At 66.1% G+C, this 57,544-nt stretch carries 47 protein-coding genes, 1 tRNA gene and 5 pseudogenes (2 of these 53 cut by a window edge); 35 read left to right on the top strand and 18 right to left on the bottom strand.

Features of this window, described 5'->3' with window-relative positions; genetic code table 11:
* Window positions 1-302: the end of a hypothetical protein gene (locus HNR13_RS20825; protein WP_179608831.1), read on the top strand. The gene continues 730 nt to the left of window position 1, outside the view; only the last 302 of its 1,032 coding nucleotides appear in the window; its start codon lies off the left edge, out of view; the stop codon is at window positions 300-302.
* Window positions 303-306: 4 nt separating this feature from the next.
* Here HNR13_RS20825 and HNR13_RS20820 read toward each other — a convergent pair whose 3' ends face one another.
* Complete coding sequence (locus tag HNR13_RS20820) at window positions 307-738, bottom strand: VOC family protein (RefSeq protein ID WP_179608830.1); 432 nt, start codon at window positions 736-738, stop codon at window positions 307-309.
* A 181-nt stretch (window positions 739-919) separates the two neighbouring features.
* Here HNR13_RS20820 and HNR13_RS20815 point away from each other — a divergent pair, with 181 nt between their 5' ends.
* From HNR13_RS20815 to HNR13_RS20790, 6 genes are all read left to right on the top strand, one after another.
* Window positions 920-1,777 (top strand): alpha/beta hydrolase, encoded by an 858-nt coding sequence (locus tag HNR13_RS20815; RefSeq protein WP_179608828.1) that lies wholly within the window; start codon window positions 920-922, stop codon window positions 1,775-1,777.
* Between the two features lie 193 nt (window positions 1,778-1,970).
* Window positions 1,971-3,584 (top strand): MFS transporter, encoded by a 1,614-nt coding sequence (locus HNR13_RS20810; protein WP_179608827.1) that lies wholly within the window; start codon window positions 1,971-1,973, stop codon window positions 3,582-3,584.
* A gap of 161 nt (window positions 3,585-3,745) precedes the next feature.
* Window positions 3,746-5,332 carry a Re/Si-specific NAD(P)(+) transhydrogenase subunit alpha gene (locus HNR13_RS20805; protein ID WP_179608825.1) on the top strand — a complete coding sequence of 529 codons (1,587 nt, stop codon included), beginning with the start codon at window positions 3,746-3,748 and terminating at the stop codon, window positions 5,330-5,332.
* 50 nt (window positions 5,333-5,382) lie between these two features.
* Window positions 5,383-6,708: a Re/Si-specific NAD(P)(+) transhydrogenase subunit beta gene (gene pntB / locus HNR13_RS20800; RefSeq protein ID WP_246313263.1), complete on the top strand. Its 1,326-nt coding sequence runs from the start codon at window positions 5,383-5,385 to the stop codon at window positions 6,706-6,708.
* A complete protein-coding gene (locus tag HNR13_RS20795) occupies window positions 6,709-7,209 on the top strand; it encodes a hypothetical protein (protein ID WP_179608823.1) in 501 nt (166 codons plus the stop codon).
* A gap of 70 nt (window positions 7,210-7,279) precedes the next feature.
* Window positions 7,280-7,370, top strand: a tRNA-Ser gene (locus HNR13_RS20790).
* Between the two features lie 46 nt (window positions 7,371-7,416).
* Here the strand turns inward: HNR13_RS20790 and HNR13_RS20785 are convergent.
* The 3 genes and pseudogenes from HNR13_RS20785 to HNR13_RS22140 form a co-directional block, all read right to left on the bottom strand.
* Entirely contained in the window at window positions 7,417-8,025 is a 609-nt protein-coding gene (locus tag HNR13_RS20785) for a tyrosine-type recombinase/integrase (RefSeq protein ID WP_179608822.1), read from the bottom strand.
* Window positions 8,026-8,130: 105 nt separating this feature from the next.
* A pseudogene (locus HNR13_RS22145) lies at window positions 8,131-8,541 on the bottom strand (site-specific integrase); the annotation flags it as partial.
* Complete coding sequence (locus HNR13_RS22140) at window positions 8,541-8,768, bottom strand: helix-turn-helix transcriptional regulator (protein WP_374222272.1); 228 nt, start codon at window positions 8,766-8,768, stop codon at window positions 8,541-8,543. The gene HNR13_RS22140 and the pseudogene HNR13_RS22145, both read right to left, overlap by 1 nt.
* 619 nt (window positions 8,769-9,387) lie before the next feature.
* Here HNR13_RS22140 and HNR13_RS20780 point away from each other — a divergent pair.
* Both HNR13_RS20780 and HNR13_RS20775 read left to right on the top strand, forming a co-directional pair.
* Window positions 9,388-10,167, top strand: coding sequence for a helix-turn-helix domain-containing protein (locus HNR13_RS20780; protein ID WP_179608820.1), 780 nt, complete (start codon window positions 9,388-9,390; stop codon window positions 10,165-10,167).
* A gap of 4 nt (window positions 10,168-10,171) precedes the next feature.
* The gene (locus HNR13_RS20775; protein ID WP_179608819.1) at window positions 10,172-10,642 is read left to right on the top strand and encodes an NUDIX hydrolase; all 471 of its coding nucleotides are present in this window, start codon (window positions 10,172-10,174) and stop codon (window positions 10,640-10,642) included.
* Here HNR13_RS20775 and HNR13_RS20770 read toward each other — a convergent pair.
* The 3 genes from HNR13_RS20770 to istA all read right to left on the bottom strand — a co-directional run bounded on the left by HNR13_RS20770 (window position 10,630) and on the right by istA (window position 13,940).
* The gene (locus tag HNR13_RS20770; protein ID WP_179608817.1) at window positions 10,630-11,205 is read right to left on the bottom strand and encodes an HD domain-containing protein; all 576 of its coding nucleotides are present in this window, start codon (window positions 11,203-11,205) and stop codon (window positions 10,630-10,632) included. The two genes, HNR13_RS20775 and HNR13_RS20770, sit on opposite strands and share 13 nt — an antisense overlap.
* A 423-nt stretch (window positions 11,206-11,628) precedes the next feature.
* The gene (locus HNR13_RS20765) at window positions 11,629-12,378 is read right to left on the bottom strand and encodes an ATP-binding protein (protein WP_179606606.1); all 750 of its coding nucleotides are present in this window, start codon (window positions 12,376-12,378) and stop codon (window positions 11,629-11,631) included.
* A complete protein-coding gene (gene istA, locus HNR13_RS20760; RefSeq protein WP_179606604.1) occupies window positions 12,375-13,940 on the bottom strand; it encodes an IS21 family transposase in 1,566 nt (521 codons plus the stop codon). Before istA ends, HNR13_RS20765 begins: the two co-directional genes overlap by 4 nt.
* Before the next feature lie 557 nt (window positions 13,941-14,497).
* On the opposite strand from istA, the gene HNR13_RS20755 reads away from it, so the two are divergent.
* The 3 genes and pseudogenes from HNR13_RS20755 to HNR13_RS20745 all read left to right on the top strand — a co-directional run bounded on the left by HNR13_RS20755 (window position 14,498) and on the right by HNR13_RS20745 (window position 17,991).
* Window positions 14,498-15,648, top strand: a protein-coding gene (locus HNR13_RS20755) for an IS3 family transposase (protein ID WP_179603909.1) whose coding sequence is annotated in 2 segments (ribosomal slippage) — window positions 14,498-14,768 and window positions 14,768-15,648 — 1,152 coding nt in all. Because the reading frame shifts where the segments join, the coding sequence is not laid out codon by codon here.
* An 18-nt stretch (window positions 15,649-15,666) separates the two neighbouring features.
* A pseudogene (locus HNR13_RS20750) lies at window positions 15,667-16,515 on the top strand (IS3 family transposase); the annotation flags it as partial.
* Between the two features lie 384 nt (window positions 16,516-16,899).
* A complete protein-coding gene (locus HNR13_RS20745; RefSeq protein WP_179608815.1) occupies window positions 16,900-17,991 on the top strand; it encodes a hypothetical protein in 1,092 nt (363 codons plus the stop codon).
* Window positions 17,992-18,274: 283 nt separating this feature from the next.
* On the opposite strand, the pseudogene HNR13_RS20740 reads toward HNR13_RS20745, so the two are convergent.
* The 3 genes and pseudogenes from HNR13_RS20740 to HNR13_RS20730 all read right to left on the bottom strand — a co-directional run.
* Window positions 18,275-18,601, bottom strand: a pseudogene (locus HNR13_RS20740) (integrase core domain-containing protein); the annotation flags it as partial.
* Between the two features lie 7 nt (window positions 18,602-18,608).
* Complete coding sequence (locus HNR13_RS20735; protein WP_382314098.1) at window positions 18,609-19,958, bottom strand: IS30 family transposase; 1,350 nt, start codon at window positions 19,956-19,958, stop codon at window positions 18,609-18,611.
* Window positions 19,936-20,739 carry an IS3 family transposase gene (locus HNR13_RS20730; protein WP_179609739.1) on the bottom strand — a complete coding sequence of 268 codons (804 nt, stop codon included), beginning with the start codon at window positions 20,737-20,739 and terminating at the stop codon, window positions 19,936-19,938. The genes HNR13_RS20735 and HNR13_RS20730 overlap by 23 nt, the downstream gene beginning before the upstream one ends.
* Window positions 20,740-21,523: 784 nt before the next feature.
* Here HNR13_RS20730 and HNR13_RS20725 point away from each other — a divergent pair.
* The 13 genes and pseudogenes from HNR13_RS20725 to HNR13_RS20665 form a co-directional block, all read left to right on the top strand.
* The gene (locus HNR13_RS20725; RefSeq protein WP_179608812.1) at window positions 21,524-21,721 is read left to right on the top strand and encodes an Hsp20/alpha crystallin family protein; all 198 of its coding nucleotides are present in this window, start codon (window positions 21,524-21,526) and stop codon (window positions 21,719-21,721) included.
* A gap of 35 nt (window positions 21,722-21,756) precedes the next feature.
* Window positions 21,757-23,622 (top strand): molecular chaperone DnaK, encoded by a 1,866-nt coding sequence (dnaK, locus tag HNR13_RS20720; protein ID WP_179608810.1) that lies wholly within the window; start codon window positions 21,757-21,759, stop codon window positions 23,620-23,622.
* 18 nt (window positions 23,623-23,640) lie between these two features.
* A complete protein-coding gene (locus HNR13_RS20715) occupies window positions 23,641-24,180 on the top strand; it encodes a nucleotide exchange factor GrpE (RefSeq protein WP_179608809.1) in 540 nt (179 codons plus the stop codon).
* 3 nt (window positions 24,181-24,183) lie between these two features.
* Complete coding sequence (locus tag HNR13_RS20710) at window positions 24,184-25,071, top strand: DnaJ C-terminal domain-containing protein (RefSeq protein WP_179608807.1); 888 nt, start codon at window positions 24,184-24,186, stop codon at window positions 25,069-25,071.
* A complete protein-coding gene (locus HNR13_RS20705; protein WP_179608805.1) occupies window positions 25,068-25,379 on the top strand; it encodes a chaperone modulator CbpM in 312 nt (103 codons plus the stop codon). The genes HNR13_RS20710 and HNR13_RS20705 overlap by 4 nt, the downstream gene beginning before the upstream one ends.
* On the top strand, window positions 25,370-27,997 hold the full coding sequence (gene clpB / locus HNR13_RS20700) for an ATP-dependent chaperone ClpB (protein WP_179608804.1): 2,628 nt from the start codon (window positions 25,370-25,372) through the stop codon (window positions 27,995-27,997). Before HNR13_RS20705 ends, clpB begins: the two co-directional genes overlap by 10 nt.
* Window positions 27,994-28,446, top strand: a complete 453-nt coding sequence (trxA, locus tag HNR13_RS20695) for a thioredoxin (protein ID WP_179608802.1) — start codon at window positions 27,994-27,996, stop codon at window positions 28,444-28,446. The genes clpB and trxA overlap by 4 nt, the downstream gene beginning before the upstream one ends.
* Window positions 28,443-28,703, top strand: coding sequence for a UBP-type zinc finger domain-containing protein (locus tag HNR13_RS22115; RefSeq protein WP_175985811.1), 261 nt, complete (start codon window positions 28,443-28,445; stop codon window positions 28,701-28,703). The genes trxA and HNR13_RS22115 overlap by 4 nt, the downstream gene beginning before the upstream one ends.
* Entirely contained in the window at window positions 28,700-30,412 is a 1,713-nt protein-coding gene (locus HNR13_RS20685; RefSeq protein ID WP_179608801.1) for an FAD-dependent oxidoreductase, read from the top strand. Before HNR13_RS22115 ends, HNR13_RS20685 begins: the two co-directional genes overlap by 4 nt.
* The gene (locus HNR13_RS20680; protein ID WP_218881283.1) at window positions 30,409-31,488 is read left to right on the top strand and encodes an alpha/beta fold hydrolase; all 1,080 of its coding nucleotides are present in this window, start codon (window positions 30,409-30,411) and stop codon (window positions 31,486-31,488) included. The genes HNR13_RS20685 and HNR13_RS20680 overlap by 4 nt, the downstream gene beginning before the upstream one ends.
* Window positions 31,454-31,903 (top strand): Hsp20/alpha crystallin family protein, encoded by a 450-nt coding sequence (locus HNR13_RS20675; protein ID WP_179608799.1) that lies wholly within the window; start codon window positions 31,454-31,456, stop codon window positions 31,901-31,903. Before HNR13_RS20680 ends, HNR13_RS20675 begins: the two co-directional genes overlap by 35 nt.
* A 228-nt stretch (window positions 31,904-32,131) precedes the next feature.
* Window positions 32,132-32,659 (top strand): YflT domain-containing protein, encoded by a 528-nt coding sequence (locus tag HNR13_RS20670; RefSeq protein ID WP_179608798.1) that lies wholly within the window; start codon window positions 32,132-32,134, stop codon window positions 32,657-32,659.
* A 452-nt stretch (window positions 32,660-33,111) separates the two neighbouring features.
* Window positions 33,112-33,349: pseudogene (locus HNR13_RS20665) on the top strand (transposase); the annotation flags it as partial.
* A gap of 35 nt (window positions 33,350-33,384) precedes the next feature.
* Here HNR13_RS20665 and HNR13_RS20660 read toward each other — a convergent pair.
* Window positions 33,385-34,431 (bottom strand): IS110 family RNA-guided transposase, encoded by a 1,047-nt coding sequence (locus HNR13_RS20660; RefSeq protein ID WP_179608796.1) that lies wholly within the window; start codon window positions 34,429-34,431, stop codon window positions 33,385-33,387.
* 471 nt (window positions 34,432-34,902) lie between these two features.
* Between HNR13_RS20660 and HNR13_RS20655 the strand changes: the two are divergent.
* Window positions 34,903-35,243: pseudogene (locus HNR13_RS20655) on the top strand (transposase); the annotation flags it as partial.
* A gap of 85 nt (window positions 35,244-35,328) precedes the next feature.
* Window positions 35,329-36,479 (top strand): IS3 family transposase gene (locus tag HNR13_RS20650; RefSeq protein WP_179608795.1). Its coding sequence is split into 2 segments (ribosomal slippage): window positions 35,329-35,599 and window positions 35,599-36,479, totalling 1,152 coding nucleotides; the frame shifts between segments, so codons are not numbered across the junction.
* A 105-nt stretch (window positions 36,480-36,584) separates the two neighbouring features.
* Here HNR13_RS20650 and HNR13_RS20645 read toward each other — a convergent pair.
* The 3 genes from HNR13_RS20645 to HNR13_RS22110 form a co-directional block, all read right to left on the bottom strand.
* Window positions 36,585-37,226, bottom strand: a complete 642-nt coding sequence (locus tag HNR13_RS20645) for a hypothetical protein (protein ID WP_179608793.1) — start codon at window positions 37,224-37,226, stop codon at window positions 36,585-36,587.
* A complete protein-coding gene (locus tag HNR13_RS20640; protein WP_179608792.1) occupies window positions 37,223-40,159 on the bottom strand; it encodes a NucA/NucB deoxyribonuclease domain-containing protein in 2,937 nt (978 codons plus the stop codon). The genes HNR13_RS20645 and HNR13_RS20640 overlap by 4 nt, the downstream gene beginning before the upstream one ends.
* A gap of 242 nt (window positions 40,160-40,401) precedes the next feature.
* The gene (locus tag HNR13_RS22110; protein ID WP_208041631.1) at window positions 40,402-40,848 is read right to left on the bottom strand and encodes a toll/interleukin-1 receptor domain-containing protein; all 447 of its coding nucleotides are present in this window, start codon (window positions 40,846-40,848) and stop codon (window positions 40,402-40,404) included.
* A gap of 741 nt (window positions 40,849-41,589) precedes the next feature.
* Here HNR13_RS22110 and HNR13_RS20630 point away from each other — a divergent pair.
* Window positions 41,590-41,913: a hypothetical protein gene (locus HNR13_RS20630; RefSeq protein WP_179608789.1), complete on the top strand. Its 324-nt coding sequence runs from the start codon at window positions 41,590-41,592 to the stop codon at window positions 41,911-41,913.
* 16 nt (window positions 41,914-41,929) lie between these two features.
* On the opposite strand, the gene HNR13_RS20625 is transcribed toward HNR13_RS20630, so the two are convergent.
* Window positions 41,930-44,611, bottom strand: coding sequence for an AAA family ATPase (locus HNR13_RS20625; RefSeq protein ID WP_307794792.1), 2,682 nt, complete (start codon window positions 44,609-44,611; stop codon window positions 41,930-41,932).
* A 339-nt stretch (window positions 44,612-44,950) separates the two neighbouring features.
* Between HNR13_RS20625 and HNR13_RS20620 the strand changes: the two genes are divergently transcribed.
* Both HNR13_RS20620 and HNR13_RS20615 read left to right on the top strand, forming a co-directional pair.
* Window positions 44,951-45,610 (top strand): glycoside hydrolase family protein, encoded by a 660-nt coding sequence (locus HNR13_RS20620; protein WP_179608787.1) that lies wholly within the window; start codon window positions 44,951-44,953, stop codon window positions 45,608-45,610.
* A 107-nt stretch (window positions 45,611-45,717) separates the two neighbouring features.
* Window positions 45,718-45,942, top strand: coding sequence for a hypothetical protein (locus HNR13_RS20615; RefSeq protein ID WP_179603901.1), 225 nt, complete (start codon window positions 45,718-45,720; stop codon window positions 45,940-45,942).
* Between the two features lie 37 nt (window positions 45,943-45,979).
* Here HNR13_RS20615 and HNR13_RS20610 read toward each other — a convergent pair whose 3' ends face one another.
* Together HNR13_RS20610 and HNR13_RS20605 are read right to left on the bottom strand one after the other, a co-directional pair.
* Window positions 45,980-46,117: a hypothetical protein gene (locus HNR13_RS20610; protein WP_179608786.1), complete on the bottom strand. Its 138-nt coding sequence runs from the start codon at window positions 46,115-46,117 to the stop codon at window positions 45,980-45,982.
* 178 nt (window positions 46,118-46,295) lie between these two features.
* Window positions 46,296-49,079 (bottom strand): glycoside hydrolase family 15 protein, encoded by a 2,784-nt coding sequence (locus HNR13_RS20605; protein ID WP_179608784.1) that lies wholly within the window; start codon window positions 49,077-49,079, stop codon window positions 46,296-46,298.
* Window positions 49,080-49,301: 222 nt separating this feature from the next.
* Between HNR13_RS20605 and HNR13_RS20600 the strand changes: the two genes are divergently transcribed.
* Window positions 49,302-51,911 carry a glycoside hydrolase family 66 protein gene (locus HNR13_RS20600; RefSeq protein ID WP_208041632.1) on the top strand — a complete coding sequence of 870 codons (2,610 nt, stop codon included), beginning with the start codon at window positions 49,302-49,304 and terminating at the stop codon, window positions 51,909-51,911.
* Window positions 51,912-52,028: 117 nt separating this feature from the next.
* Here the strand turns inward: HNR13_RS20600 and HNR13_RS20595 are convergent, their stop codons facing one another.
* Entirely contained in the window at window positions 52,029-52,961 is a 933-nt protein-coding gene (locus tag HNR13_RS20595) for an ROK family protein (RefSeq protein WP_343063645.1), read from the bottom strand.
* 414 nt (window positions 52,962-53,375) lie between these two features.
* Between HNR13_RS20595 and HNR13_RS20590 the strand changes: the two genes are divergently transcribed.
* The 4 genes in view from HNR13_RS20590 to HNR13_RS20575 are tightly spaced (at most 4 nt apart) and all read left to right on the top strand, a layout consistent with a single transcriptional unit that may run on beyond the window.
* Window positions 53,376-54,665, top strand: coding sequence for an extracellular solute-binding protein (locus tag HNR13_RS20590; RefSeq protein WP_179608779.1), 1,290 nt, complete (start codon window positions 53,376-53,378; stop codon window positions 54,663-54,665).
* Window positions 54,666-54,669: 4 nt separating this feature from the next.
* A complete protein-coding gene (locus HNR13_RS20585; protein WP_307794793.1) occupies window positions 54,670-55,692 on the top strand; it encodes a carbohydrate ABC transporter permease in 1,023 nt (340 codons plus the stop codon).
* Entirely contained in the window at window positions 55,689-56,579 is an 891-nt protein-coding gene (locus tag HNR13_RS20580; protein WP_179608778.1) for a carbohydrate ABC transporter permease, read from the top strand. Before HNR13_RS20585 ends, HNR13_RS20580 begins: the two co-directional genes overlap by 4 nt.
* On the top strand, window positions 56,576-57,544 hold the 5' portion of the coding sequence (locus HNR13_RS20575; protein WP_208041633.1) for a glycoside hydrolase family 66 protein. 651 nt of this gene lie beyond the right edge of the window; the window shows 969 of its 1,620 coding nt (coding positions 1-969); the start codon lies at window positions 56,576-56,578; its stop codon lies off the right edge, out of view. The genes HNR13_RS20580 and HNR13_RS20575 overlap by 4 nt, the downstream gene beginning before the upstream one ends.

Below are 57,544 nucleotides of genomic sequence, written 5' to 3'. Positions count from 1 at the left end.
TCGCCGGCGTCAGGATGCGGCGCCTGCAGCACACCTCGGCGCTCCACGCCGGGCTGCGGAAGGGTGACCTCCTGGCGCTCGGTCTGCTCGAGGCAGGAGGCTGGGCGGCGGCGGCGGGAGTGATCGGGGTCGGAGCCGCTGCGGTGGGCGCCTCGATGGTCGAGCGCGGGGATCAGTTCGCGGTCTTCGCGTCGCTCGTGGGCATCCCCTTGGCGGGCGTGGCCGGGGCTCTGATCGGGACGGCCGTCGCGGCGGCGGCGATGAGCGAGAAGCACCTCTTCCGCTACTTCAAGGACCGTTGACCGCTCACTGCAGGCAGAACTCGTTCCCTTCCGGGTCGCGCATCATGATCGCGAACTCCGGATACGGCCCCCACGACCCGTCGAGGACCTTCTCCACCGTCGCGCCCAGCCCGACGAGGCGGTCGCGCTCGGCCTCGACCTCCTCGCGGGTCGCGTGCCGGCCGGACGCCGGCGTGATGTCGATGTGCATCCGGTTGCGGTGCTTCTTCTCGTGCCGGTAGCGGGTGAAGTAGAAGCGCTGGTGCGCCGGGTCCTCGTCCCACGCCACCGCGCGGGCGGCGAGGTCGTCGTCGGTCAGCCCGGCGGCGCGGAGCTCGGCCTCCTCCTCCGGGGTCAGCCACTCCGGCTCGGGGTAGCCCATGACGGCGGCCCAGAACCGGGCGAGGGCGGCGGGGTCGTCGGCGTGGAAGGTGACGTTCGCGATCCGTGCGGTCATCCTCCGGAGTGTAACGGCCCACCGGCGCGGGGGGACAGCGGGGTCCACCCTAGACAGGACGGGATGGCTCCCTCTAGACAGAGCGGGTGCCGGTGCGCACCGAGCCGACGACGGAGCAGGGCAGCCCCACCTTGCCTGCCGACGAGGCGGCCACCGCGGTCGCCCGAGAGAGAGGACGCCCATGACCGACATCACCGACGCCGAACAGGCGGAGATCGACCGCGCGACGGCGAGCGGCCGCCCCGTCGTGGTGTTCGTCCACGGCCTCTGGCTGCTCTCCAGCAGCTGGGACCCGTGGCGCGAGCTGTTCGAGGCGAACGGCTACGCCACCATCGCCCCCGGCTGGCCGGACGACCCGCCCGGCGTCGAAGAGGCGCGCGAGCACCCGGAGGTGTTCGCGAAGAAGATGGTGCAGCAGGTCACCGACCACTACCTGGCGGCGATGTCGGAGCTCCCCGCGAAGCCCGCGGTGATCGGGCATTCGTTCGGCGGGCTGATCGCCCAGAAGATCGCTGGCGAAGGGGCCGCCGCCGTCACCGTGGCCATCGACAACGCGCCGTTCCGCGGGGTGCTCCCGCTTCCCGCCTCGTCGATTAAGTCGGCGTTCCCCGTCCTCGGCAACCCCGCGAACCGCGGCAAGGCCGTCGCACTCACCTTCGACCAGTTCACGTACGGGTGGGCCAACAACCTGGACGAGGACGAAGCGCGGACGCTCTACGAGACCTACCACGTGCCCGCCGCGGGCGCTCCGCTCTTCCAGGCGGTCGTGGCCAACGTCAATCCGTTCGCGAGCAACGAGATCACCGCGGACACCAGAAACCCGGACCGCGGGCCGCTGCTCATCGTCGCCGGCGCGGAGGACAACACGGTGCCGCTCGCCATCACCCGGGCGACCTTCCATCAGCAGGAGAAGAACCCGGGCGTCACCGAGATCGTCGAGGTCGAGGGCCGCGGCCACTCGTTGACCATCGACCACGGCTGGCGCGACGTGGCCCAGCCGGCGCTCGACTTCGTCCGGCGCTTCCTGCCCGCCGGTTGAACCCGCAGAGCCGCAGAGCAGTCGATCACGCTCGTGTAGGACGACACCCTCAAGATCTATCCCGGGCCGCCGCACGGCATCTACGGTTCATATCAGGAGGAGCTCGACAGGGACATCCTGGCGTTCATCGCCTGAACGCGAGCGGGTCGCCCGGCCGGTCCTCCATCCACGTCGTCGCTTGGAGGACCCGGCCATGACCTCGGCACTCGCCCCGCTCGGGGTCCGCGTCTTCCGGCTGCTGTGGATCGCGGGCCTGGTCAGCAACATCGGCAGCTGGATGCAGACCGTCGGCGCCCAGTGGCTGCTGGTGGAGCACGGTAGCCCCGCGTCGGTGGTCGCGCTCGTGCAGACGGCCGCCGCGGCGCCCGTCCTGCTGCTCGCGCTGCCGGCGGGCGTGCTGGGGGAGTTCTTCAACCGGCGCACCCTGCTGATCGTCGTGCAGGCGGCGCAGTTCGTGATCGTGCTCGGACTCGCCGCCCTGACCTGGGCCGGCGCGACGACCCCCGCGGTGCTGCTCGCGCTGACCTTCCTGCTCGGAGCGTGCTCCGCCGTCCAGCTGCCCGCCTACCAGGCGGTGGTGCCGGAGGTCGTGCCGTCGCCGATGATCGCGGACGCGGCTGTGCTGTCCTCCGTCGGCGTGAACGTCGCCCGCGCGATCGGCCCGGCCCTCGCCGGTCTCGTCGTGGCGCAGCTCGGCGTGACCGCCGTCTTCCTCGCGAACGCGCTGTCGTTCCTGGTCTTCCTGGTGGCCCTGATCGCCTGGCGCGGCTACGCGCCGAAGCGCGGCAGGCCGGAGCGGTTCCTCGACGCCACCCGCGCGGGCCTGCGCTACGTGCGCAACGCGCGCGCGATCAGGGGGCTGTACCTGCGGCTGGCGCTGTTCCTGCTCCCGGCGAACGGCCTGTGGGCACTGCTTCCGGTTTTCGCGAGCTCCGGGCTGCACCTGGATGCGGGAGGGTACGGGCTGCTGCTCGCGGCGCTCGGCGTCGGCTCGATCGCCGGAGCCTTCCTGCTCCCGCCGCTGCGGGCGCGCTTCAGCACCGGGACGGTCGTGGCCGCGTCGTCTGCGCTGTTCGGGGTGTGCTCGCTCGCGCTCGCGCTGCTCTCGGCGCTCTGGCTGGTGCTCCTGGTGCTCGTCCTCGCGGGCTTCGCCTGGATCGGCGTGATCGCCACGATCAACGGCACGGTCCAGTCGTTCCTCCCGGTCTGGGTGCGCACCCGCGGCCTCTCGATCTACCAGCTCGTCCTCTTCGGCTCGACCGCGGTCGGCGCCGCCGCCACCGGCGCGCTCGCGGTCTGGGCCGGGGTGGTGCCCGTGCTGCTCGGCTGCGGCGTGCTGCTCGTCGTGCTCGGGATCGTCGGCGCGCTCCGGCCGGCGATCGACACCCGCGACAAGGGGAGGGCGATCGTCACGATGCCCCTGACCGACGTCCCGCTGGTGCAGGGCGAGAGCCCGGACGACACCGCAGACGACACCGCGGACCGGCCGGTGCTCGTCCTGATCCGCTACGCGGTCCCGCCCGAGCGCCGGCCGGAGTTCGAGTCGCGGATGCGCTTCGTCGGGCGGTCCCGCCGCCGCACCGGCGCGCGCGACTGGCGGCTCTACGCCGACCGCGAGGATCCGGCCGTCCTGGTCGAGGCGTTCCAGGTGGGGTCGTGGAGCGAGCACCTGAGCCAGCACGAGGAGCGGATGACCGAGTACGACCGCGAGCTGTTGGACGGCGCCCGCGCCCTCGCCGACGGCGAGCCGGAGGTCGAGCACCTGCTGGAGGCCGAGACCACGCGTCGGTTGCGGACGGAAGGCTGAGCGGACGGCGGCGACGGCGCGCGCCCGACGCGGCCCGGCAGGAGGACGCGTCCGCCCGCTGTCCCGATGGCCTCGGAGGGAGATCGAGCGCGCGTCGGGTCCGCAACCCCTTCCCGGGCGACCGGCCTGCTAGTGTCCACTCAAAAGCCGAGGGAGGCCAGGTGTCGGTAGTCGGCATCGTCGCTGAACAGCCGGGCGAGGCCCGTGTCGCGTCCAGCCCGAATTCCGTGAAGAAGCTCGTCTCCCTGGGCTACGACGTCCGGGTGGAGTCCGGGGCGGGCGAGCGGGCCGCGTTCACGGACGAGGCGTTCGCAGCGGCGGGAGCGACCATCGCCTCCCGCGCCGACGCGTGGGCCGCCGACATCGTGCTCAAGGTCGCGCCGCCGACCGAGGACGAGATCGCGCTCCTCGCCGACGGCGCCACCCTCATCGCGACCCTCAGCCCGGGACTGCGGCCGGACCTGCTCGCGGCGCTGTCGCAGCGCGGCATCACCGCGCTCGCGCTGGACGCCGTCCCGCGCATCTCCCGCGCGCAGTCGATGGACGTGCTCAGCTCGATGGCCAACATCTCCGGCTACCGCGCCGTGGTGGAGGCCGCCCACGAGTTCGGCCGCTTCTTCACCGGCCAGGTCACCGCGGCGGGCAAGGTCCCGCCCGCGAAGGTGCTCGTCGCGGGCGCGGGCGTCGCCGGCCTCGCCGCGATCGGAGCGGCGTCGAGCGTGGGGGCGATCGTCCGCGCCACCGATCCGCGGCCGGAGGTCGCCGACCAGGTGCGGTCGATCGGCGGCGAGTACCTCGCCGTGGAGGTCGCGGGCGACGACCGGATGCAGTCCGCCGACGGCTACGCGAAGGCGACCAGCGAGGCGTACGACCGGAGGGCCGCCGAGATCTACTCGGAGCAGGCGCGCGACGTCGATATCGTCATCACCACCGCGCTCATCCCCGGCCGCCCGGCGCCGAAGCTCCTCACCGAGGCGGACGTCGCGAGCATGCGCCCCGGATCGGTCATCGTCGACATGGCCGCCGCCCAGGGCGGCAACGTCGCCGGGTCGGTCGCGGGGGAGCGGGTGGTGACGCCCGGCGGGGTGATCATCCTCGGCTACACCGACCTCCCGTCCCGGCTGCCCACCCAGGCCTCGCAGCTCTACGGCAACAACCTCGTGAGCCTCCTCACCCTGCTCACGCCCGGCAAGGACGGCAAGCTCGTCCTCGACTTCGACGACGTCGTGCAGCGCTCGGTGACCGTCGTGCGCGACGGCGAGACGACCTGGCCGCCGCCGCCCGTGCAGGTCTCGGCGGCGCCGCCGGCCGCCGCGGCTACGCCCATCGCCGCTCCCGCGCCGAAGGAGCCGTGGCTCACCCCCGCGCGGAAGGCCGTGCTGACCGCCGTCGGACTCGCCATCCTGTTCGCGCTGACCGCGCTCGCCCCGGCCCCGCTGCCGCAGCACTTCACGGTCCTGGTGCTCGCGACCGTCATCGGCTTCTACGTGATCGGCAACGTCCACCACGCCCTGCACACGCCGCTGATGAGCGTCACCAACGCCATCTCCGGCATCATCGTCGTCGGCGCGATCGTGCAGCTGACCTCGCACGACGCGACCGTGCAGGCGCTCGCCGCGATCGCGGTGCTGGTCGCCTCCATCAACGTTTTCGGCGGGTTCGCGGTGACGCGGCGGATGCTCGCGATGTTCACGCGCAGCGACGGGCCGGCCCGCGGCGGATCCGGGCGGAACGGGGCCGGACGGTGAGCGTCGCGATCGCGGACGCCGCCTATCTCGTCGCGGCCGTCCTCTTCATCATGAGCCTCGCCGGCCTGTCCCGGCACGAGACCGCCCGCGGCGGCGTCGTCTACGGCATGGTCGGGATGGGGATCGCGCTCGCCGCGACCATCGGCTTCCTGCTGCTGCCGACGTCCTCGATCATCCTGCTGATCGTCGCGATGACCGTCGGCGCCGCCATCGGACTGTGGCGGGCGAGGGTCGTGCAGATGACCGGGATGCCGCAGCTCATCGCCCTGCTGCACAGCTTCGTCGGCCTCGCCGCCGTGCTCGTCGGCTGGACCGGACACCTGTCGCATCCCGACGAGCCGGGCGCCCTCGGCGGCGTCCACAGCGCCGAGGTCGTGATCGGCATCTTCATCGGAGCCGTGACCTTCACCGGCTCGATCGTCGCCTACCTGAAGCTCTCCGCCCGGATCTCATCCCGCCCGCTCGTGCTCCCCGGCAAGAACGCCCTCAACATCGGCGCCCTCGTCGTGTTCGTGGCGCTGACCGTCTGGTACGTGATCACTCCCGAACTGTGGCTGCTGGCGGTCGTCACCCTGATCGCCCTCGCCCTCGGCGTCCACCTCGTCGCGTCGATCGGCGGCGGCGACATGCCGGTGGTGGTCTCCATGCTGAACAGCTACTCCGGCTGGGCTGCGGCGGCCTCCGGCTTCCTCCTCGACAACGACCTGCTGATCGTGACCGGAGCCCTTGTGGGTTCCTCCGGCGCCTACCTGTCCTACATCATGTGCAAGGCGATGAACCGTTCGTTCATCTCGGTGATCGCCGGTGGTTTCGGCATCGAGGCGCCGGCCGCGGCCGGAGCGGAGGAGCAGGGCGAGTACCAGGAGGTCACCGCCGAGCAGACGGCGGAAATGCTGCAGAACGCGACCTCCGTGGTCATCACGCCCGGTTACGGGATGGCCGTCGCCCAGGCCCAGTACCCGGTCGCCGAGCTCGTCCAGAAGCTCCGCGACCGCGGGGTCGACGTCCGGTTCGGCATCCACCCGGTCGCCGGCAGGCTCCCCGGCCACATGAACGTCCTGCTCGCGGAGGCGCGCGTCCCGTACGACATCGTCCTGGAGATGGACGAGATCAACGACGAGCTCTCCGACACGGACGTGGTGCTCGTCATCGGCGCAAACGACACCGTGAACCCGGCCGCCGCCGAGGACCCCGGCAGCCCCATCGCAGGCATGCCGGTGCTGCGGGTCTGGGAGGCGCGCCAGGTCATCGTGTTCAAGCGCTCGATGGCCGCGGGCTACGCCGGCGTGCCGAACCCGTTGTTCTATCGGGAGAACGCGCGGATGCTGTTCGGGGACGCACGCAAAGCCGTCGATGAGATCGTGGGGTACTTCTGAATGGTGGACCGTCGACCGCTGGCCCCCGGAACGCCCGTCTCCACCCCGTGGATCTGGATTGTGGTGCTACTACCGCTGCTCGGGCTGCTGCAGACGCTCCCGGTCGGCCCGGACCAGTTCGACATCGTGGACATCAGCGGCTCGCCGCTCCCGGCCCTGCAGAGCGCGGCCGCGGCCGTCGCCCCGGCGCTCCTTCTCTCCGCGGGCGTCGGCCTGGCGGTGTTCGGCCTCGGCGTGCTCTTCTCCTGGCTGGACCAGCGCGCACTCGCGCGCCGCGGAGCCGACCGGCCGTTCCACTGGGCGTGGTCCTTTCTCGCCCTCCCGGTCTATTCGATCGGCCGCTCGGTCATCGTCCGCCGCATCGCGGGAGGCCGCGGAACCGCGCCGATCTGGGCGACGATCGCCGTCACGCTGCTCGTGGCCGCGGCGACGGTCGCGACGCTGATCCCGATCCTGACGCTGGTCGCTGCGATCCTCGGCGACCGAGGCCCCGGCGCCTGAGAGCCCGGTGTCCGGCCCCGCCCGGAACGTCCGTTATGATGGCAGTCGTGCGTCCGCCCGCGGACGCTCAGGAGACGTCGCATAGTCAGGCCTAGTGCACCACCCTGCTAAGGTGGAGTGCCCTTTACAGGGCACCGTGGGTTCAAATCCCACCGTCTCCGCAACAAAAGTGCTGATGAGCGGCAGTTTCTAAGGCTTTGTAGCGCACTAGTCGAGGCCTTTCAAACTTTCAGGAACCGTGCCCCAGGACAGCGCTGGGACAGCAGGTGTGTCCAGAAGGGCGAGGGCTGCCCGGTTGGCATCAATGCCGAGGACATGAGCGTAGGTGGACAGCAGCACTGTCGGGTTCTTATGCCCTGACCACTCGGCGGCAGTCTTGACGTCTACGCCGCGAAGCAGCCAATACGAAATTGCGAAGTGCCGTAGCGCGTGGATCGTGAGCCCGCGGCACGTTGTCTCATTCCACTGCACCTGACGGCGGAACAAGTTTCCTCTCAACTGCTTCCCCGTTTTCGAACGAAACAGGTGTGCTTCGGGGGGAACGCCTTCAACTCGAGGGGCCACGATCTCCAAGGCCCGCGGACGCAGGGGAATCGTTCGGGACCGTACCTCGCCGGAGTTGCTCTTCAGCGTCTTTTCGGCGTAGCCATCTGATTGTGCGCGCCATACATGCAACGCCGGCATCGGAATCTGCGCCACGTCTTCAACGCGTAACGCCCTCAGTTCTGACCACCGCAGGCCGCTGAGCCCGAGAAACTCAGTAACCTCGGCCATCGCAGGGTTAACTACCCGCTGCGCCTCGATGGTTCTGGACATCTCTTCGGGCGTCCATGTATCCGCTTTGGGTCGCGAAGGGAGGCCGACAACCACAGGCATGCGAGCACCCCGGACGGGGTTTGCTGGTGCGAAGTGTTCTGAGACGGCGTACTCGAATAGAGCGGAGAGGGTGACTCTCATCCGAGTAACGGTCGAACGCGCGAATCCGTCGGCCAGCAGACCTGCTAGCAGGTCGTGTACGTCGGATGCGGTGATCGTGGATACCGGTCGACGCAGCCACGTCGAAGGCACGTGGCGAAGGTTGTCCGAGTCGGTACGCCACGTGTGCGGAGAAACGCGCGTCTGCCGAGCGTTGAGAAACCGAGTTATCAGCCCGGCGACAGGCAGCAGTGACAAGGAAGGGGAGGGAATCCCTCCCAGCGAGAGAACGCGGTACTGTTCCTTCTCCCAGGCTTGGGCGTCCGCCTTTCGCTCGAAAGATCGAGTTCCCACCACTACGTGGTCCAGAAAGACGCGCACGCGATATTTGCCTGAAGGGCGCTTATCGATCGCCATCACGGCATCACCACATGGGAACCCGTCAGCTCCTCGACGTCAGCTAGGCGGTACCGACGTATCCGTGGCGTGAGGTTCACCGGGCTCAGCGGACAAGTTCCTTGATCGACCAGGCGCGCGAGCGTGGTCCGGTCAATTCGGAGTATCGCTGCCGTCTCTGCTTCTGTCAGAAGTAATGGCGCAACGGTATTTGCGTTGCCCCGAACCGGACCTCTTCCTTTGTTCATGTCCCCTCCATCTGCTCCTACTTTGACCTGTGCGCTCACGTCGTTGGCGACCTGTCACTGAACGTGACTCGAGTCCTGGAGCTCCGGGGTTGCCATCGCTTCCAACTCGCAACACGCGGCCTCCAGGCACAGTGCGATCTGTTGCGCTTGCTCTGCGGCCCTTCGCACCAGGGCGGCAACGAGTCGTTCGCGAACGGATATGGGGGAGGTCTCGTCTTCACCGAGCGATCGCTCGAATCCTCTCGCCAATCGGCTCAGCACCTCACCGAAGTTGTAGCCGCCGGCAGCCTCGAGATTCGTAAGGATGTCGCATAGCTCGTGTCCCGGGATAGGCCTCCCGGTAACTGTCACACTCAAGTGATGCATCCCGTCGAACAGCTCGATGCCGATCTCTCTCGTGCTGCGCATCATCACTCCCGGTTACCGGAGCTGAACGCGGGGAATTGCGCTTGGTGGATGCTGCTCAGACGCATGTCTTAATTCCTCTGTCTCGTTGCAGGTGACAGCGCCGGTCGGCGGGCACAACAATGAGTGCACACGGCCGAATCTGACAGTGGAAGGCCAGACGAGTGTCAGAATGTGTCAGAGGTTGCAGGCAAGATCTGGTTTGGGGAGCCTCATGACCGTGATTCAAAGAGCGGCTGGCGTCGGAACTGGACGCCTCTTGGCCGAGCAGATGGATAAGCAGCGGATAAGCATCCGCGATCTCGCTTCTCGCGCGGGATGCGACGAGCGCACCGTTCAACGCGCGATCAGGGGCGAGACCACGCCCAAGACTCGGATTGCCGAAGAGATGGCAGCGGCCCTTGGCGTCACGGCTGAGGATCTATGGCCGCGTTTCGGCATTCGACACGCCATTCACGACGCGACCATCGAAGTCCGATTGTTCCCGTCGCGGGCCCATGTCCCAATCGATCTGTGGCGCGAGATGTTCGAGGCTGCCACCGAGCGCATCGACATCTGCGTCTACGGCGGCACCTTCCTTTGGGACGCGCTTCACGGGTTCACCCGCATCATCAAAGACGCGGCCGCGCGCGGCACAAAGATTCGTTTTGCAGTAGGCGCACCGGATTCAGAGGGTGTCCTGCGGCGCGGTGCGGAGGAGAGGATCGGCGACGCACTTGCTGCGCGTTGCAGAATGACCCTTGTCCACCTTGAGCCGCTGGGTAGCGTCGAAGGCGTTGAAATTCGCACGCATGGCACGCCGCTCTACACCTCGATGTTCTTCATCGACGACATGCTCTACGCCAACCACCACATCTTCGGCTCCCCAGCCGGAGAGAACCCCGTGATCGAGCTACCCAGAGAAGCTGAGCCCGAACTGTGGGACACCTACGCAGTCGCGTTCGACGCCGTATGGAGCAGCGCAAGACTGGCCGAGTTCCCAATCGAAAGCTGAGGCAGTGGCGCGAATCGACTACTACAACGACCCTGAGGCGCCGAAGGCGAACAGCGTCGTCCCATCAACCACGGCAGTCGTACTTGACGACCGAGGACGCATTGCCCTCGTGCATCGAAAAGACAACGGGCTCTGGGCATTGCCCGGCGGCGGCATGGAACTCGGCGAAAGCATCGAGGACTGCGCTGTGCGCGAAGTCAAGGAAGAGACTGGCCTCGACGTGGAACTCACCGGCCTCGTCGGTATCTACACAAACCCCCATCACGTCATGAAATACGACGACGGAGAAGTCCGGCAGCAATTCTCGATCTGCTACACGACAAAGCTGATCGGTGGCGAGCTTGCCTTCGATTCCGAGTCGACGGAAATCTCGTGGGTCGAACCCCTGGAGATCGCCGGTCTGCCGATGCACCCTTCGATGAGGCTACGGATCAACCACTACCTCGAACGACGTGATGCGCCCTACCTCGGCTGAGCAGCCCGAGCGGGCGCCAATCTAAGCTGCTCCTCGATTCGAGCAACCGTGGCGAGCAGCTCGTCAGACGATCGCGAGACCGCTGAATGCACCGGATCATCGCGCGAATAGCGAGAAAGGATTTCCGATACGCGCCTCTCGGCGTCGATTGGTGCCCCATCGGGCGCCGTGGTCATGTCCGCGTATGTCACCACGTCAAGGACGACACTGGGTGGACGATCGAACTCCGCCAGCTCGTCGGTAAGCCCGCGCTCGATTGCTTCGGCACTGGCTCCGGAATGGTGCGCGATGAGCGAGACAACCAGATCGGGCATACCAGCAGACTTGGCGAACCTCGCACCATCCACAGGATGAAAACCCGTCATTGCGATGCTCGGTGCGTAGCCAACATCATGCAGCCAAGCCGCGGCAACGACCGCGTCGGCGTCTCGTGCGAGAAGCCTTGGGGCAATATCGGACGCGGTTCTCGCAACGCCAAGGACGTGCGCCCAACGCTGGGGCATGGCAACGGCCAAACGCTCGCTCGCGAGTGTTCGCGCTCGGTCGACCAGGTCCTTGTTCATCGATATATAGCGTAGGCGCACCGCATGGACGGGTGACCTGCAGTCACCCTAGCCACGTAGCTGAAACCCTCGCAGGACATGACCTGCGCCGGATGCGACCCTTCGATTACTCGAGTGGCGAGGCTGAAGTTCTACCATTGAACTACACTCGCGCGGCCCGGAATCCCAGATAAACACTGGGAAGTAAGGCTGCGGCCCAGACTACCCGCTCAATGGTTTTTGGCCAAACTCACCGTTTACTCACCGCTTTGGTTGCAGCGGGTCACGCGTCCGCCGATTGAGGACTCTTGAGCTTGAGTGAGTATTTGGAGTCGTGAGCGCCACTGATTATTGCGGTTGAGCGCCAGTCGATATTCACTCTCGGGGCCACTGGTATTGCCGGTGAGCGCCACCCCCGCGGGCGCGACGCTCACCGGCCCGGTTTCAGCCGGCCGCGGCGGCGGTCTGCTCGCGCATGTTGACGTCGCCGGTCTCGATCCAGAGGGTGTTGTGGACGATGCGGTCCATGATCGCGTCGGCATGGACCCCGCCGCCGAGGCGCTGGTGCCAGTCCTTCTTCGCGTATTGGGTGCAGAACACCGTCGAGGTCGCGTCGTAACGCCTCTCGAGGAGCTCGAGCAGCATGGACCGGACGTCGTCGGTGGGCGGGTCGAGCAACCACTCGTCGATCACCAGCAGCGTGAACGTGGAGTACTTCCGCAGCCACTTCTCCCTGCCCGCGGGGCGGTCTTTCGCGGCGGCCCAGGTCTCTTCGAGGTCGGGCATGCGGATGTAGTGCGCCCGGTAGCGGTGCTGACACGCCTGTTTCGCCAACGCGGACCCGAGGTAGGACTTCCCGGAGCCGGTGAAGCCTTGGAACACGACGTTCATGTGCCGGGTGATGAACTGACAGGTCCCGAGCTGCGCGATCACACCCCGGTCCAGGCCGCGCTGTTCGAGCAGATCGACGCGGCGCAGGTCCGCGTTCGGGTATCGCAGCCCCGCCCGCCGGATCAGCCCCTCGACCTTCGAGTGGGTGAACGCGGCGTGGGCGTCGTCGACGGCGAGCTTGATGCGCTCTTCGAACACCAACCCCATGGTGAGGGTGTCGTCCTGGACGTCGAACGCGTCGATCAGGGCGGGGACGCCCATCTCCCGCAGCTTCCGCTTCGTCTCCGCATCGAGCCGGCTCATCGGGTGCCTCCCGCGTAGTAGTCGGCGCCGCGGACATACCCGGCCGGTTCCTCCCAAGCACTCGGTTCGAACCTTGGCTGTCGCCTGCCGGTCTGCTCCTGGTTCGACTCCAGGATCGGTCGCAGATGCGCATACCGCGGCGACCTCACCCGCGACTGCAGCGCGATGCCGGCCGCCGCCTCGACCCGTGCCGCGGAGTAGCGTCTCGTCATCCGCAGCACTGCCAGCGCAGCGTCCAGGCCCTGCTCATCGACGGGCACGGACTCGAAGATGCGGTTCACGATCGTGGTGGTGTTCTCCCCGATCCTCGCCGCCCATTCCCGCGCCCGTTGAGGGTCCATCTGCTGGTAGCGGGGCCCGTCGGGCAGGTCGCTGTCATGCGTCCGGTACTCGTTGATCACCCCCGCGGGGGCGAGGAGGTGACTGGTGAGCCGCTGGTCCCCGGCGAACACCTCCAGGGTGCTGTCCGTGATCCGCAGGTCGACGGACCGGCCGATGTGCTCGTAGGGGACGGAGTAGAAGTTCCGCTCGAACACCACGTGCCCGTTCTTCTGGACCTTGCGTCCATAGCGCCACTGGGAGATCTCGAACGGAACCGCCGGCAGCGGCCTCAGCAGCGGCTTCTCCTCCGCCTCGAACACGGAAAGCCTCGATCCGGCGCGCTTCTGGAACGGCTCGGCGTTGTAAGCGGTGACCCGCTCATGGATCGCGACGCGCAGTTCCGACAGCGTCGCGAAAGCCCTGTTGCGCAGCGTCGCGATCACCGAGGTGGCGACGTTCCCGACGGTGCCCTCGACGCTCGCCTTGTCTTTCGGCTTCGCGAGCCGGCCCGGCAGCACCGCCGCGGAGTAGTGCGCGGCGAGCTCCCGATACGCGTCGTTGAGCACGACCTCGCCCTCAGCGGGGTGCTTGATCACTCCCGTCTTCAGGTTGTCAGGGACGATCCGCGGGACGCTGCCCCCGAACCAGTCGAACATCGCCGCGTTCGCGCGCAACCAGGTGTCCTGCTTCATATCCAGGGCCGGCTCGACGAACGAATACCTCGAGAACGGCAGCGTCGCGACGAACAAGTACACCCTCGTCTGCTGCCCGGTGACCGGATCGGTCAGCTGCATCGTCTTCCCGGACCAGTCGACCTCGACCGTCTGCCCCGCCTTGTGTCCAACCCGCGACGACGCGCCGATCACCAGCACGTGACGCTGATACGACTTGCAGAATCGGTCGTACCCCATCGCCGTCTCCCCCTTGCTCCGGCAAGCGTCGACGTACTCACCATGCAGCAGCTTCAACGTCACCCCGACCCGGGCGAGCTCCCGATGCACCCGGTCCCAGTCCGGCTGCGCGTGAACACTCTCGTAATCACCACGCCCTGGGAACAGCCGCGCATACACGTCCGCTTCCTCGAGCTCGACGATGTCGTCCCAGCCGATGCCCTCCCGGTCAGCGGCGTCGAGCACCGCCGTCACCGAGTGCCTGGACATGCCCTGCGCCGCGATCTGCCGACCCGTGAGCCCCTCCGCGCGAAGCCTCAGCACCAGCTTCGCCTTGATCCTGCGTACCATCCGAACTACTCCTTCTGCCGTGTGATCAGCCACGCGGCAGAAGGAGCCTAGAAAGACGGCGCCGAACCCCAATATCCGGTGGCGCTCAACAACGCGATCGCGTCCACGAGCAAGTCGCGCTCAACCCCAATACTCGTGGCGCTCAGAGAAGCGAATATTCACTTGAGACCATACGCCTTGCAGGTGCGGAAGTCTCGCGTCCAGCGACGCAGATCGACGTGGACCTCGCGGCGCAACTCGCCAGTATCGTCGGCATGCGCGAACGGCTCTCCGCGCCCGCTCCGGCGCGGAAAGCGCCGCTGACCTCCTGGCCACCGAGCGGAGTGGAGTAGCTCACCGACCGGCTCGACGGGCTTGGCGCCCGCAAGCGGATCCCCAAACGTACGCCACAGGCCCCGGGCTGCCCCGCACTCCATTCCTTTTGGACCGCCGGGCAGAGAGAAGAAGGGACGCGCCCGGGTGGGCGCGTCCCTCTGGGCTGACCCCGTTTCGTAGGTCCAGTCGTTATGAGAGTCGTCCTGTTGTCCGCGGTCGCGGGCAGGGAGACTGGTCAGATCATGACGAACAGCAGGAAGCGTCACACCCCGGAGCAGGTCGTCCGTAAGCTCGGGCAGGCCGACAGGATGCTCGCCGACGGTCAGGACGTCTCGGCGGTGTGCCGGGAGCTCGTGGTGTCCGAGCAGACGTACTACCGGTGGCGGAACCAGTACGGCGGCCTCAAGGCCGACGACGCAAAGCGCCTGAAGGAGCTGGAGAAGCAGAATGCGACCCTGAAGCGTCTGCTCGCGGAAGCGGAGCTGGAGAAGGCCGCGCTCAAGGAGCTGGCTGAGGGAAACTTCTAAGCCTGGACAGGCGCCGCGCCGCCGTCGATCACCTCAAGCGCAAGCTGCGGGTGAGCGAACGGATGGCGTGCCGTCTGGTCGGGCTGAGCCGCTCCGCGTATCGGCGACCGCTCAAGGGCGACACGGTCGCGGACCCGGATCGGGCGTTCAGGGAGTGGCTGCGCGCCTGGGCGAAGGACCATCCCCGCTACGGGTACCGGCGGGCGTATCACGACGCCCGCGCCGAGGGGTGGGTGGTGAACCACAAGAAGATCCAACGCCTGTGGCGTGACGAAGGGCTCCGGGTCCCGCAGCGGCGTCGACGCAAGCGCGTCGGGTCCTCGACCGTCGACGCGCCGACGGCGGACGCGCCGAACGTGGTGTGGGCGGTGGACTTTCAGTTCGACGCCGACGAGCACGGCCGACCGATCAAGATCTGCTCGATCGTCGACGAACACACCCGGGAGTGCATCGGCGGCCTCGTGGAGCGCTCGATTACCGCCGACCGACTCACCGCCCACCTCGAGGACCTCGTCGCCGCCCGGGGCGCCCCGGCGGTGCTCAGGTCGGACAACGGGCCGGAGTTCATCAGCGAGGCGATGGCCGACTGGGCCGGCACCCGCACCGGCCTGTCCTACATCCCTCCGGGCTCGCCGTGGCGCAACGGGTACGTCGAGTCGTTCAACAGCCGGATCCGCGACGAGTGCCTCAACATCAACAGCTTCTACTCGCTGCTGCACGCGCAGGTCATCATCGGCGACTGGAAGGACGAGTACAACCACCACCGCCGGCACTCCTCGCTCGGCTACCTACCCCCAGCCGAGTACGCTCGACAGTGCACCCATCAAATGGAAACCGACGACTCACAGAACGTCCGGACCGAATGAAGGGGGCGGCTCAGGTTCATGGCCGGTCTGCTCGGGGTCTCCCGCGCCGGCTACTACGCCTGGGCGCGCCGCGGCCCCGCACCCTCGCCGCGCGCGGCGCGTAGGCAGGCGCTGGCCGAGCAGATCGCGCAGATCCACGAGGCATCGAACCAGACCAGCGGTTTCCGGCGAGTCCTGGCCGAGCTGCGCCGCTGCGGCGTGGCCGCATCGGAAGGACTGGTGCGAGCCCTGATGCGCGACCTCGGGATCTTCGGCGTCCAGCCCCGGAGCCGTAAGCGCACCACGATCCCCGCCGAGGACGAGATCACCCGCCCGGACCTGCTGCGCCGCGACTTCACCGCCGACGCGCCCGGGCAGCGGCTCGTCGGTGACATCACCTACCTGCGCACCTCTTGAGTTCCAGCCTCGGAGGGCTGGCTGTACCTGGCGACAGTGATCGATCTGTTCAACCGTGAAGTGGTCGGCTGGTCGATGGCCGCCCACATGCGCGCCGAACTCGTCTGCGATGCCCTCCGGATGGCACACACCCACGATCGCCTCACACAGGGAGCCGTGTTCCATTCCGACAGAGGATCGGTCTACACCTCGGCCGAATACGCCGCCCTCGCCACCAGCTCCGGCGTGCGGCTGTCCGTCGGGCGCACCGGGGTGTGCTGGGCCAACGCCGTTGCCGAGTCGTTCTTCAGCATGCTCAAGAACGAGATGTACCACCGTCACACGTTCGCCACCCGCGCACGAGCACGGTTCCACGTCATGCAGTACATCGAGGTGTTCTACAACCGGCAGCGGCTGCACTCGACCCTCGGGTACCGCACCCCCGCCGAAGTCCGCGCCGACCACGACCATCAGACCGCGATCGCGGCCTGACCACCAAAGAGACCGTCCACGAAACTTGACACAGCCCACCTCGCATCAGTACCGCACCTGCCGCTGGGCAGTCGATGCAGCACCTGTCCGAACGGAATCGACCGGCCCCACGCTGATCACTGCTCCCACACCGCCGAAACACTTCAACCGATCCGTCACTGCAGCATCATCGAGAAGCCGTCCTCGACACCGGCAGGTCCCGGGCCCGCTGGCTGTGATGTCTTCGCGCTGGCGGCGTCGGCGGGGAGAGGATTTCGCAGTGAGCAGCACCGCTCTTTCCGGGATCGAGGCGACCACCGAATCCGGCCCGCGGTGCTGCACGAAACCTTGGGGGCTCCATCCAGCCAGTAGCAATCCGGCCCGTGGTTGCCTCATCATGGAGCGGTGACTGCTGAGCGTTGCGGATCCACCGCCGATCCTGCCGAACCCCTTTCCGATGCTGAGCTGCTCATCGGCCTGGTGGTCTCACCATCCCTGAGTGCGGTGCTCGGCCCCGAGGTCACCACCTCGGTGCGCAAGATTTTGGTGCAGCGGTATCCGGGAGTGCGCTGGCAACTGAAGATGGCCGAAGACCGGCTGGTCGATCCACCCACCGAGACCTTGGACCTGCTGGAGGCAGCCCGAAACCGCGTGCTGGAGGAGAACTGGGATTTGGCCGTGGTGCTCACCGAGATCCCCCTGAAGACCGGCCGACGTCCGGTGCTCACCCAGCTCAGCCCCGTGCACGGGGTAGGACTGGTCTCCGTCCCAACCCTGGGACCCGTGCACGTGCGGCAGAAGGTGCAAGAGACCACCGTGCACGTGGTCGGGCAGCTCCTGGGCTACGACGCCGAAGACCTCAACGCCCAGCGGGATCTTGCTCGAAGAGCCCACCAGCTGTCCACCGATCTCGACGAACGCCCGGACGACAACGTCGTGCAGTTCACGGCCCGAGTGCTGAGCGGCAACGTGCGGCTGCTGCTGGGCATGATCCGCGCCAACCAGCCTTGGGCCTTCGTGGCCCGGCTCTCCCGGGCGATGGTCGTGGCAGCGGCCACCGGCATGCTGACATTGGTGGCCTCGGACCTATGGGTACTGGCCATGGCCTACGGGCCGGTGCGCCTGGTCCTGCTGGCGGTGATGGCGATCGGGGCGGTGAGTGCCACCCTGATCCTGGGAGCCGACTTGTGGGAGCGCCCACGGCGGCGAGCCCAACGTGAGCAGGTGATCCTGTTCAATTTGGCCACCACCGCCACCGTGGCCATCGGGGTTGTGGTGTTCTACCTCGGCTTATTCATCCTGTCCTGGGTCGGCGCGCTGCTGCTCATCGACGAGCAGGTACTGGCCGGTATCGCCGGTCACCCAGTGAACGCTTTGGACTACGCGAAGATCAGCTGGCTCACCGCCAGCCTGGCCACCGTGGGCGGAGCACTAGGAGCTGGACTGGAGGACGACGATGTGGTGCGCGCCGCTGCCTACACCCGGTCCAGCACCTGACACAGCCCCAGACAGAAGAAACTGAAACATCTACGCGTTGATGCCACGTCTATGCAGGTGTCATTGCCGGTCGCGATGACTTGGTGGGCTCAGCGCAGTGCGCTGCCTCGTACTCGGCGGGTGGGGCGTTGCCGAGGCGGGTGTGCGGGCGGGCGCTGTTGTACCTGTCGATCCGGGATCCGCACCGCCCTGCCGGACGCGCGGATCGCAGTCGACAAGTGGCATCTCGTCGCCCTCGCCAACCTCATGGTCACCCTGAGGCGTCCCCGGTTCTCTGCCGCTCCTATGCGGGTGCCAGCACCGGGTGGGATGGCGTTTCGAGGTCAGCGTAGTAGACGGCCTCGAACTCGTCGGGCGGGACATCGCCGAGCGTGGAGTGCAGGCGCCGGTGGTTGTACCAGTCGACCCATTCGGCGGTGACCCATTCCACGTCGTCGACGGTCCGCAGCGGCCCGTTGCGGAATGGGGAGTCGTCGCGGATGGCTTCGTTCTTGAACAGCCCGATCGTCGACTCGGCGAGGGCGTTGTCGTAGGCGTCGCCGATCGACCCGATGGACGCGGCTATGCCCTCGAGGGCGAGGGTCTCGGCGAAGCTGATCGAGGTGAACTGCTTGGGCTCAATCGGTCGTTGCAACACCGTGTTGTTGAAGCGAGCGTAGCTGTTCCTCGAAGACTTCCGCGGGAGTGCGCCAGTTCAGGCTTTTCCGTGGCCGGTTGTTGAGCGCGAGAGCGACGGCTTCGAGGTCCTCGGCCGACCACCGCGAGAGGTCCGTGCCCTTCGGGAAGTATTGACGCAGCAACCCGTTTGTGTTCTCGTTCGTCGGCCGCTGCCAGGGCGAGTGGGGGTCGGCGAAGAACACCTTCGTGCCCGTCTCAAGCGCGAACTGGGCATGCGCAGAAAGCTCCTTGCCGCGATCCCAGGTGAGTGTCTTGCGAAGCTGTTCTGGAAGCTTCGTCATGGTCGCGACGAGAGCAGCATTCATCGCGACGGCGCCGTAGCCTCCCAGTGCAGGACCGTTCTTCACATATGGGTTCTCGCCCCAGCCCTCCAGGCGGGGCAGGTGCACCAGCAGAGTCGAGCGGCTCTTGCGCTCGACGACAGTGCCGATCGCCGATCGGCCCGTTCCGATGATCAGATCCCCCTCCCAGTGCCCAGGAACGGCGCGGTCCGCCGCCTCCGCAGGACGTTCGGAGAACACGACATCGGCGGTGACATGCCCTTGCGGCCGGTTCTGCGCTCGAGCTCGTGGCTGCCGGAGTGCGCGACCGGTTCGCAGGCAGGTGACGAGTTCGCGTTTGAGCGCGCCACGGCCCTGGATGAACAGCGACTGGTAGATCGCCTCGTGGCTGATGCGCATGGACTCATCATCCGGGAAGTCGACCTTCAGGCGGTGTGAGATCTGCTCCGGGCTCCACGCGATCGCCCACCGCCGGTCCTGCCGATGCGGCTTGTTCCGCCCCTTCCATGCCAGCGGCTCAGGGCCGACGACCACGCTGCCATCGGGTCGGCGGACGTTGCCGGCGAGACGGTCCTGGACGTACTCGCGCAGCCTAGCGTTGGTCACCAACCTCGCCTTCTTCGGCCGCTTCGCCGCCTGCTGCGCCTTCCACTGCGCCACCAGCGCCCGGTATTCCTGCTTGCCGCTGCGCGTGGCGGCATTGCGGCGCAGCTCGCGGGAGATCGTTCCCGGGTCGCGGCCGATCCTGCGGGCGATCTCACGCACGCCGAGCTGCTTGGCGCGGAGAAGCGCGATCTCCTCGCGTTCCTCGAAGGACAGATAGCGACCTGTGGGCGGGGCGAGGCTGATCGGCGGCATGCCGCCAGCGTGACGAAACCAACGGGTCCCGACCGGCACAGACACGCCCACCGTCAGCGCCGCTTCGGCGGAGGTGATACCCGTCGCGATCAGACGCCAGAACTGCCGTTGCACCTCCCGCGAAGGCTCAGGCCGCCCGGGCGAGCGCATCGGCGGACGCAACGCCCGATCCGCACGCCACTGCCGACGCGCACTCACGGGCACTTCGCTGGTCTTCTTGCTCCAATCCGCCGTCACCATCGCTGAACACCTCTCGATCGAGGTGTTGCGACAACCAGTTGAATCCGCCCTGGCTGCCGGCGTCGGAGTGGTGCACGAGCCCGTCACCGGCGGGGTGACCGGCACGGTCGCGCCGCCAGAGACCCATCCGCAGCGCGGTGGTCACCAGCGGGGTCGTCTTGCTCGTGCTGGCATACCAGCCCACGATCGTCCGGGAGAAGCAGTCGATCACGAAGGCCACGTAGACGAACCCGGCCCAGGTGCGCACATACGTGAAGTCCGCGACCCAACGCCGATTGGGTGCCTCGGCGGAGAAGTCCCGCTCCAGCAGGTCCGGCGCACGCTGCGCGTTCCGATCTGGGATCGTCGTCCGCACGCGCTTGCCTCGCACGAGCCCGCCTATGCCGAGTTGCCGCATCAGCCGGTCCACGCGCCGCTTCGACACGGCCAGACCGCGTCGCCGCAGGAGCGCGGTCATCTTCCGCCGGCCATACATCGACTCCGGCGTCACCTTCCCGTTCTCGTCGACGCGAGCGGCGAGGATCGCGTCGATCACCGCCGCGTCCTCCAGATCGCGGTTGCTGGGCTGGGCAGTCTTCCAGGACCGATAGGTTCGCGCGGCGACCTGCACGCCCTGCTCCCGCAGGACATCGCAGATCGACTCGACCGCGCGGCCCTTGGCGCGCTGCTCGTCGATGAACGAGACGATCAGCGCTTTCGGGGGTCGAGCTCCCCGGCGAAGAAAACCGCCGCGTCCCGCAGGATCGCGTTGGCCTCACGCAGCTCGCGGTTCTCGCGCTCGAGCTTGCGGATCCGCTCCGACTCGGTCGTGCTGACCCCTGCCGGTCGCCGGCGTCGACCTGCGCCTGCCGCACCCACCGGCGCAAGCTCTCAGCGCCGAAACCGAGCCGCTTCGACACCGTCTCGCACGCGGTCGTGAGGTTCGGGTACTCATCGAGGTGATCGAGCACGAGCCGGATAGCGCGCTGCTTCGTCTCCTCCGGAATCCTCTTCGGCATGATCATCATCTTCCTTCCAGACTCGAAAGGAAGCGGCATCAAACCGGGGACGGTTCAGGCTCCGTTCGTCAGGCAAATGACTTGCGAAATGTCTTCGTGCGGTCCATTCTGGCGTCAAAGCTAGTTTCGTTCGCGCATCTGCTTGGACCACATCGTCCAGGTGGGGTCTACACCTCCGACCGCCGAACAAACATTGGCAGTGGAGTTATAGCGACTCAGCGTAAATGTGGAGGTGGTGAGATGGTTACCTCATGTGCGGACCTGCGCGTCGCTCAGCAGATGGATCCGCGCTCGATGTCGGTCGATCTGTCCCGAGAGGGCGACGAGTACGTTCCTGGGGCGAACCTGCCAGGCATCGCCTCGGAGTCCATCGAGCTGGGTGGGCGGCCGGCCGCTCACCGTCCGCGCGGTGAGCGGCCCAGTCCGCGACCGCCGGCGCGAAGTGGTTCACCGCCGAACGGCCCCCACGGGCAATTCATGCGGCTGCTGGGACTGGCGCCCGGCATCGATAGCGACAGCGTCACCGCCAGCTGCGACCTGGGCGTCCTGCGGGTGGTGATGCCCATCGAGCAGCCCGCCGTCCGGAAAGGTCCCCCTGAAGCAGCCTGCTTCCTGACTCTGGGCACTCAGCCCTGCGCCTGCGCCGATCCTGGCGCGCTCTTTGACGACCCCTGAAACGTGTCTCACGCGACAAGAAAGGAACAATCATCATGGCCAAGGCAGTAGGAATCGATCTGGGAACCACGAACTCCGTTATCGCCGTCTGGGAGGCCGGCGAGGAGAAGGTCATCCCGAACGCGGAGGGAGCCCGCACTACCCCGTCGGTGGTCGCTTTCACCGAGGACGGTGAACGGCTGGTGGGGCAGCTTGCCCGCCGGCAGAGCATCCTCAACCCGAAGGGCACCATCTCGTCCGCCAAGCGGTTCATCGGCCGGTCCTTCGACGAGATCAAGGAGGAAGCCAACGCCGTCGGCTTCGACGTCGTGGAAGGCCCCAACGGCGAAGCACGGTTCAACATCCGCGGCAAGCAGTACGCGCCGGAGGAGATCAGCGCCCAGGTGCTGCGCAAGCTCGTCGACGACGCCAGCAAGTTCCTCGGTGAGAAGGTGACCGAGGCCGTCATCACCGTTCCCGCCTACTTCAACGACGCCCAACGCACCGCGACCAAGGACGCCGGACGCATCGCCGGGCTCGAGGTGCTGCGCATCATCAACGAGCCCACCGCCGCCGCACTGGCGTACGGAATGGACAAGAAGAACCACGAGACCATCCTGGTGTTCGACCTCGGTGGCGGCACGTTCGATGTCAGCCTCCTCGACGTGGGCGACGGGGTCGTCGAAGTGCGATCCACCGCCGGTGACACCCACCTGGGCGGCGACGACTTCGACCGCCGGCTGGTGGACTACTTTGCCGACGAGTTCAAGAACGAGAACGGCATCGACCTGCGCAACGACCCGCAGGCGCTGCAGCGACTGTTCGAGGCGGCCGAGAAGGCGAAGGTCGAGCTCAGCTCGGTGTCCCAGACCCAGGTCAGCCTGCCCTTCATCACTGCCGACGCCAGCGGACCCAAGCACCTCACCATGACCGTGAAGCGGTCCAAGTTCGAAGACCTCACCGCTGACCTCGTTGAGCGGTGCCTCGGTCCGGTGCGTCAGGCGATGGCCGACGCGAAGGTCAGCGAGAACGATATCGACGAGGTCATCCTCGTGGGCGGTTCCACCCGCATCCCCGCTGTCCAAGCGCTCGTCAAGCGGCTCACCGGCGGCAAGGAGCCGAACATGACGGTGAACCCCGATGAGGTGGTCGCTGTGGGCGCCGCCATCCAGGCGGGCGTCCTCAAGGGCGACGTCGACGACGTGCTGCTGCTGGATGTCACCCCGCTGTCGCTGGGTGTGGAGACCCGCGGTGGCGTGATGACGAAGATCATCGAACGCAACACCACCATCCCCGCCCGACGCAGCGAGGTGTTCTCCACGGCCGAAGACAACCAGCCGTCGGTGGAGATCGTCGTCCTGCAGGGCGAGCGGGAGAACGCCGCAGACAACCGGGTGCTGGGCCGGTTCCAGCTCACCGGCATCCGCCCCGCTCCTCGCGGTGAAGCGCAGGTCGAGGTCACCTTCGACATCGACGCGAACGGCATCCTGCACGTGACGGCGAAGGACAAGGACACCGGCACCGAGCAGGGCATCACCATCAGCGACACCTCGAATCTGGACCAGGGCGAGATCGACCGGATGATCAAGGAAGCCGAGCAGCACCGTGCTGACGACCAGGCGCTGCGCCAGGCCGTGGACGCCCGCAACGAGCTGGACTCCGCCGCCTACCAGGTCGAGCGGGCACTGCGTGAGCTCGGCGACGCTGCACCGCAGCACGAGCGTGCCCGCGCGGAGCTGCTCATCACGCAGGCCCGCGAGGCAGTGCAGAACAACGTCGGTGAGCAGGAAGCGAAAGAGCGCACCGGCGAGCTGCTGCAGGTTGCGCAGTCCCTTGCTGCGGCCCGCGCGAACGCCAGCCACGCTGAGCAGCCCGCTCAGGACGACGAAGACGACGTCGTCGACGCCGAATTCGACAAGTAGCACGGAGGGAGGATCGCGATGGTCGAGGAGCAGAACGAGGACACGCGGGCCGTGGACCTGCTGAACGACGACCTCACCGACGTATCCCCGGAGGAGATCCGCGCCGCGCAAGCAGCGCTCGCCGCCCAGTTGGAGACGGCCGACGACCGGTGGCGCCGCGCGGCGGCGGACTACGACAACCTCCGCAAAAGGATGGCGCGCGAGATCCAGACCGTCCGCGAGCAGGAGCGGCAGCACACCGCCAAAGCCTTCTTGCCCGTCGTCGACGCGCTGGACCGAGCGCTCAGCTTCGGGGAGGACCTTGACGAGGGCGTTCTGGGCGGCATGCAGGCCGTCCGGGCGCAGGCCGCTGATGCGTTGCGCGCACTCGGGTACCCCGAGATCGTCATCGACGGTGCGGAGTTCGACCCGCAGCTGCACGAGGCGGTCTCCGTCGTCGAGGATGCCAGCGTCCCGCCGCGCAGCATCCTCGCCGTCACTCGCCCCGGGTTCGGAACGCCTGAGCGGATGCTGCGACCGGCTGCGGTCGTGGTCACCCGCAGACCGGATGAGGAGTAGGAGATGGCGGAGGATCTCTACAGCGTGCTGGGGGTCTCCCGGTCGGCGGATCAGAAGGAGATTCGCCGCGCCTACCGGGAGAAGGCCCGCAAGTTCCACCCGGACGTCAACAAGACCCCGGGGGCGGAGGATACCTTCAAACGGATCAGTGAAGCCCACGATGTGCTGTCGGACCCGGAAACCCGCTCACAGTACGACCGGTTCGGTGAGAACTTCCGGCAGTACGCCGCCGCGGACGCGGCTCGCTCCTCCGAGCAGCCGCGCCGCAGCGGCGGCACCCGATACACGTGGAGCGGGGGCGGCGCGCAGAGCGTGAACTGGGAGGACCTCTTCGGGGGCGGCTTCGGTGGTTTCGGTCGCGGCGCCGACCACACCGCGGAGCTGGAGATCACCGTCGAGGAGGCCTACCGGGGCGGGCGGCGCACCGTGCAGGTCGCGTCCCCATACGGCGGCGCGCAGGAGTACACCATCGATATCCCAGCGGGCGCTGTCGACGGGCAGCGGCTGCGGATCGCGGGCGCAGGCGGAGCGGGCGCCGACGGACAGGACGGGGACCTGCTGGTCACGCTGCGCGTGAAGGATAGTAAGCGGTACCGGCTGAGCGGCGCGGACATCGAAACGGACCTTCCCATCTCACCGTGGGAGGCGGCGCTGGGCGCGGATGTCAGCGTGCCCACCCCCGGCGGCCCGGTCACCGTGCACGTTCCGCCCGGCTCGTCCACTGGCAGGCGACTCCGCCTGCGCGGGCAGGGGATGCCCCGCAGAGGACAGCCGGGAGACCTGTATGCGCGGGTGAAGGTCGTCGTTCCCCGCACTCTCAGCAAGAAGGAGAAGGAGCTGTTCGAACAGCTCCGCGACGTATCGTCGTTTGATGCCAGGAGAGGATCATGACCTCACATCACCTGCCCGTCCGTGTCGCCCGGGCCGACCTGGCGGCGACCGCGGTGGCCGCAGGTATCCACCCGGATACGCTGCAGAAGTTCGTCGAGCTGGGGCTGGTCACCGCCCACGTCGACACCAGCGGCCGGCTGTGGTTCGCCCGTACCGTCCCCGCCCGCGTGCACACCATCGTGCGTCTGCACTCCGATCTTGCAGTGAACTACGCCGGCATCGCACTCGTGCTCGACCTGCTCGCCCGCATCGAGCAGCTCGAGCAGCACCGGACCATCCGACTTGAAGGAGACACCTCATGGACATGAACTCACTCACTCAGAAGTCGCAGGAAGCGCTCACCTCGGCCCAGAGCATCGCGGTCCAGGCCGGTCAGATCGAGACGGATGAGGAGCATCTCCTGCTCGCACTGCTGCAGCAGGAGGAGGGGCTGGTTCCCCGACTGCTGCAGACAGCGGGTGCTGACGTGGAAGCGGTACGCGCCGACGTCGAAGCGGAGATCGCCCGCAAGCCCAGCGTCTCCGGGTCCTCCCCGCAGACCGGTCAGGTGTACGTGAGCCGCAGCCTCACCTCCACCCTGGAACGGGCGGAGCGGGAGGCAAAGCGGCTGAAAGACTCCTACATCTCCGTGGAGCATCTCGTTCTGGCCCTCGCCGACGACTCCTCCAACCGTGCCGCGTCCCGCGTGCTGCGCGGGCACGGTGTCACCCGGGAGAGCTTCCTCAGCGCGCTCACCAAGATCCGCGGCAACCAGCACGTCAACTCCGCCACCCCCGAGCAGACGTACGAGGCGTTGGAGAAGTACGGCCGTGACCTGGTCGCTGACGCCCGGTTGGGCAAGCTTGACCCGGTCATCGGGCGTGATGCGGAGATCCGCCGGGTCATCCAGATCCTCTCCCGCAAGACCAAGAACAACCCCGTCCTCATCGGCGAGCCCGGTGTCGGAAAGACCGCCATCGTGGAGGGCCTTGCCCAGCGGATCTTGAGTGAGGACGTGCCCGAGGGCCTTCGCGACAAGACCGTGTTCTCGCTGGACCTGTCTGCCCTGGTCGCCGGCGCGAAGTACCGGGGCGAGTTCGAGGAGCGAATGAAGGCAGTACTGGCGGAGGTGAAAGCAGCGGAGGGACGCATCCTGCTGTTCATCGACGAGCTGCACACCCTGGTGGGGGCGGGAGCCACCGAAGGGGCGATGGACGCCGGCAACATGCTCAAGCCGATGCTCGCCCGCGGGGAGCTGCACCTCATCGGTGCCACCACCCTCGATGAGTACCGCAAGCACATCGAGAAGGACGCTGCCCTGGAACGCCGGTTCCAGACGGTGATGGTCGAGGAGCCCGACGTGGAGGACGCGATCTCCATCCTCCGCGGCCTGCGCGAACGGCTGGAGATCTTCCACGGTGTCCGCATCCAGGACAGCGCATTGGTCGCTGCCGCCGTGCTGTCCCACCGGTACATCTCCGACCGGTTCCTGCCCGACAAGGCCATCGACCTCATCGACGAAGCCTGCGCGCGACTGCGAACCGAGATCGACTCAATGCCCGCTGAGCTCGACGAGCTGACCCGGCGGGTGACCCGCCTGGAGATCGAGGAAGCGGCGCTGTCGAAGGAAACGGACCCTGCCAGCAAGAAACGGCTGGAGGAGCTGCGCCGGGAACTGACCGACCTGAAGGCGGAGGCGGACTCCAAGCGCGCCCAGTGGGAGGCGGAGCGTCAAGCGATCCGCAAGGTCCAGGAGCTGCGCAGTGAGCTGGAGCGGCTGCGCCGGGAGGCGGAGGAAGCTGAGCGCTCCTACGACCTCAACCGTGCCGCTGAACTGCGGTACGGGGCTATCGCTGACGCGGAACGACGCCTGCGCGCCGAGGAGGAGCGTCTCACCTCCAAACAAGGCGGGCAGCGGCTGCTGAGGGAGGTGGTCACCGAGGACGAGATCGCCGAGATCGTCGCAGCGTGGACGGGGATCCCCGTGGCCCGGCTGCAGGAAGGTGAACGCAACAAGATCCTCACCCTGGACGCCACCCTCAAGGAGCGGGTGGTCGGTCAGGATGAGGCCATCACGCTCGTCAGCGACGCGATCATCCGTGCCCGCTCCGGCATCCGCGACCCGCGCCGACCCATCGGCTCGTTCATCTTCCTCGGCCCCACCGGAGTGGGAAAGACCGAACTGGCCAAAGCGCTCGCGCAAGCACTGTTCGACAGCGAGTCCGCCATGGTCCGGCTGGACATGAGCGAATACCAGGAACGTCACACCGTCAGCCGGCTCGTCGGTGCACCTCCCGGGTATGTCGGGTACGACGAGGGAGGGCAGCTGACCGAGGCGGTGCGCCGCCACCCGTACAGCGTGGTCCTTTTCGACGAGATCGAAAAAGCGCACCCGGACGTGTTCAACACGCTGCTGCAGGTCCTCGACGACGGCCGCATCACCGACAGCCAGGGACGCACCGTCGACTTCCGCAACACCATCATCATCATGACCTCCAACATCGGTGCCCATCACCTGTTGGGCTCCGATGGCGGCGCGATCCCCGACGACGTGCGAAACCGTGTGCTCGGTGAGTTGCGCGCCCACTTCCGTCCCGAGTTCCTCAACCGGGTGGACGACATCGTGGTGTTCTCGCCGCTGGGTCGTGAACAGATCCAGGACATCGTGGAGCTGCAGTTCACCGACCTGCGATCCCGGCTGGCCGAGCGTCAGATCCGCATCGAGCTGACGCCCGCGGCACGCCAGCTCATCGCCGAACGCGGCTACGACCCCGTGTACGGTGCGCGTCCGCTGCGACGCTACATCAGCCATGAGATCGAGACCCGGCTGGGTCGTGCGCTGCTGAGCGGGCAGGTGATGGACGGGTCGACGGTCACTCTGGACGTGCAGGACGGCGACCTCGTCTTCAACATCGCAGCGCCCGCCGAAGAGGAGGACACGGCGTGAGCGCGATTGTCACCTGCCCCAACTGCGGGAAGAAGAACCGTGTCCCCGCCGCCGCGTCGGGGTATCCGCGCTGCGGCGTCTGCAAGAGCGCCGTGCCGTGGATCGTCGATGCGGGCGATGCGGACTTCGCCGCGGTGGTCGAGCAGGCCCCGCAAGTGGTGCTCGTGGACTTGTGGGCGACCTGGTGCGGACCGTGCCGGATGGTCAGTCCCGCCCTCGAGAAGGTCGCCACGGAACGTGCCGGCAAGCTCAAGCTGGTGAAAGTGGACGTGGACGCCGCGCCGGAGACGGCCCGCAAGTTCTCCGTCCAGGCGGTGCCCACTCTGCTCATCCTCAACCAAGGGAACGTGCTCTCCCGCCAATCCGGAGCCGCCCCGCCGGACGTGCTGCTGCGCTGGGTGGACGAGGCGCTGCAGAAGAAGGCTGACTCGGCCGCCGGTGCCCCATGAGATACGTCGACCCACACGTCCCGCTCATCCGCCCGGTCCGTCCCCGGACACCCGGCTCATGTGAGGACTGCGTGGCGGCCGGCACGCCCTGGGTGCACCTGCGGATGTGCCGCACCTGCGGGAAGGTCGGGTGCTGCGACTCCTCCCCGATGCGGCACGCCCGCACGCATGCGCTCACGGCGGGGCACCCCATCGTGCGGTCGCTGGAGCTGGGGGAGAACTGGAGCTGGTGCTACGTGGACGAAGCGTACATATGAGTGACACGCCCGCCGCCAACCGCAGCCAGGCCGCTCAGGCCGAGACGCCTGACACCATCGGCGCCTTCCCGCGGCTCAGCGACGAGCAGATCGCGGTGCTGCTCGTACGAGGGCAGCGCCGCACACTCACCGACGGGGAGGTTCTCATCCAGCCCGGCGAGCACCCGTCCTCCCTCTATGTCGTCCTGGAAGGGCACCTGCTGACGGCGGACACCGAACTTGCGGCGGATCCGCGTCACTCCGATGAGCCGTTGGCGGTCGAGGTGCACGGCCGCGGCCGGTTCGTGGGAGATGTCGGGCTGCTGGAAGGACAGCCGTCCTTCGTATTCGTCTCCGCCATCGGCGCCGCCGAGGTGGTGGAGGTGCCCGTCGATGAGCTGGAGGCCATCGTCACCTCGGACCCGCTGTTGGGTGAGATCATCCTGCGGGCCTACCTCATCCGCCGCTCCCTGGCCATCGGGGCGGGAGCGGGCCTGCGGATCGTCGGCTCCTGCTTCTCCCCGCAGACCCGGGATCTGCTGGACTTCATCGCACGAAACCGGCTGCCCCACCGGCTGGTGGACCTGGATGAGGACGAGAAAGCGGAGCGGCTGGTCCGCCAGCTCGGCGCCACCGTCGCCGACTTCCCGCTGGTGATCCTCGGCGGCTCACGCACCGTCCTGGGTGCCACCCCGGCACGGCTTGCGGAAGAGTTGGGGATGCGCCCGCCCGCCCCGCCGGCAACCTGCGATGTGGTGGTCGTCGGCGCTGGGCCGGCTGGTCTTGCCGCGGCGGTGTACGCAGCCTCCGATGGGTTGTCGGTCTACTTGTGCGACGCGGTCGCCACCGGCGGGCAGGCGGGAACGTCAGCGAAGATCGAGAACTACCTGGGGTTCCCCGCCGGAATCTCCGGCACTGAGCTCGCCGACCGCAGCCTCCTGCAAGTGCGCAAGTTCGGTGCCACGTTGGACATCCCGACCACGGTCCGGGAGGTCGTGGAGGATGAGGACCGCTTCCGGGTGATCTTCGAAGATGGCAGGGAGGTCACCTCAGATGTGGTGGTCCTTGCCACCGGGGTGCGATACCGCTCGCTTCCCGCCGCGGGGCTGGACCGGTTCCAGACCTCGAACGTGTTCTACGCGGCAACAGCGCAGGAAGCGCGGATGTGCGTAGACACACCTGTCGCTGTTGTCGGCGGCGGCAACTCCGCCGGCCAGGCCGCACTGTTTCTTGCCCGCACGTCCTCCCGTGTGCACCTTGTGGTACGCGCCGCGGACCTGGGAGCGGGAATGTCCAGATACCTGGTGGACCAGATCCAACATCACCCCCGTATCAACGTGCTGCTGTCCTCGGAGGTCGTGGAAGCACACGGCGACAACCATCTGGAAGCGGTCACAGTCCGTCACGGTGACGTGCTGGAGAAGCTCCGCGTGGAGCACATGTTCGTCTTCGTCGGCGCCGCTCCGGCGACGACGGGCTTGAAGGTCGATGTGGCACGCGATCCCGACGGGTACATCCTCACCGGCGCGGAGGCGGAACTGGCCGGCGCGCGGACGGAAGGAAGCCCCCGCTTCTCCCTGGAGACCACCATCCCCGGGGTCTTCGCTATCGGCGATGTGCGGCACGGGTCTGTGAGGCGAATGACCTCGGCTGTGGGTGAGGGCGCCAGTGTGGTCCGGCAGATCCACGAGTACCTGAACGAGGGTCGTCACAGTCGGGTGTGCGCATGAGCTCCGACATCCAGGGACACCTGACGCCCCACGCCGCCTCGAACCCCGCAGCCGTGGGAGAACCCGCGGATCCTACGGTGGCACAGGCGGGCGTGGCTGGCGAGATCCGCTCGACGTTGCGTCGGATGAGGTGGTTTCGCCGCATGCCGGTGCTGCATATCGCCGAGGAACGCGGCGAGGGTCCGACGGTGCTGCTGCTGCACGGCATCGCCTCCTCCTCGGTGACCTTTCACCACGTGATCCCGCTGCTCGAGCGCACACACCGGTGCATTGCCATCGACCTGCTCGGCTTCGGCGAGTCGCCGGCGCCGGAGTGGGCCGACTACACCCTGGCGGATCATGTCGCCGCTATCGAGCGGACGGTCGCCTCGTTGCGGCTGCGGGAGCCGTTCATTGTGGTCGGGCATTCGATGGGCGCGCTCATCGGCGCCCGGTACGCCGCCCGGCGGCGAAAGCGAGTCGCGAAGCTCGTGATGGTCAGCCCACCTATCTATCTCGCACCTCATGAAATCGGGGACGTCATCGAGCGAGTGCGGATGGACTTCTACCTGCGGCTCTACGAGTACCTCCGCACGAACCGGGAGTTCACCCTCCGGCATGCTGCGCTGGTACAGCGGCTGCTGCCCATCCCCAAAGCTGTAGATATCACTGAACGCAACTGGGAGCCATTCATCAAGTCGTTGCAGCACTCCATCGAGTCACAGACCACCCTCAGCGACATCGCCCATGTCAATGCCCCCATCGACGTCATCATGGGCGACCTCGACGAGTTCCGCTCCGAAGCCGTGCTGCGCATCGTGGAGCGGATGAAGGGCGTCACCGTTCGGCGTGTGCGGGCAACGAACCACCTCATCGGCAAGCGCCTCGCCCAAATCGTCGCTACGACAGTGACCACAGAGTCATCGAACGGGTGCCACTCCCGTGCCGATAGGAAGGTCGAAAAACAAAGAGGTAGTAGTAGCACCGATGGGGTGAACCAAACTAACATGGGCACCGTCCGAGACATCCGACGCCACCACATCGGGAAGGAATCGATTCACTATGACAACGTCCTCCGATCCTTTCGGCGAACTTGACCGCCTCGCATCGAGCCTTCTGCAGGCTCGTCCAGGACCGCGGCTGATGCCGGTCGACTTGTACCGGGAAGCTGACCGTTACATTCTCACCGCCGACCTGCCCGGGGTTGAACCGGAGTCGGTAGACATCGACGTCGACGGTCAGTTGCTGACCATCCGCGCCCAGCGCACTGCACCCCGCACCGAGGGAGCCAAGTGGCTCGTTCAGGAGCGACCCGCGGGCACCTACCTCCGCCAGTTCAGCATCGGCGAGGGTGTCGACTCAGCCAACATCTCCGCCTCCTACGACAACGGCGTGCTAAGCCTGGTCATCCCGGTAAGCGAAAAGGCAAAACCCCGCAAGATTCATGTCCTGAGTCAGCACTCGACTCAGGAGCAACGCCCGGCCGGAGACCCATCGACGAGCCAAAGTTAGCCAGACGACAAGCCCACACCGACATAGAACATGCCGCGGATGTAGGGCACGAAACAATTCAACTCGATGCTTCTCGTTCGCGGCACGCGCCGAAAGCAAACAAGGGCGACCCTTCCCTGATGCCGAACGGCGCAACACCCGTCCTTGCAAGACCGGAAGACGGGCGTGCACCCAGCCTTCTGGTCTTAGCACGTTGGTTCATCCAGTTTTCACTAAAGGAGTAAGCCCATGACCAGCCCCGAGGCCCCTCGCAACAACCCTCCGGAACAGGACGCTAGCGAGCTCTCGTTCACCAATGACCCCCGCTGGAAACAAACGATCGCGCGGTTCTCTGACTACGCCAGTGCGCAGGCAGCGGTTGACCGTCTTGCCGACGCCGGCTTCCCTGTGGAACGAGTGGCGATCGTGGGGCTCGACGTTCGTGTCGTCGAGCATGTACTCGGTCGCTTGACAGGAGGAAAGGCTGCGCTACGGGGCGCAGCCGCTGGAGCATGGTTCGGTCTTCTGCTAGGTCTGCTGTTCGGGCTGTTCGCCCCCGGATTCGGTTGGCTGGGCATCCTGATCATCTCGGTCGCCTCCGGCGCAGTTTGGGGCGCTTTGCTTTACTTCCTTGGACACCTGGCTACGGGCGGCCGACGGGACTTTGACTCACTGGAGACCCTTGAGGCGGGCCACTACGAGGTCCAAGTGGAAGCACCATACGCTGCGGAGGCCGCTCGTCTCCTCGCGGACCAGACTGCCCACCCCGGAGACTGAAAAGGCGTTCCCCGTCAGTCTCCGTTTCGATGGCGCCGCGAGCGCCCTACACGAAGAGGTCCGTCGAGAATCAAGCAGTATCGGTTCTGTTGCGCTCCGCGATACCGCCATCCTCGTGGAAACTGACCCGTTGTCCGGAGACAATCTTCGAGACGTTGATCGATCGGATGAAGTCCCTGAAGTGCCTGCTGTCACCCGTCGAAGTTCCGGCGTGGAGCCCTTGGACTTCGAGGGGTTCGGGCGTGAGGAACCGAAAGGGTTCCAGTTTGACCTGCCCCCCGGAAAGGGTTCCAGTTTGACCTGCCCCCCGGAAAGGGTTCCAGTTTGACCTGCCCCACGGAAAGGGTTCCAGTTTGACCTGCCCCACGGAAAGGGTTCCAGTTTGACCTGCCCCACGGAAGGGTTCCAGTTTCGGTGGCTAACTGGTGGCCTGATCCGGAAGGCTCGTCCCCATGCCCCGCCCCTATCCGCCGGAGTTCCGTGCGCGCGCTGTCGCGCTCGTGCGTGCCGGCAAGCAGGCCAAGCAGACCGCTGTCGAACTGGATCCGCCAGGACGACATCGACCAAGGCCGCCGACCTGGGGTCCCGTCCTCGGAATCGGCGGAGCTGCGCGCCGCGAAGGGCCGCATCCGCGAGCTCGAGACAGAGCTGCTGATCGTCCGACAGGCGGCGAAGTTCCTCGACGAGGAGCGCCCCCGCCCAAAAGGACGCTTCTATGCCTCGTGTCAAGTCATGCGGGCGCGTAGTTCGCGGTAGAGCGCTCGGCAGACGTAGCGTTTCAGGCAGCGTCGGATCTCGCGGTTGGAGAGTCCTTCGGCTCGGCGGCGGGAGGCGTACTCACGGGTGGCGGGGTCGTAGCTCAGGCGTGTGCGGACGACGACGTCGACTGCGCGGTTGAGTTGGCGATCGCCGGACCGGGAGAGGCGGTGGCGGGTGGTGTTGCCGGATGACGCGGGCAGCGGGGCGATGCCGCCGAGCGCGGCAAACGCAGCTTCTGATCGAACGCGGCTGTGGTGGGAGTAGGCCGCGACCAGGATCGCGCCGGTCACGGCTCCGACTCCGGGGACTGCCTGCAGCCCCGGCGCCAGCGCTTCCGTGAGCTGCCCGAGCTGGCGGTGGTTCTCTCGCAGAACTTCGGTTTGCTCGAGCACGGCTCTGGCGAGTCGCCGTGCTTCTTCGCGGAACACCCGAGTTGTCGCGTCGTCGCGATTCGTGCGCCAGGCTGCGATCGTCGCGATCTGGGCGTCTGTGAGCGGCTTGCGGGCGTCGACCGAGAGCTCGATGCTGCGGACAAGGGCGGTGAGGGCGTTACGGTTTGCGGTGCGCTGCTGATCGATGAGTGCGCGGGCAGCCAGGAGTACGCGCAGTGCAGTCCGGTCCCCGCTTCGGCGTGGCTGGGCGAGCTTGTCGAGGTCTTCTCTGATCACGCTTCTTGCGGCGGCTTCCGCGTCGATCGGGTCGGACTTCCCGGTGCGGGCGCGTGACGGTCTGGCGATCGGTCGGATCTCCGTAACTTCGAACCCGCTCGCAGCCAACGCCGCGGCGATGCCCGCGCCGTAGGAGGACGTCCCCTCGATGGCCGCGAGTGTCGTCGTCCCCTGGGAGCGTCGCGCGATCCAGGAGAGCGCGCGGTTGGTGCCGGCGGTAGTGGTGGGGAAGGTGGCCGTGTCGATGATGCCGCCGGTGCGGGTCTCGACGAGGCAGTAGGTGTGTGTTCGGGCGTGGGTGTCGATGCCGACGACGTGTTCGAACTGATCGGCGACTGTGGTCATGCGAGCTCCTCTGGGATGTCAGCACTTCGGCGGGCTGGCTCGGGTGGGGTCGCTCAGAGACACATCTGTAATGAGTCACGCCATTGCGGGCGGACAGGCTTCTGATCAAGGCATCTGCGCGGGCAGGCCGAGCCGCGGCACGGTCGCGGACACGTCCTTTTCAAGACACCGCCGCGAGCGGCGGGTCGGTTCTACCCGGAGTCACACGACCGAGCCGAGGCCCAGCCTGTCAGCCGGCCGCAGGCCCGCCAGAATCCATTACAGCTCTTCCCGGTGATCGACCGCCTCGCCGACGCCGGGATCCCGATCGACCGTTGCTGCCGCGTCCTCGGAGTTGCTAGGCAGCACTACTACCGAGTGAAACGAAGCCCCCTGCAGTAAGCGCCCGGCCCGTCTTCGGCGCCTCGTGCCACACATGGGGTGTGACACTTCTTGTGGACAGTCGTTACCAGGAAGGGACGACGAGACGAGATGTCTTTAAATCGCAGGAAGTTCACCGATGAGTTCAAGGCCGACGCGGTCCAGCTCGTCGTGCAGGGCCAGCGGCCGATCGCGCAGGTCGCGCGGGAGCTGGAGATCAACGAGAGTTCGCTCGGGTACTGGGTGAAGACGTACCGCCAGCAGCACCCGGATCCCGAGACCGCCCCGGCGCCGGTGGACGCGGCGCGGATCGCGCGGCTGGAGGCTGAGAACCGGCGCCTGGCGGAGGAGAACGCGTTCCTGAAAGAAGCCGCGGCCTTCTTCGCGAGGGAGCAGAAGTGAGCGAGAAGTTCGCGCTGATGCACGCGGAGAAGGCCACCTACAAGATCGGGTTTGGGCTGACCCCGTTTCGTAGGTCCAGTCGTTATGAGAGTCGTCCTGTTGTCCGCGGTCGCGGGCAGGGAGACTGGTCAGATCATGACGAACAGCAGGAAGCGTCACACCCCGGAGCAGGTCGTCCGTAAGCTCGGGCAGGCCGACAGGATGCTCGCCGACGGTCAGGACGTCTCGGCGGTGTGCCGGGAGCTCGTGGTGTCCGAGCAGACGTACTACCGGTGGCGGAACCAGTACGGCGGCCTCAAGGCCGACGACGCAAAGCGCCTGAAGGAGCTGGAGAAGCAGAATGCGACCCTGAAGCGTCTGCTCGCGGAAGCGGAGCTGGAGAAGGCCGCGCTCAAGGAGCTGGCTGAGGGAAACTTCTAAGCCCGGACAGGCGCCGCGCCGCCGTCGATCACCTCAAGCGCAAGCTGCGGGTGAGCGAACGGATGGCGTGCCGTCTGGTCGGGCTGAGCCGCTCCGCGTATCGGCGACCGCTCAAGGGCGACACGGTCGCGGACCCGGATCGGGCGTTCAGGGAGTGGCTGCGCGCCTGGGCGAAGGACCATCCCCGCTACGGGTACCGGCGGGCGTATCACGACGCCCGCGCCGAGGGGTGGGTGGTGAACCACAAGAAGATCCAACGCCTGTGGCGTGACGAAGGGCTCCGGGTCCCGCAGCGGCGTCGACGCAAGCGCGTCGGGTCCTCGACCGTCGACGCGCCGACGGCGGACGCGCCGAACGTGGTGTGGGCGGTGGACTTTCAGTTCGACGCCGACGAGCACGGCCGACCGATCAAGATCTGCTCGATCGTCGACGAACACACCCGGGAGTGCATCGGCGGCCTCGTGGAGCGCTCGATTACCGCCGACCGACTCACCGCCCACCTCGAGGACCTCGTCGCCGCCCGGGGCGCCCCGGCGGTGCTCAGGTCGGACAACGGGCCGGAGTTCATCAGCGAGGCGATGGCCGACTGGGCCGGCACCCGCACCGGCCTGTCCTACATCCCTCCGGGCTCGCCGTGGCGCAACGGGTACGTCGAGTCGTTCAACAGCCGGATCCGCGACGAGTGCCTCAACATCAACAGCTTCTACTCGCTGCTGCACGCGCAGGTCATCATCGGCGACTGGAAGGACGAGTACAACCACCACCGCCGGCACTCCTCGCTCGGCTACCTACCCCCAGCCGAGTACGCTCGACAGTGCACCCATCAAATGGAAACCGACGACTCACAGAACGTCCGGACCGAATGAAGGGGGCGGCTCACCTCCTTGATTGCCGTCCGGTGGTCTGCCCTCGTCGACCGGTTGGGGCGACACCTCGCAACAGGAGGTCCCGTGACCTTTCGGGCGTCGGACTTAGCGGATGTCGGCGCGTAGTTGCGACGGGTCGAGGAGCTCGGGATGGTGGCCCCACTCTCGTGTGGCTTCGCTGTACCGGCCGTACGCCCCATTACGTATGCCGATAATCCTCCAGATCACCCAGGTGCAAAGTGAGCGGGCGTGCCACTTGCCCGAGCCGTCGTCATCTTCGAAATTCGGTTGACGTAGGTGCAGAGGGCCTGTGGCGTCCGGTCCGCAGTAGATGGCTGGGTCGTAGTTGTCGCCTCCCAGTCGGAGCCATCCGGGTCCGGCATGGGCCCAGTAAGCTTCGGGGTCCTCGCCGGCGTCGACTTCTGTGGCGACTATCGTCCGGTTCGCGTCGATGGCCTCATCAAGCCTCACCAGGAGGATGTTGGGTACGGCCTGTCTGCCCTGAGCACTACCGTTATGCCAGCCGTACCAGACGAGGGCTTCCTCCGGCGTCCCGAATCCGGCACTCTCGAGTAGGTGTTTGGCCTGGTCGCTCGGGATCCCGGGTGCGAGTTCTTCGCTGACATTGACGCCGGCTCGAACGAGCTCGGTCTCGAGTACGTTTAGCAACTGGCGCAGCAGTTCTGGCGACGGCGATTCAATGGTTGCCACGCCGTCGGCGAATATGATCTCCGGAAGTTCGATCATGGTGTGCCACACAACCAGGTGGTTGTCAACGCTCGCGTGGGGACGACCAGGAACTTCCGCTTCACGTCGTTCCGAGGCGAGCTCTTGAAGTTGTCGCACTTGTAGAACTGTGCCAGCTTGCTTCCCTGACGAACGTTGTCGCCCTTCGGTGCGAGCCGAAGATCTGGTGGGTTCATAGCCGGGTACCCCTCTTCAGTACTGTAGAACGGGTACTCGTCGCACTGCTCGGTGGAGGTGTCCTGTCCAGCACAGGCGCCTTGATTCGCCCAGGAGCGTCTGCCGCTATCCGGTTTCTCTGTACCGTTGGCGTAGGTTAGCCAGGCCAAGGTAGGGGTCAAAGCGATCACGTCTTTGTCATGCTGGGTCGTCACCGGGGTATCTTGCCCGCCGAAAAACACCGCGCCATTATCACAGGCGTCGTCTGGGATGTTACTCCCGGAGGCTTGCGCGAGCGTGAGCTCCTGTTCGCAGAGTTCTGCATTGGAAACGTCGATATCCGATGGGCTTGGAGCAGGCATTGGCGCTGGTACGTCAGGTGCGGGGGTGGGCCATTGGGGGGTCGGTGCTCCCGAGGTGGCGCGGTTTTGAGCCGCTTTGGCAGCTTGATTGGATTCCCAAACGGGGTCTTGCCGGCTGGGAGCGCTCCTGGGGGTGACGCCCACCGGCCCACTCTGGGTAGAGCAGCTGACGTATCGGAAGTCGACCCATGAGCAGCCGGATGGGAGCGGGGCGTCGTAGTCGATCGTTGCCCATTCTGGGTGCGCGTCGGTGACTGCGGCTGCCGTTGCGATGCCTGCTGCGGCGAGCATTTTCGTGATCTGTTGAGGTGTAAGCGTCGCCAGGTAGGACTTAAGGAATTGGGCGATCGTCTTTCCTCCGCCAGTCGCGACATTGCACGCAGCCTCTTGATCGTTGAGAGACGTGGAATTTGTGTGAGTGCCGATGGGGAAGAGTGTCAGACATGCCTCAGCCGGCGCCATTCCTGCGACTGCGACAAGTGCCAGTGAGACTGCGGAATCTAGATCGTGGCCACCTCCGACATTCTCGCTCGTACCGTATACAGAGGACGCGTACGCGACCGGATCCGAGTTGAGCCGAATCTGCAACCGGAACGCGTCGATCGTGCCGATCGTTGTGGAGCCTTTGAAGTTGACCGATACCGGATAGGTCTGCGGTCGTCCCTGGTTGGAGGTCGGGATCGTTTGCGACGACAGGTTTGTCCATGTCGTCGGGCTGGTGCGCGCCTGCAGGATTAGATTGCAGTTGTAGGTATTGCACGGTCCGTCGGGAAGCGCGTAGTAGGAGGCAGTAGCGCTCAGTTCCCATTTCAGCTGCCCTGTGGCGGAGTCGCGGCTGATCGAGCTGATCTGAAGGGTTGTCATGGTTGTGGGCATCGCATCCTCGACAGGGGTCCACGCGGATGTGGCCACGCTGGTGCCGTTCACATTGGTTCGAGCCCGAACTGCGCTGATCGACCTCGTTGTCGTCTGACCCGTGAGGTGGGCTTGCACGGGGTACTGCAGGGGGCTTCCGCCGTTGCCGGTCAGTGCGAGACCGCTCGATCCGAGTTGGACGACGCCAGCGCTGGTCTGTGCCTCGATGATCAGACTGCAGCCATACGGCGAGCAGCCGTTTGTGGCGCCGATCGCGTAGTAAGACGTTGACGCGTCGACGTCGTACTGCAGCTGCCCGGTTGTCGGGTCGCGGGTGATCGAGTTCACTGAGATCGATGCGGTTGGTGCGGGGACCGAGTCAGTGACCGGAACCCAGTCGGACGTCGCGACGACCGATCCGTTGATGTTGACTACCGCGTGCAGTGCGGTCACCGGGGTGGTGATCATCTTGCTGCCGGTGAGGTGGGCTTGCACGGGGTACTGCAGGGGGCTTCCGCCGTTGCCGGTCAGTGCGAGACCGCTCGATCCGAGTTGGACGACGCCAGCGCTGGTCTGTGCCTCGATGATCAGACTGCAGCCATACGGCGAGCAGCCGTTTGTGGCGCCGATCGCGTAGTAAGACGTTGACGCGTCGACGTCGTACTGCAGCTGCCCGGTTGTCGGGTCGCGGGTGATCGAGTTCACTGAGATCGATGCGGTTGGTGCGGGGACCGAGTCAGTGACCGGAACCCAGTCGGACGTCGCGACGACCGATCCGTTGATGTTGACTACCGCGTGCAGTGCGGTCACCGGGGTGGTGATCATCTTGCTGCCGGTGAGGTGGGCTTGCACGGGGTACTGCAGGGGGCTTCCGCCGTTGCCGGTCAGTGCGAGACCGCTCGATCCGAGTTGGACGACGCCAGCGCTGGTCTGTGCCTCGATGATCAGACTGCAGCCATACGGCGAGCAGCTGGAGGCGGTGAGGGCGTAGTACGACGTCGACGCATCGACCTCCCAGCGCAGCTGCCCGGTAGCGGGGTCCCGGCTCACGGAGTTGACGCCGAGTAGCGCTGATGCCGCCGGCAACGAATCCGTGACGGGGATCTGATCACTGACGAGAGCCATGGGGTCATTTCCGCTGCTGGCTACCACGACGAGAGCGGTGACAGCCCGCACCTTCGTCGCACCGGCAAACTGCAGAATGCGAACTGCGGAAGTCTGCGGCGCGGCGCCAGTGGTCTGAGGCGATGGGGTGATGCCTTGGCTGGTCAATGCAGCCCGGCTGCCATCAGAAAAGACCGCGTAGAGGGTCGCACCACAGCCACCCTGGGTTCCGTAGGGGCAGTAGCCTGTGCTCGAGACGTTGACTGCTGCTGTTGCGTCCCATGTGAAGTAGCCCGTGCTGGTAGCGCGACTCGTCGAGTTGACGCTCAGGCTTATGTCACCGCTGGCTGAGGCTGGAGAAGCTCCAATCCCGAGAGCTAGCAGCAGAACCCCGGCAATCGACAGCCAACGAACTCTCATGATCCCCCATACCAACCTTGACACTTCCAGTGCCACTTGCGGCATCTGAGAAACACCACAGCCAACAAGCTAAGGGCGACGAGCGCGGGGTAAATAGACCCCGAACTGGGTACGGACGCTCTCACTGTTTTGTTGGACTCGCATGAGTCCTGCGTCGACCGTGGGACCTGCCGTTCAGCTACCCGGAGGACGAGCGGTTTGCGAAGCACGTGCAATCTCCAGACCGATGGTGTCTGCCATGTCAACCACGGAACGGGACAATTGCAGAAGGCTGCTAGTCAGCGGCTCATGCTGAGTTCTTCGGCCTCTTCTTCCGTCACAGCTCCGACGAGCTCGGCAATCTTCACAACTATGTCTTCCAGGGGCTCTTCAGCCGTACTGAATCCACCACGCGATGCGAGCGTCGGGGTGACCTGGTCAAGCTCCTCGAACGTCACCCCATGCATGACAGGAACCAAGAGACTCCTGCGCAGCAAGGCGCTGAGCTCGTTACTCGCGATGCTTCGGTCTGTACGCAGCTTGTCGAGCATGGCGGGCGTCACCAGCACGAGTCCCATGCGCGAGTTCACCAGTCCACGGTCGATGGCTACCCGCATGTCCGTGCCAGGTCGCAGGCTCACCTCGCTGAACCACACCGACACGTCTTCTCCGAGGAGCAACTTGTAGACCTCATTCGCGGCCGCCTGACGGTCGGGCCAAGCGTGACAGAGGAACACGTCATTCACCTGAGTCCGCACGACGGTCGCGGCCCTGACAGGCTCTAGGTTGCGCACCTGCTGTTGCGTGTACGAGACCGTCGACCCGCTGGGCTGCCACGCCGGGCGGCCGTCACCGCTTCCCGAGCCCCCGCTGCCCGATAATCCCCCGCTCCTACGCACGGGTGCGGTCGTGGTGGGGTAGGGCGGGTAGGACCGAGGCGGCGAGTAGTAAGAACGCCCATAGCCGGACGAGCACGCAGGGCAGTTCGCGCGACCGCTTGCCGTGCGATGGCCTTCTCTTGGAGCTGTGCATTGAGCCATGTGCCGATGATAGTGACGACCCACGACACCGGGCGCCGCTCCGCCCGTAAGCCGGTCAATCAACGGGACTCTCGCGCCGTCCCGATCCCAACTCGACGGATCGCGCATTTCGTTATGCAGGCGATTCCCGTAATAGCCGCCCGCAAACATGCCCGGTGATCGCGCGTCAAACGCAACAGCGTTCGCTCATGCTCATCGGTTATGCCCACGTCTCCACAAACGCGCAACATCTCACTGCGCAACGCAACGCTCTCAGGGCGGCCTCGGAGACGACAACATGCCATCGTTTTGTGCTCAGCACGTGCGTCGAAGCGCCCCTATGGGGCAACGGACACTTGAGTCGAGGCCGGGGGTGTCAGGCACACTGGAGGGGTGGAGCGCGAACCACCCCGACCGAGGCCGTTTGGAGTGTCGGGGGAAGAAGCAGTTGAGTTGTGTAGAGAGTGGATGATCTATCTCGGCGCAGCTGACTCGGTCGTGGCCGCTGGGGCCGCACGAAACTCCTGCGATCTCTATAGCTCTCGCTACCTGGGCTGGGTTGATAACGGCCGTGGAAACCTCGACGTCGACGCCGTGGAGAAGGCTGCGGCGCTGGCAGATGCAGACGGACGTCAGCCGCTTATCTTCTTGCGCGGCGGTGTACGCCCTGTTGCCCAAGAGCGGGCCGACGTTCTTGGGGTGGCACTCCTTAACTATCGGGAACGGGACCGTGCCCTCGACGGTAGAAGCCGTATCGGGCGGGAGATCATCGCGAATGGATTGGCCAAGTAACGGCCGGGCCGCCGGCTCATCGAGACAATGTGGGCGACGATGCGTCGACGCTCGCCGTTGGTGTTGCGGCGCCGTTTCTCGCGGCACGGGCCAATTCTTCCCGAGCGGCGATTCGAGACTTCTCGATGGTTTCTTCCCGTAGCTGTCGCTGCATCGTGGCGGCCAGTTCCTCTTTTGCGGCCTCGATCGTCGAGGCGATGACGAGGGCATCGTTTCGCGACCGTCCGCGAGTAAGCCCGACGTAGAGGCCGGCGGCATCGACGCCGGGACCAACGATGGCGCGATCGGTGGTTTCGCCTTGGACGCCGTAGACGGTGCTGGCGTAGCCGAGGTGAAGGTTGGCGCTTGCGTAATCGCGAGTGATCCGTCGTAGCGAGCTTGAGTCGGAAGTGCACGCCAGTGTGAGGTGCTCGTCCGTGATGCTCCTAATGATCCAGTTCTGACGGTTCTCTACTCCGGATGCGTTGTCGTTCCTTCGGGTCTGAACCACATCGCCAACGAACACCGGCTGCTCCGACTGGCCCACTGCGAAAGTTCGTGTGTCCAAAGCTCCAGACTCGATTCTTCGGGCCTGAATCGCTTCGTTGATCCGTTGGGCTTCTGCGTGCGTACCTGTGACTAGCGCGATCGTCTCAGCCTTGCGCGATGACTCGAGCCACGCGGCGACCATCGTTTGGTGTGCTTCAGCTTCGCTTGTGACGAGCATGAGATGCCCCGCATGTTCGATCTCTTCTGCGATCGCTCGAGACTCCGCCAGACCACGTGAGTCGCGTACGCGCGCGGACAGGTCAGCCCATTCGGGGTCACGGAAGCGGTGGATCTCGGTTAGTTCGATCTTCTCGAATGCTGACCGGCGGAAGAGGGCCATTGCGCCGGAGTGCCCGACGGGGAGGGCCTGGTAGTCGTCACCGACGACGGCGACGGTAGCGCCGGTGCGGTGGATGATGTCGATGAGGGCGTTGGTGGCTTCAAGGTCCAGCATGCCGGCTTCATCGACGACGATCCGGTCACCAGGGCGGATCCGGGTGCGCGGGCCCTGGTATTGCTGCCCGGTTGATGGGTCAGTGTCGCCTGGGTTGAGGCGTGTCCACTCGGTGTTGCCGGCGATGCCGGTGCTCCATCGCCAGCCGTAGTCGTGAAGGAGCTGGTGGAGGCTGGAGGCGGCCGCGTCGGTTTCGCGTCCGGCGACGGTGGAGGCTTTCTTGGTGGGGGCGACGATGATCATGTTTCGCCCGTGGCGTCGCAGGGTGGCGCCGGCGACCTTGAGCATGGTGGTTTTGCCGGTGCCGGCCGCTCCTGTGATGGCGACGACGGATGCGGTCCCGGCAATAGCGGATGCGCCATCGGTTTGATCGGTGTCCAGGACTCGCTCGGGGTCGAGCGCGTGAGCGATCGCCGTGATCTCCTCGACGGGGGCCGCGGCGCCGGGCGCGGACAGTGCTTCAATTCGGTTGGCAATCGTGGCCTTCAGCGCTGCCGTAGAGGTGGCCATTCTGGACTTGATGTGCGCGGGTACATCGGGTTCGTCGACCAGTGTGACGGTGTGTGCTCGTGCTGCGGCGATGACCTGCTCGGCTGCGGTCGCAAGTTCCGTCCGCTCGGCGATGACGCCGGTCGCAGCGAGGGCGCGGATTGCGCCGGCGCGGACGTCGATCATGCTGAACCGGCCACCGGTGCCGGTCGATCGGGCGTCAGCATCGACGATGGCTCTGGCGGCAAGGAGCTCGATGTCGAGATCCGCGATCGATGCTGAAGACGTGTCGATGGCCGCGCGCTCCAGGCGGAGTGCGGGGTCGGCGGTGGCAAGCTCGTCGCGGACAAGCTCGGCCCAGTCGTCTTCGTCCAGATCGCCGGGCTTGTTCGGTCGGCCCGCGGCCCAGGCCCATCGGTCAATCTGGTTCAAGACGTCATGGGACGGTTCCTGTCCGGGGTGCTGTTGCTTCCACCAAGCGGTGCGGGCGATCTTGTTGGCTTCAATCTGCGCGGACCGCTTCGACAACGGCCGTACCAGGTGCTGCAGTTGGGCGATCTCCCCATCCTCGTTGAGAGTGAACCCTTTCGCGGCGAGGGCGGTGATCCATGCGGGGTCGGTGCGGGCGGCGAGGTCGCCTTCAGCGTTGATGACGTTTTGGAACCGCAACGCCACCCGGGTGTCCACGTTGGACCATTTCCCGTCGATGCCTTGGACTTTCACGTTCAACCACAGGTGCCGGTGCTTGTGCGGGTCCAGCGACCGGGAGCGTTCATGCTTGAGCTCGACCACCTCGACCCGAGCAAGGTCTTCCCGGATGCAGCCGCCCTTCCCACGCCGCGCGTTGAGTTCCTCCTGCCAGAGGTGGATGATCCGGTCCCGCAGCCGGTCCTGGAGGTCCTCGTACGCCGCGTTCAACTCCGGGTCCAGCATCGCCGCGATGCTGAACGACTTCGGCGCGTTGATCGTCGCATCCAACACCAGATCCGCGTTCGGGGAGGACATCTCGAACCCGCGATGCTCTCCGGTAAGCGGGTCGCCGCCATCGACCCAGGTGCGCAACTGCTTCCGGGTGAGCAGATCATCGCGGATGGACCCGTTCTCCACGATGTACCGGGTCATCACCGCGCCCGCGTAATCCGCCGCCGCGAGCACCCCTTGCGCGGTCCTCGCGGTCAGGTGAGAGTCGCAGACACCGCCGAACGCGTAAGCGATCGCTTGCCTCACCCCCTGTGAGGCAACCCCTCGTTTCCACCGCGCTACGCCCCCGCGCATGCCGCCCAGGATACTCGCATTTCACAGAAAGTGCCTGCGTGCATCAGCTCTTTCCGCTTCCTTTCCCCCGCTTAGGTTCCCTCCCGTGCTACGCCTCGTCTCTGGGCTCGTGGCACTGCTCCAGATTTCCGTTAACGGCTCATTGGTCGTTCACTGCTTAGGTCCTTTTCTGCATGCGTAGGTCAAGTCGGGCGTCTCCCAACTCTCCGATCGGACCCGGCTTGCGAGCGACCGTGAAGAGCCTGACCTAAGTCCACCGCACTAACCGCGAATAGCACCATCGGAGCGTGGATGAAACATCCCGCCGGCTCGCACGTTTTCGCAACATTCGCCGAGCAAGCTGGATTGGACACGGCGTCGCTGGCCATTCTGAAGAACCTCTCGCTGGCTCGCATGCTCGAAGCGACGGGCTCGCCGGATGCAAATGGTGTCGCCCAGCAGCTGCTCGCCCAGCAGCTGCTGTCCCAGATAGCCGAGGCAAACACCGGCGCGGCCGACGCAGGCTGGGTCGAAACCATCACCCCAGCCGTGTCGCCCGTGAAGGCGGATCGGTTCTTCGCTGCCTTCTCGGAGCCGACCACGTATTTCGATCCGGGTCACGACGTCATCGACGCCGCGTTTCTGGAGTGGCGCGGTGAACTTTCGCGGTTCACGGCGAATTCGCTCACCGATGACCCGGCATCCAGATCGCAGTTGGTCCGTCAGGACAGAGCCGCGTCCTTCGATACTACTGCCGCTCAGACGGTCGCACTCCAGCTCGGCAGCGAACACCAGGCGCGTGCCGAAGGTCCGGCCACCTTCACCGGTATCGACGACGGGTTCGCTTACCTGCTGCTCGACGAATTCGAGCTGCGGGGTACCAGTTGTACCGCAGTCGGAATCCGCATGCGGGGGATTGGTAGTGGGTTCCGGACGCGCGGTTGCCGACGGGAGCTCGTCATGGCTCGGTGATCCGGATCTCCGCGGCAGAGCGCAGGCGACTGAGCGCGGCGTTCCCGCATCATAGACCCGCGATCTTGGTGGAAGCGAGCGCTGACGAAGGCATTCCGAGGTGAGGGATGGCATTGCTGCGGAACCATCTCCCCAACAGCTTCGCCATCGCCGCCATCACCATCCGCCGTACTATGACCGACACCTTCGCCGCCGGCATCGCAACCTGGTATATCGCGCGGAAATTCACCGCCCTCCCACGCATAGAACGTATTCCGGGCGATCCCGTGCTCGAGACAGAACGTCGTCACCGACCCTCGAGGCGCATCATCGGGCCACTGGGCGATCGCTAGACGGCCCCGAGGATCAAGGCTCAACACGACTCATGCCTCAAAGGTGGCGCCATCCCGCGATGGTCGTGATCTGGTTTTCGGTGAGGGGTTTGCGGACGTCGAGGAGGGCGCTCGCCATCGACCACAACAGATGGATCCACTGGCCGCCCCTGTGGCCGCGCGAGGTACTGGTCACGGAACCCCCCTAGTTCGTCCCGGGTGGTTATCCGACTTGAGACCACCGTAGGGCCAGGCTGTATCGTCACCTTCGAGGCGCAGCATCCACGACTTCCTTGAGGCGGACATCAACGCAGGCCGTTGAAACACGAGGTGGGCGAGGTGCAATGCACCTCGCCCACCTCGCTACCTACTCGCTACCGGACGTTGCCGTAGATCCAGGCGGTATTCGTCGGCGTCAGTCGGTAGCGCAGGCTGAGCTGGTCATCCTCCGACCACGCACCGGTCGTCGGATTCTGGCGGACGAGCGCGATCGTGATCGGCTGGACCGAACCGTCGGCGGCGGCTCCGCTGGTGAGCGCGCTGCGCGGGATGACGACCTCGATGCGTCCCGTTGTCGGATCCCATTGCGGTGCGATGACGGACGTGATCGAAGAGTCGGCCGTCCACGCTCCTCCGCTGACCGAGAAGTGGGCGTAGTTCGTCGAGTCCGACCACCGTCCCACCATGTACGCAGCTGGTCGGGGGAGAGTCGCGCCGTACATCGCGGTTGTGCTCGTCGCCGTGGAGCTGTTGCCCGAGTAGTCGCCGGCATAGACGTTGACGGCGAACTTCGGCGTCGTGTTGTAGCCGGGGAGCGTCCCCGACGCGTTGTCGATGCGGATGTAGATGTTGTTGGCATCGTTGGCGATGGCGACGTTCTTGATGTCTGTTTTCGCATCGCTGCTGGCCTCGTTCCCGACCTTCGAGACGAAGTACGGGATCGGGTTCCACTGGGGCCAGTCTCCTGTTGTCCCCGAGCTCACCGTGAGGCTGGCGTTGGAGCCGGCGTCACTGATGGGCGCGTAGGTCCGAGTGTCCGCCTGGTGGGTGTAGACGAGTGCCGCAAGCACGTACCAGGCGCCGGTGACCGGTTCCACCATCGTGGAGATGATCGGCTTCTGGCTCACATTGGAGACGGCCTCCCCGGGAGGCATGTAGCCCCCTGCGGTGCGCGTGACGTACCACGTGAGCCGGTTGAGAGCGTCGGTGGTGTTGCCCGTGTACGTGTCGTCGATCGCCGCGTACATCGACATCTGCGGCCAGGACGGTTCAGCGGCCAGCGCTTCGTTGCCCGCAGGGCTGTATGGCGACGTGTAGTAGAAGTTGTCTCCTTGGTACCGCGCCAGCCCGTAGGTGTCGTGGGTCAGGGTCGAGATGATCTTCGACAAGTGCGAGACGGCACGACTGCTGCTCGGGTCGACCACCCCCGAGACCATCAGCATGTCGGACGACGAGTCGATCGTAGTCCGGGCCGTGTTGTCGGCGTTCACCGCTCGGTTGTAGTAGCCGTCCGGCGAGTTCCACATGCCGGCGGGCGAGTTGAGCGAACTCGTCTGCAGTGCGGTGGCAATAGATCCTGCGGCATGGCTCCAGGTGTCCGCATCCGTGGTGTCGCTCTTGCTTTGCGCGACGGATTCGGCAGCCCACAAGCCACTGACGTAGAGGGCCTGGGTGAAGGCGTTGTACTCCTGCGTCTCCTCCCAGATGGACGCGTCCTTCGGGCCGAGCCCGTTGCTCGCGATGTTGTTCGATACGAAGTTCGCGGCCTTCTGGATTTCCGGCCAGACGGCGTCCCGGAATCCGGTGTCACCGGTCTGGATCCAGTGCCGATACGCGCCGATGAGGAAGATGCCGACGCTGTCGAGTTCCGGCTCGACGAAGCTCACGTGCTGACCGGTCCAATTGTCGTAGGTCGTCCCGAAGGAGCCGTCGGCGTATTGGACGCTCGCCAGCCATCGGAAGTATTTGTCGGCCTCCGCGTGATGTCCGGAGCTGTCCAGAGCGAGCGCGGTGACCGCGGAGTCCCGAACCCAGCTCTTGTAGCCGTAGGCGATCGGGTTCGTCGCGGCCGGCCATACGCCGAGAACCGGGCTCTGGGACTGCTTGATCGAGACCAGCGCCCGGTCGAATGCCGTCGAAAGTCCGGTATCCGTGAAGTTGCTAGTCGTACGGGATCCTGCTGCGAGCCAGTTGGAGTATGCCGTCGTGGTGTTGTTCAGCCAGTAGGTTCCGGTCTGTGCCCGCGCCGCGTCGGCAGCAGCGTTCGCGTTGCTGGCCGTGTCCGCGATCGCCAGGTAGAAGGAGGCGGTTGCGTCGCCCCCGGCGGGAACGTTGACCTTCTTGTTGATGGCCAGGTCGACGTTCATCGCGCTGACAGAGCTGTTGTTCGCCAGTGTGCCGTTGTTGTCGAAGGTGTACCAGGGAGCGACGGTCGCGCTCGTCAGGGTGGAGTTGGTGTCGTCGCCGACCTGGTGCCCGTCGGCGCCGTCGAGCGCGCCGAGAGCCACGTGGTACTGACCGCTGGCCGACATGTCCGCGTCGGCGGCGTTGCGTGTCGCATCCCAGGATGCCGCGACGCTCTGGCCGGAAGATCCGGTGTTGTTGAGGTGGACGGCGTCGAGGACGTTCAGGTTCACCGCGCTTGTGCCCGGGTTGTGAAGACGGTACTGGACGACGACGAAATGCTGGTTCGGGACGAACGCGTAGTCCCGGCCGATGGTGACGGTGGTGGCTGACCCATTGTAGGCGCCGTAGTCACTCCGGAGGACGCCGCCCGAGTCGAGGTAGCCGGTCGCGCTACCGAAATTGTGGACCTGGTCGTACTTGTTGCCGTTCGTCTCGTCGCGGAAGAACCCGGTGTAGTCGACGATCTGGTTGACCGCGGAGGCGGAGGTCGCGCCGGTGGGGGAGTAGTGGAGTTCGCCGAGTCGCGGGCCGTACTGCGTATTCGAGTCGGTCTGGGCCAGCTGCGGGGCCATCCAGATGCCCGTCGTGTCCGTCCAGTTGTTCATGTAGAGGCTGCGAGCGGTCTCGGTGGAGGGCTGCGTAGGTGACGTTGCTGAAGCGTGGGTCGGTGCCGCGACCACGCTGAGCGCGGTAGAGCCGAGCAGGGCGAGCACGACGACGGGCGCTAGTCGTGAGGTGAGTTTGTCTTTCATCGACGCCTCCTTGGTCGACTGGGGATGGGAACAGGGCGAGTCTTGACCCCGTCGGTTAGTTCTGTCAAGCAAATAAATGCCCCAATGCCCGATTGCTGGGGCGGGAGAAGCTCGAGGAGGCGGTCCAGACATATTTGATTGACAGAACTAACTGACGCCGTCATGATGTGAACTGCTCGACCCCCTTAGGAGCACAACGATGTCACGCCTTAGGAGCACGAAATGTCACACACCCACGCTGTCCGAGGACGGCGCCTTCGAAACGTCCTGACAGGCAGCCTCGTTGCAGCCGCCACCATTGCCTCCCTCCTCGTCGGGTCCGCCGCATACGCATCCGGGGGAACCCCCACTCTCACTAGCGCCTACGTCAACCAGGCCCGGTACGCGCCCGGCTCGTCCGTCACCGTGACAGCAGTCGTCGCCGAGACCAGTGGTGCCGGTTCCTGGTCTGGTCCTGTCGGCTTTACGGTGTCGCACCTCGGCAGCACCGTGGCCACCGGGACAGCGACAGCGAATGTGGTAGCCAATGGAACCCAATCGGTCACCTGGAACACCACGGCCCCGAGCACGGATTTCACCGGATACCTGGTCACAGTAACTGCGGGAGCATCCACCACCCAGACCGCGATCGACGTGTCCAGTGACTGGAAGCACTTCCCCCGATTCGCCGCCCTCACCACGTATCCGTCCGGCACCACCACGGCGCAAGCGCAAGCCGACGTCGATCAGCTGGTCCGCGAATATCACATCAACGCCTTCCAGTTCTACGACTGGATGTGGCGCCACGAGAACCCGATCCAACGCAACGCCAACGGCACCCTCGCGTCGACCTGGACCGCCTGGAACGGCGACGTCATCTCGCCGATGACCGTCCAGAATTACATCTCCGCCGTCCACAACGACGGCGCCGCGGCGATGCCGTACTCGATGTCGTATGCAGCCCTGCAGAACTACCAGAGTGTGTCGGGGGTGGACCCGAACTGGGCTCTGAAGTACGCGTCCACCGGCCAGCCGTGGGCCTTCGAGATGAAGCCCAACCAACCCAACACGAACCTCTACATGTTCAACCCCGCGAACACCAGCTGGCAGAACTACATCACCGCCAAGTACGTCGACGAGGCGAACACGATGGGGTTCGACGGAGTGCATCTCGACCAGCTTGGCAACTGGGGCGCGATGACCGACACCTCGAACAACCCCGTCGATCTCCCGTCGGGCCTCGCCTCACTCGTGGCCGCATCCCGAACCGCGCTCGGCACGGGCAAGGCGCTTGGGTTCAACGCTGTCGACGGATACGGCGGCGACAACGTCGCCAGTGGAAAGCAGACCGACTACCTGTACAGCGAGCTCTGGGACAACCATGAGACCTATTCGGCGATGAAGACCTACCTCGACACGCAGAAGCAGGAGTCGGCAGGCATTCCCTCGGTCATCGCGGCCTACCCGAACACGAAGGATGACGCCGGCCCCACGTACGAAGCCGAGAACGCGAGCCTGAGCAGCGGACTCACCGTCAACTCCGACCACGCCGGCTACACCGGCACCGGGTTCGTCGCCAACTACGGCAACACCGGCGACACGGTCACGTTCACGATCACCGCCCCCGAGACCCGCCGCTACAGCCTCGTCTTCCGGTACGCGAACGGCGCAGCGGGCGACGCCACACGCAGCGTCGCCGTCGACGGAACGACCCTGGGCAACGTCACCATGCCCACCGACAGCAACTGGAACAACTGGCACTACGACGCGGATATCGTCACGCCCACTCTCACAGCGGGCACGCATACGGTCACCATCTCCGTCGGCAGCGGCAACACCGGATTCGTGAACCTCGACAATCTCGTCCTCGGGACCCTCGACACCAACTCCGTCGAACTCGAAGACGCCGCCATCGCCGCCTCCGGTGCAACGAACATCGGGATGGCGCAAGGCGACTCGATGCTGTCTGCGCCTTACTTCCCCGACCACGACAAGCAGATGACCAACGCACTGCGCGCGTGGGAGAAGAACTACTACGACTTCATCACCGCATACGAGAACCTTCTCTACGGCCCGGATGTGCACTCCGTCGACTCCGGGTCGCAGCTCCTCTCGATCGCAGGCATAGCGACCTCCGGCGACGCTTCGGCGAACACTGTCTGGACCGACCTGAAGAAGACCTCCAGCGACGATGTCGTTCAGCTCGTCAACCTGCTCGGAAACGACAACACCTGGCGCGAAGCGGGTAAGGCCACGCCGCCTGCGCAGACGAACCTGGCGGTGAAGTACTACATCGGGCCGGATGAGACCCCGACGGCGGTGCATGTCGCCTCGCCGGACAGCAACAACGATGCCAGCACGAACCTGAGCTACACCATCGGCACCGATGGCAACGGCCGCTACATCAGCTTCACCGTGCCGAAGCTGAATGCCTGGGACATGATCTACATCGACCGCGGCTTCAACACGCCTAGCGGCAACCAATACGAGGCCGAGAACGCTGTGCTGACCAACGTCACCACCAACACCAACCACGCCGGCTACACCGGAAACGGATTCGTCGACAACTTCTATCAGACCAACAGCGGCGTGTCCTTCACCGTCAACGCAGCGACGAGTGGCAACTACCACCTCACGCTCCGGTACGGCAACGGTGGCTCCACGGCTACGCGAATCGTCGCCGTCGACGGCCAGCAGGTAGCCACGCCGACCTTCCCTGCGCAGGGCACCTGGGACTCCTGGACCACCCTGTCCGTACCGGTCACCCTCACACCGGGCCTCCATACGGTCGTCATCTGGTGCACCGGGGGAGTGGGAGCGATCAACCTCGACAACATCACGGTCGGACCCTGACTGCGAGTCCGTAGGCAGCCCGCGGTTTCGTCCGTGGGCTGCCTTCCGGACGGGGCGCTGGAGCGCGAGAGCGCGCTTCAGCGCCCCTGCGCGTCAACGCTCCAGCGCGTCAGCGCGTCAGCGCCTTTCCGCTCCGGGATGCGTGCCGAGCACGTAGGTCTGGATGGCGATGACGGCGGCTCCGCGGCACCATTCGAGGTTGTCGCCGGAGGTGGCGACGAGGTCGAGGCGCTTCGCCCGCGGGTCGCGGTCGGCTGCGATTCCCTGGTCGACGGCCTCGCGCGCGATCTCGAACAGGCGGACGCCTTCGCCGCCGAGGATGATGCGTTCGGGGACGGTGAGGTTGGCCATGGCGGCGAGGAGGCGGCCGAGGCCCCGGCCGGCATCGTCGACGACGCGGCGAGCGGCGGGCTCACCGGCCACGGCCAGGTCGAGCGCCTCGTCGTACCCGACCTCGCGTCCGAGCGCCGCGCTCACTTCGTGGGTGATGGCTCCTTGGGTGAGAACGCTGCGTGCACATCCTCGGTGGCCTGCGGGGCAGAGCGGGCCGAATGGGTCCAGTGGCCAGTGTCCGATGAGTCCGATGCCGGTGTCCTCGTCGGCGACGATGCCGTCGTGGATGACGAGGCCGTACCCGATGCCGACGCCGAGGGTGATGACGGCGAAACGGTCGAGCCCGCGCCCGTAGCCGAACCAGTGCTCGGCTTCGGTGAAGGCGACGACGTCGTTCTCGATGATCGTCGAGATGCCGGTGCGCGCCTCGATCATGTCGACGAGCGGGACGCCCTCCCATTCGAGGAAGGCGGCACTCGCCACGGTGGAGTTGTGGGCGATGCGGCCGCCAAGGCCGACGCCGAGCGCGGTGACCCCCGGGACTGTGCCGGCAAGCCGGTCGGCGACCTGGGCGATCGCATCCGCCACCGACTCCGGGTCGCGCGAGCTGAAGGATGCGCGGTCGGCGCTGATCACGTTGGCGCGAAGATCGGTGGCGACGCCCTGGACGTCATCGGCCGTGAGCTTCATTCCGATGAAGTGGCGGGAGTCCGCCACGATGTCGAGCGGGCGGGATGGGCGACCGGTGCGACCCTCCGTGAGCTCGCCGGTCTCGACCAGCAGCCCGCTCTCGATGAGAGGAGCGCTCAGGCGCGTCAGCGATCCTGGGGAGAGATCGAGCCGACGTGCGATGTCGCTTCGTGAGAGGGGCCCATTGATCAGCACTTCGAGTGCGACCGAACGGGAGGCACCCGTCCCGGGTGTCCATGAGGGAGCGCTAATCGTCACGCCGACCCCTTTCTGTGTCCCCCCACTGTGGCATAGCCAGATTGTTTCGTCAATCAACGAATGGGGTGGACGAACGTGGACAAAAACCCGAAGTTGACACCGACTTCTTTCTGCTCTAGAAATAATTCACATGATGAGCGCTCGAGTTGAGCGCTCCGGTCACCCTCTGACAGGAGAACTGCAATGAAGCGTTCCACCGCACTGGCCACGTCAGCAGCAATGGCCGCGGCCATCGCGCTGGTGGCGGCCGGCTGCTCATCCACCTCGGCCGGATCCTCGAGCGACGGCTCGTCCAGCAACCCCGTCACCCTAACCTTCTGGGGATCCTATGGAAACGGCGGCAACTCGACCCAGCAGGATGCACTGAACAAGACACTGATCCCCGCGTTCGAGAAGGCCAACCCCGGCATCAAGGTTGACTACGTCGACATTCCGTACGACAGCCTGCTCCAGAAGCTGACCACGAGCGCAGCCGGCGGCACGCTGCCCGACCTGGTCCGGTCCGACATCGGCTGGGTGCCTCAGTTGGGCCAGCTCGGCGTTCTCACGCCGCTGTCCGACAGCATGAGCGACTTCGGCACCCTCTCGAAGGCGACCTACCCGGGTTCGCTCTCGACCAACAAGTACAACGGCAAGTACTACGGGCTTCCGCTCGACACCAACACCCGCGTGCTGATCACCTCGCAGAAGGCTCTGGCTGCAGCCGGGATGAGCACCCCGCCGGCGACCTTCGACGACCTAAAGCAGATGGCGGCGAAACTCAAGGGCACCGGAATGTCCGTCTTCGCCGACGGGGGGCTGGGCGGCTGGAACATCTACCCGTGGATCTGGTCGAACGGCGGCAGCATCACGAACTCCAGCCTGACCAAGGCCACCGGCTACCTGAACGGCGACAAGTCGGTGGCGGCCATCCAGATGCTCGTCGATCTGTATAAGGAGGGACAAATCCCGAACCTCATCACAGGCAACCAGGGTGCGACCTCCACGTCGGACGGCCTGCCGACCGGCAAGTACGCGACCATCCTCGATGGCCCGTGGATGAAGGGCATCTGGGGCGGACAGTACAAGGACTTCCAGCCGATCTACGCACCGGTGCCCCACGGTGACGGACCGTCGACCAGCGTCGTGGGCGGCGAGGACATCGTGCTCACCGCATCCTCGAAGCACCAGACCGCGGCCGAGAAGTTCATCCGGTTTACGCAGTCCGAGTCGTTCCAGATCGACATGGCGAAGACAGGTCAGATGACGGTGATTCCGGCATACGCGTCAAAGCAGGCCGCCATCGATCCGTATTACACGATGTACGCGGACCAGCTGAAGACGGCGAAAGCGCGCCTGGCGATCCCGCAGGGGGCGAAGGTCGACAGCATCCTCAACACCGCGCTGACCCCGGCATTCACGGGATCCACCAGCGTCAAGGATGCGCTCACCACGGCGGCCCAGCAGATCGACCCGCTGCTGACCGGCAAGTGACCTCGTGAGCACCACCAGAGTAGACACCGCGGGCGCGGCGGGGAGCACCCCCGCCGCGCCGCGGCCCTCCACCGCTCCCGGCCGCCACTCGGCACCGCCAGCGCCGCAATCGCCGCGACCGCGGCGGCCGATGACGGCCGGCCGCGTGCTGAGGCGCGCGACGCCCTACCTCTTCATCGCCCCCGGTTTTCTCCTCTTCGCCGCGCTGATCCTCTTCCCCATCGCTCAGGCCGTGCAGATGAGCTTCTACGACTGGAAGATCGTGGCCGGGGCGGTAAGCCAGTTCATCGGCCTGGACAACTACATCCGGGCGTTCTCGGACGGGCATTTCTGGCTGAGCCTCGCGAACAGCGGCATCTACATGCTCTTCACAGTGCCGCCGCAGATCGTCATCGGCTTGTTCATCGCTCTTCTGCTCAAGCAGAAGAGCCCGACCCAGCCGGTGTTCCGGGTGCTCTTCTATCTGCCTGTCATCACGAGCTGGGTCGTGGTGTCGTTGCTCTTCAAGTACCTCTTCGCCGACGGCGGCCTCATCAACTTCACGCTGCACGACTTTCTGCACCTGATGAACTCCGACGTCTCCTGGCTTTCCGGCCGATGGACGGCCCTGGTCGCGATCTGCGCGCTGGGCGTCTGGAAAGGCGTTGGCTGGTCGATGATGATTTTCCTCGCCGCGCTGCAGGGAGTGCCCCGCGCGCTCGAGGAGGCTGCGATGATGGACGGCGCCGGCCGCTGGCAACGCTTCCGTACCGTCACCGTCCCGGCCATCTGGCCCACGCTCCTGTTCGTCACGGTGATGCTCGTGATCGGCGGCTTCAACGTCTTCACGTCGGTGCTCCTGATGACCGGCGGTGGACCAGGCGGCGCGACCGATGTCGTCCTCACCTACATGTACAGCCAGGCGTTCAAGTTCCTCGACTTCGGCTACGGTTCCGCTCTCGCCGTGATTCTGTCCGTGATCGTCTTCGTGCTCGCCATCGTCCAGCTGCGCGTGTTCCGTGACCGCAGCGGAGAGGATCTCGCATGACCGCCACCGCCGCCGCTGCAGCAGCCGGGCCCCCAGCAGGCAGGCGGCTCGGCGCCCGCCGAGCCCGGTCCCTCGGCACCGCCGCTCGCATCGCCATCCTGATCGTCGGGGCGGTAGTCATGGTCACGCCGTTCCTCTACATGCTCTCCACCAGCTTCAAGAGCCAGGCGTACGTGCTGACGGTTCCGCCGCAGTTCATCCCGAACCCGGCGACCACGGCGAATTACACCCAGGCGTTGACGACGCAGGACTTCGGACTCTACTTCGTGAACTCCGTCATCGTGGCGGTCATCTCCACGGCCCTGTCGCTGCTGATCAGTTCGATGATGGCCTACGGGTTCGCCCGGTTCCGGTTTCCCGGACGCGAATGGATGTTCCGCATCCTGTTGCTCGGGCTGGTCGTGCCGGCGATGATGCTGATCATCCCGCAGTTCGTCATCGCGAAGTTCTTCGGCCTGATCGACTCGCTCGGCGGCCTGATCGTCTTCTACGTCGCCGGGTCGCTCGCGCTCAACACCTTCCTGCTGCGCGGATTCTTCGCCTCCATCCCCGACGAGCTCGACCAGGCGATGCAGGTGGACGGCGCGAATGCGTGGACGAGGTATTGGCGTCTAGCGATCCCTCTGGCCAAGCCCGCCCTGGCGACGGCGACCATCTTCACGTTCCTCGCCTGCTGGGACGAGTTCGCCTGGGCCCTCACCATCATCAACACGCCGCAGCACCGCACGCTGCCGATCGCCATCGCGCTGTTCCAGGGCGAGAACGCGACCCAGTGGGGCCTCGTCTTCGCCGCATCCATCATCGCGATCGTCCCGGTGATCGTCGTCTTCCTGGTGTTCCAGCGGTACTTCGTGCAGGGCCTGACCTCGGGGGCGGTGAAGGGATGAGCGAGACGATCGTGCGCACCGAGTTGCTGCCGGAGCGCTCCTCGTTCAAGGCGGGCGAGGATGTCCGCGTGGAACTGTGCGGAGCTTCCAGCCCGGGCACGCTGACGCTGTGGCACCTGGGCGTCGAGGCGGGGAGCTGGGAGACCGAGGGCGCCGGCTATCTCTCGCTCGGCTCGCTCGCTCCCGGCGGGTACGGGGTCGAGTGGACGGATGGCGCATCCATCACGAGAACCGCGGTCGAAGTGACCGAAGACCCAGGCGCGCGTATCCGCTACGGCTTCACCGTGGACTACTCGCCCGGGCGGGATCCACGGGGGCTCGCCGACACTGTCCGCCGCCTCCACCTCACCGACGTGCAGTTCTACGACTGGGCCTATCGCCACGCCGAGCTGCTCGGCGGTGGCGAGGAGTACGAGGATGCGCTCGGCCAGCCCGTCGCCCTGGGGACCGTCCGCCGCCTCGCCGACGCCGTGCGCGCGGCCGGAGCTCGCGCGCTCGGCTATGCCGCCGTTTACGCCGTCGGCCCGCAGGAGTGGGACCAGTGGAAGGACTGGGCGCTCCTCGACGCCACGGGCTCGCCGTACGCCCTCGGCGACTTCCTGTTCATCGTCGATCCGGCGGCCGTGTCGTGGCTTTCGCACTTCCGTGAGGAGCTCGCGGCTTCGATCGCGACGGTCGGTTTCGACGGATTCCACCTCGATCAGTACGGCTACCCTAAGCACGCTCGTCGCGCGGACGGCCTGGTGGTCGACGTCGGCAGCTCGTTCGAGGCGCTGATCGCCGGGGTGCGCGACCGCCTCCCGGAGGCGCACCTTGTCTTCAACAACGTGAACGACTTCCCGACGTGGGTGACCGGCGCAAGCCCGCAAGACGCCGTGTATGTGGAGGTGTGGGACCCGCACGTGACCCTCGGCGCTCTGGCGGCGGTCGCCACACGCGCCCGCGCGGCCGGTGAGGGCAAACCG

Origin of the sequence: Leifsonia shinshuensis (assembly GCF_013410375.1) — a bacterium.
Lineage (GTDB): Bacteria > Actinomycetota > Actinomycetes > Actinomycetales > Microbacteriaceae > Leifsonia > Leifsonia shinshuensis.
Note: the sequence above shows the minus strand (reverse complement) of the source record. Positions and strands in the feature narration are given on the sequence as shown.

Coding starts and splice junctions, on each gene's coding strand:
- HNR13_RS20580 (WP_179608778.1), top strand. CDS start 55,689: ATGACCGCCACCGCCGCCGCTGCAGCAGCCGGGCCCCCAGCAGGCAGG.
- HNR13_RS20715 (WP_179608809.1), top strand. CDS start 23,641: ATGGTCGAGGAGCAGAACGAGGACACGCGGGCCGTGGACCTGCTGAAC.
- HNR13_RS22140 (WP_374222272.1), bottom strand. CDS start 8,768: ATGAACAAAGGAAGAGGTCCGGTTCGGGGCAACGCAAATACCGTTGCG.
- HNR13_RS20725 (WP_179608812.1), top strand. CDS start 21,524: ATGCGGCTGCTGGGACTGGCGCCCGGCATCGATAGCGACAGCGTCACC.
- HNR13_RS20765 (WP_179606606.1), bottom strand. CDS start 12,378: ATGAGCCGGCTCGATGCGGAGACGAAGCGGAAGCTGCGGGAGATGGGC.
- HNR13_RS20705 (WP_179608805.1), top strand. CDS start 25,068: ATGACCTCACATCACCTGCCCGTCCGTGTCGCCCGGGCCGACCTGGCG.
- clpB (WP_179608804.1), top strand. CDS start 25,370: ATGGACATGAACTCACTCACTCAGAAGTCGCAGGAAGCGCTCACCTCG.
- HNR13_RS20600 (WP_208041632.1), top strand. CDS start 49,302: ATGTCACACACCCACGCTGTCCGAGGACGGCGCCTTCGAAACGTCCTG.
- HNR13_RS20590 (WP_179608779.1), top strand. CDS start 53,376: ATGAAGCGTTCCACCGCACTGGCCACGTCAGCAGCAATGGCCGCGGCC.
- HNR13_RS20795 (WP_179608823.1), top strand. CDS start 6,709: ATGGTGGACCGTCGACCGCTGGCCCCCGGAACGCCCGTCTCCACCCCG.
- HNR13_RS20735 (WP_382314098.1), bottom strand. CDS start 19,958: ATGCGCTCGCCCGGGCGGCCTGAGCCTTCGCGGGAGGTGCAACGGCAG.
- istA (WP_179606604.1), bottom strand. CDS start 13,940: ATGGTACGCAGGATCAAGGCGAAGCTGGTGCTGAGGCTTCGCGCGGAG.
- HNR13_RS20670 (WP_179608798.1), top strand. CDS start 32,132: ATGACCAGCCCCGAGGCCCCTCGCAACAACCCTCCGGAACAGGACGCT.
- HNR13_RS20675 (WP_179608799.1), top strand. CDS start 31,454: ATGACAACGTCCTCCGATCCTTTCGGCGAACTTGACCGCCTCGCATCG.
- HNR13_RS20785 (WP_179608822.1), bottom strand. CDS start 8,025: ATGTCCAGAACCATCGAGGCGCAGCGGGTAGTTAACCCTGCGATGGCC.
- HNR13_RS20680 (WP_218881283.1), top strand. CDS start 30,409: ATGAGCTCCGACATCCAGGGACACCTGACGCCCCACGCCGCCTCGAAC.
- HNR13_RS20810 (WP_179608827.1), top strand. CDS start 1,971: ATGACCTCGGCACTCGCCCCGCTCGGGGTCCGCGTCTTCCGGCTGCTG.
- HNR13_RS20615 (WP_179603901.1), top strand. CDS start 45,718: ATGGCATTGCTGCGGAACCATCTCCCCAACAGCTTCGCCATCGCCGCC.
- HNR13_RS20605 (WP_179608784.1), bottom strand. CDS start 49,079: ATGAAAGACAAACTCACCTCACGACTAGCGCCCGTCGTCGTGCTCGCC.
- pntB (WP_246313263.1), top strand. CDS start 5,383: ATGAGCCTCGCCGGCCTGTCCCGGCACGAGACCGCCCGCGGCGGCGTC.
- HNR13_RS20630 (WP_179608789.1), top strand. CDS start 41,590: ATGATCTATCTCGGCGCAGCTGACTCGGTCGTGGCCGCTGGGGCCGCA.
- HNR13_RS20820 (WP_179608830.1), bottom strand. CDS start 738: ATGACCGCACGGATCGCGAACGTCACCTTCCACGCCGACGACCCCGCC.
- HNR13_RS20710 (WP_179608807.1), top strand. CDS start 24,184: ATGGCGGAGGATCTCTACAGCGTGCTGGGGGTCTCCCGGTCGGCGGAT.
- HNR13_RS20660 (WP_179608796.1), bottom strand. CDS start 34,431: ATGACCACAGTCGCCGATCAGTTCGAACACGTCGTCGGCATCGACACC.
- HNR13_RS22115 (WP_175985811.1), top strand. CDS start 28,443: ATGAGATACGTCGACCCACACGTCCCGCTCATCCGCCCGGTCCGTCCC.
- HNR13_RS20685 (WP_179608801.1), top strand. CDS start 28,700: ATGAGTGACACGCCCGCCGCCAACCGCAGCCAGGCCGCTCAGGCCGAG.
- dnaK (WP_179608810.1), top strand. CDS start 21,757: ATGGCCAAGGCAGTAGGAATCGATCTGGGAACCACGAACTCCGTTATC.
- HNR13_RS20770 (WP_179608817.1), bottom strand. CDS start 11,205: ATGAACAAGGACCTGGTCGACCGAGCGCGAACACTCGCGAGCGAGCGT.
- HNR13_RS20780 (WP_179608820.1), top strand. CDS start 9,388: ATGACCGTGATTCAAAGAGCGGCTGGCGTCGGAACTGGACGCCTCTTG.
- HNR13_RS20620 (WP_179608787.1), top strand. CDS start 44,951: ATGAAACATCCCGCCGGCTCGCACGTTTTCGCAACATTCGCCGAGCAA.
- HNR13_RS20645 (WP_179608793.1), bottom strand. CDS start 37,226: ATGATCGAACTTCCGGAGATCATATTCGCCGACGGCGTGGCAACCATT.
- HNR13_RS20815 (WP_179608828.1), top strand. CDS start 920: ATGACCGACATCACCGACGCCGAACAGGCGGAGATCGACCGCGCGACG.